The following is a 57,362-nucleotide window of genomic DNA, read 5'->3' on the forward strand; positions in this document are numbered from 1 at the left end:
CGAGCTCTGGCTGCGCGGCTCAAGGGTCATTTCAAGCCCCAAGGCGGCCAGCACGTCGAACAGAGTGGAGAGCTTCACGCCGCCTTGGCCAGTTTCGATCTTTGAGATCATTTCCTGACGTTGGCCGGCCAGTTGGGCGAGTTGCGTCTGGGTCAAGCCCTGCTCCAGGCGGAACCGTTGGATCAGGCGACCAATCTGGCCGGATGAACGAGCGATCGTGAGGGGCATGGTGGCTTTCCGGCTATGCCGTAAGCGGCATATGCAGCGTTTATGTGTTTTCTGGCATACTCCTATTTTATGCGAAAATCAACATAAGATGCACTTATGTGGATTGTAGCATAATCGGCCACGCCATGCCGGGGTCAACAGCGAGCAACCCCGGCGCTCAGGACATACGGCAGGATGGGCTTATCCGGTCTTCCGGAACCATAGCCGCCCAGGGGATCGCCTCAGTTGGCGGCGTAGGGGCCGAACACGGCGAGGACGCGGTCGCTTTCGTCGCCGTTGTCGGTGACGACGATCGTGAAGCTGGCGCCGTCTTCGGCCACACGGACCACCACATGGCCCTGGCGGCTCGCCAGGCGGTGGGTGAGCCAGGGGCTTGCGGCCTCGGTGGCGGGGTCGAGGCCCGTCGCAAAAACCCTGGGCTCGACCGGCTGGAGGCGGCCGTTGAAAAGGCGGTTGAGGGTCGACGGGCCGGGATGCAGGGCGTGCCAGCTGGAGATGATCCAGGCCTTTGGCTGCAGCGCGCGCACGGCCCTGGCGCCGGTGGCGTCGAACATGCCGTGGTGCGGCGAGACGGCGACCTCGACCGGCCCGGCGGCCTCTGCGGCTGCGCCCTCGACATCGCGCCAGGGCAGGGCGCCTTCGAAGGTGGTGCTGGTCAGGTCGCCCGCGGCGAAATAGTCGAAGTCGCCATAGGAGAGCCGCAGGGCGGCTGACCACAGGTTCTCTTCCGGGATGTCGGCCGGCGACAGGTCGGCGAGCGGTGGGAACAGGGGGCGGACATCCTCGCCCTCTCCCGTCCAGACCTCACCGTTGACCGCCAGGTTGCGGATCTGAAACTGAGGATGGGTCCCGGCGCCCCTGCGGCGAAGCTGGTTCAGGGCGCCGGGTCGGAAACGCTCGACCGGGCGTCCTGCGGCGATGCGGGCCTGAACGAAGGCCTCATAGTTCTGCTGGAAGGCGGCCTCAAGCCGGCTGGGCGCCGCGTAGTCGGGATAGCCGCGATCCACCAGCCGCCCGATCGGAACCAGGTGGTCGACATCGGAGACCCCAGTCAGGCGATAGCCGCCCCCGGGCGCCAGGGGCGTGGCGTCCCCCACGTCGCCCACGTGATCGGGATGCTGGTGCGTGGCCAGGAAGACGTCGATCCCTGCGCCCCCGGTCTCGCGCAACCGCCTCAGGGCGTAGCGGGCGATCCATTCCCCGGGCCGCCGGGCGTCGCTGGGGCGCGGCGGCAGGGCCGGGGGCGCGGCCCCGCCCGAAGCGCCGGCGTCGATCATCAGGCTCGATCCGTCCGGCCCGATGACCAGGGTCGAGTCCCCCCGCCCGGTGGCGATGTGGTGGATGTCCAGGCTGCCTGGCCGCCAGGGCGCGAGGCGCTGTCCGACCTCGTCCCTGGCGCCGGCCCGCGCGCGTCCGCCCGCCGCGGTCCAGGCCAGGGCGGCGGAGGCGGCGAGGAGGGCGCGTCGCGAGAGACGGTCCATCAATAGCGCGCCGACAGGGTGACGCCCCAGGTGCGCGGCTCGCCCAGGTATTCGGCCAGTACGCCCTGGGTCGACGGAGTGAGCACATAGTCCACGTCGCCAGCGTTCTTGACCCAGGCGGTGGCGCGCCAGGCCCGGCCCCGCGGCTCGTAGCCGACCATCAGATTGGTCAGCGCGTAGTCTTCGATCTGCAGGTTGGGATCGGCCGCCGCGCCGGTATTGTAGGTGTCGGTGAACGCCCAGCTGGCGGCCCCGATCAGATAGCCCTCGTCGCCCACGGGCAGGTCGAGGTCTGCGGCCAGCGATCCCTTGTGCTTGGGGGAAGAGCCGAGGCTGTTTCCGGTATAGACCGCGCCGCCAGGGATGACGAAGGCGTCGTAGACCGTGTCGAGGTGGCCATAGGTCGCCGACAGGCCTAGCCACGAGGCGGGGCGATAGGCCACCTCGATCTCGACGCCCTTGATGGTCGCCTGGCCGGCGTTGGTGATGGTCAGGATCCGCGTCAGGTTGTTGAAGAACAGTTCCTGCTTGTCCTCATAGTCCATGTGGAACACCGCGGCGTTGACCCGCAGGCGATCCTGCAGCCACTGGCTCTTCACCCCCAGCTCATAGCTGGTGACGACCTCGGGATCGAACGGGGTGGTCAGCGCGGACAAGGTGGCGGCGTCGGTGTTGAAGCCGCCGGCCGTATAGCCGCGGGTCACGCTGGCATAGGCGCGCAGGTCCGCGTTCGGCGACCAGGCGAGCACGGCCCGGGGAGTCAGCTCGCTCCATTCGGCCGAGAGGTCCGAGGCCAGAAAGCCGCCCGCCGGGCTCACGGCGTCCACGCGGCGAAGCGAGGCGGTCTTTTCATCGCGGGTGTAGCGGGCGCCCAGGGTCAGATCGAAATTGGCCGGCAGGCGGACCACGCCGTCGGCGAAGACGGCGTAGCTCTGGGTCTCGACGGCCTGATCGGTCAGGACGCTTGAGGTGACCAGGCCGGACCGGGCGGCGAAGTTGCGCACCAGCAGCTGGCGATCGGCCTCCTCCCTGGCGAGATAGAGGCCGGCGACGAAATCACCCCAGCCCCACTTCGGGCTCGCATAGCGGATTTCCTGGGAAAGCAGACCCACCTCGTCGACATCGCGGCTTACGGTCTGGGCGCCGCTCGGCAGGAAGGCGAAATTGGCGCCGGTTCCGGAAAAGTCCTCGCCGGACTGCGACCACCGGTAGCCGGTGATGCTGGTCACCTGGCCGGCCGGGAGGTTCCAGTAGAGCCTGGCCGAGGCGCCCCACTGATTGCGGTCGAAAGCCTGGGGCACGCCGAGCTCCGACGTCCGGCGGTCGCCGTCCGACCCCGCCGCCTTCGACGACAGCGTCCGACCGCCGTTGTGATCCTCGCTATAGTCCGCGCCGAAGAGGGCTTCGAGGCTGTCGGTGGGCGCCAGGCGCAGCTGCGCCCTCAGACTGGTGCTGTTGAGGTCGTCCTGCTCACGGCCGGTGAGCCGGTCCTCGCCATAGCCGTCCCGGGTCTTGACCGACGCCGCCAACCTCAGGGCCGCGGTCTCCGCCAGGGGCGCGTCCATGGAGACGTCCAGTTGGCGCAGGTCGTAGGAGCCCACCCCGGCGCGAACCGAGCCGGCCCAGTCGCCCAGGGCCGGCTTGCCGGTGTCCAGCACGATGGCGCCGCCGGTCACGTTGCGCCCGAACAGGGTCCCTTGCGGGCCCTTGAGCACCTGGATGGAATTCAGCCCGAAGAGTTCGAAGGTCGCGGCGCTGTTGCGGGGAATGAAGAGGTCGTCGACGACCACGGCCACGGGCTTGTTGGCGCCGATCTGGGTGAAGGTGTTGGTGGCGCCGCGAACCGCGATGGTCGGACTGCTCTGGTTGAACGCCGAGACCAGCAGGCCAGGGGTCAGGCGAGACACGTCCCGCAGGCTCTCCAGGCGATAGGTCTCCACCGCGGCGGCGGAAAAGGCGGTGAGGGCGATGGGCACGTCCTGGGCCGCCTCGTCGCGCTTCTGGGCCGTGACGATGACGTCCTGAAGGGTGGTCGGCGGCAAGGCCGGGGCCGGTTGGCCCGCGCGGCGCAGGACGATGGTGTCGCCGCTTTCGGAGGCGATCTCCAGCCCCGTGCCCGCGATGAGGCGGCGCAGGGCGACGCGGGTGTCCATCTGGCCTTGCACGGCCTGGCTGCGGATGTCGCTGACGCCGCCAGGCGCGACGATCTGGAGGCCGGACTGACGCCCGAAGGTCGAGATCGCCTGATCCACCCCCTGGGCCGGGATGTCGAAGCTTCTCACCTGCGCCATGGCCGGCGCAGCCATCGACACCACGGCTACGGCGGCGCCGCAGCCCAGCATGTTTTTCCAGTTCACGTCTTGGCCCCCAGTATGCCGGCCCTGCGCCAGCCTTACAGACCTAGATGCTGCGAGCTCGGCCTTCCGCCACGGGCTGAGCGTGAAGTTTCTATGACGTCGTACGGGTCGCGAGGGTGACGCCCGCCGGCAGGGCGCGGGCCTCAAGCCCAAGGCTCAAGGCGGCGGCCTTGGCGAACCCTTCCGGATCGTTGACCGAGTAGACGCCGGAGACCTCCAGGCGCCCGACATCGGCGGTTGCGAACGCGATCTGGTAGTCGGAGTAGCGGGCGAATTCGGCGGCCGCCTCGGCAAGGGTCAGTCCCGTCAGGTCCAGCCGGCCTTCCCGCCAGGCCAGCGACTTGTCGACCGCTTCGGGCGAGAGGACCTGAGGACGTATGGGCGCACGCCCGCTCACGCGCGACGTCGTGGCGGCGGCGAGGCGCACCCCCTCGGCGGACCCCACCCGCCGCACGTCGACCAGGCCCTGGCGAACCACCACCTCGACATCGCCATTCTCGTGACGGCGGACGGTGAAACTGGTCCCGATCGCCTCGATCCGGACATCGTCGGCGAACACCCGGAACGGCCGCGCCGGGTTATGGGCCACGTCGAACAGCGCCTCGCCGCGCACAAGATCGATACGACGCTCAGCCTTCGCGAACGCCGGGCGGACGACTGTGTCGGTGTTCAAGGTCACGGCCGACCCTTCAGGCAGGGAGACCCGGCGGACATCGCCCTTGGGCGTGGCGATCCGGTCGCGCGCCCAAAGTGTCGTCACGCCCAGCGCGGCGACCAGCGAGGCCGCGACGCCGCCGCCGGCGCCTGCGAGCAGGCGGCGTCTCGTCCACACCGGCGAGGCGGCATGACGCGCCGGCTGATAGCCAGGCCCGAGCGCTCTGGCGCGGTCGAGATAGGCGTCGGCGGCCAGGGCGCGGGCATAGGCGCCGGCTCGCCGGCTGTCGGCGGCCATCCAGGCGTCGAGAGCGCCTTGGTCTTCTGCAGAGAGCGGCCCGCGATCGGCGCGCGCAGCCCAGGCGAAGGCGGCCGCCTCAATATCGGCGGCGCTCTCCCGGTCGGCGTTCAGATGGATCTTGGTCGGTGGGCTCACGATGGCTAGATGACTCCAAGCGCCGAATTCCGCCACGTCCGATTTTCGCCGTCAGGACAGCGAGCGCCTTGCCCACATGTTTCTCGACGGTGCTTTCGGCCAGGTTGAGGCGCGCGGCGATCTCCTTTTGCGACAGGCCATGAATTTTGCGGAGGATGAACACCTCTCGCGGCCGAGGGGGCAGGGTGGCGACCAGGGCGGCTACGCGGCCCAGTTCCTGCCGATTGGCGGCCGCCGTCTCCGGGGACGGCTCGTCCGAGGGAGTCTGCAGGCTGTCGAACTCGGCCAGGGCCTCGAACGTGACCACCTGCGAACGGCGCAGGTTTTGGAGAATGACCGACTTGGCGACCTCGAACATATAGGTGCGGGGCGTGCGGATGTGGTCCACAGCTTCAAGCCCGGCCAGGATGGCGTAGGTCTCCTGGACAATGTCGTCGAGTTCCAGTCCGACCGGCGGACGACGCGAAAGCCAGGCGCGCAGGGCCGGCTCATGCGGAAAAATCCGCTCTGCGAGCCAGACGGCCCGCTGCCTCGTCACCGATCCCATTCGCGGGCTCTAGCAGCGGCGTGTGACAGCTGGCCGACAGCCGGCCGCAGGTCCCGCAAGGCAGGGTGCTGGCGTCGGCTCGGGGGAGCCATCTTCAGCCCGCCTGCCGTGGCGCCGGCCTTTCCAGAATCCGTTTCAGACCCAAGGCCACGAAGCCCGCGACGAGGCCCCAGAAGGCCGATCCCAGGCCCCACAGGACCAATCCCGACCCGGTGGCCAGGAAGGTGACGATCGCGGGGTCGCGGTCGTGGCTGTCGGCCATCATATTCTCCACCGCGCCGATGAGGGCCGGGATGAGCGCGAGCCCCGTCACGGACGCGATCACCTCCGGAGGCAGGGCGAGAAAGAAGCGGACCAGGGTCGGGGCGAAGCCGGCCAGGGCGAGATAGAAGCCGGCGTAGAGAACCCCCACCTGCCATCTCTGGCCGGGATCAGGATGGGCGTCCGGGCCGGTGCAGATGGCGGCGGTGATGGCCGCAAGGTTGACGCCATGTGCGCCGAACGGGGCGCCGATAAGGCTGGCGACGCCGGTGGTCGTGATGAGGGCGCCGGCGGGCGGGCGGTAGCCTGCGGATTGGAGGACCACCAGACCCGGAAGGTTCTGAGAAACCAGGGTCACCATGAACAGCGGCAGGGCGAGACTGACGACGGCGGCCAGATCCGGCGCGGGCAGGGTCGGCAGAAGGGTCCCGAAGGTGCGGCCGGTCGCCAGCGGCGCCATATCCCCCCGAACGAGGGTGAAGCCGACCGCCGCAACGAGGACGAAGATCAGCGCAAAGCGGGGAAGGCGACGCCGAGCGGCCAGGAAGATGACGAGAAGGGCTGCGATCAGGACTGGGTCTGTCGCGCTCAACCGGAACAGGGTCAGGCAGAAGGGCAGGAGGACGCCGGCCAGCATGGCCGAGGCGATCGGGGCCGGGATGCGCGCGATCAGGCGGCCGAGCGCCGGCGTGACGCCCACCACGATCATCATCAGGGCGGCCGCCCCGAAGAGGGCGATGGCCACCGGCCATGAGAGGCCCGCGGTGGTGGCGGCCAGCAGCGCTGCGCCGGGGGTGGACCAGGCCAGCACCACCGGCATCCTGTAGCGGATCGACAGGGCCGCGCCGGCGATCGCGATGCCGAGGCACAGGGCCGTCACCGCCGACCCTGTCTGGTCGACCGTCGCCCCCATGGCGCGCAAGGCCTGCACCACCAGCGCGATCGTGCCGCCGAAGCCGACGAAGGCGGCGATAAGGGCGGCGGACCAGGAGGACGGTGGGGGAAGACGAACCATGGAAGCGGCCTATGGAGTGGTGGTCGATACTATGAGCCGCCGCCGGGCGTCGGGTCCTCCCGATGTTCCAGTGCTGCGGTCATAAAGCGAGGGATTGGATGCTGTCGCGAGAACGAGGACAATTCGGGATGACGTATCTCGTCGCATGGGGGGATCGCCAGTGCGCGGCTAATGTTGCGACCAACTCCATCGCCCGTCGCCTCCGTGCGCGCGGCGCATTGTTGGGGATGGTCCTGATGTGCGTGCTGGCCCTCGTCGCCTGCCAGAGGACCACCTTTGAGGCGCCGGCGTGGCGGGATGCGGATCTGTCCACCCGTGAACGGGCGCAGATGGCGCCGGATCTGGTGGCCTCGGGCCGGCTGGACGGTCTCGACCGGCCCGGCGTCATGGATTTGCTCGGCCCGGACGGGTCGAAGCCTATCGGGTGGTCGAGGACTGACGTCCGCCGGGGCACGTCTCGGCTAGACGCCTTGTGATCTGACCGGCCCGGCCTTCTCCCCGCCGCCGCACTTTTTCTCGTCGACCGTCAGAGATGCGGTGACGTTTTTTCCTGCGCTGCGTCTTCCCTTGGGAGGCCTGGAAGCCTCGCCAGGGTTCAGGATCGTCTCATGCGTCAGCAGCACTTCGTCGCCACCGCCATCGGCCTGGCGCTTATCGCCCAGAGCCTGGCGTTTCCGGCGCTCGGTCAGACCTCGGGCGCTGTGGCGGCCACGCCGGCCCGCCTGCCGGTCACTACGCCCAAGGCGGCCTATGGCTTCGGCATCGGCGACAACTATCACCTGGCCAACTACAGCCAGATGGTCGCCTATTGGCGGACCCTGGCCGGGCAGTCTGACCGTATGCGCATCGTCTCGATGGGCGAAACGACCGAGGGCCGCGACCAGTTGATGGCCATCGTCTCCTCGCCGGAGAATCTGGCGAACCTCGACCGCTACCAGGATATCGCTCGCCAGCTCAGCCAGGTCGGAGATCTGACCGACGCCCAGGCGCGCGCCTTGGCCGCGGAGGGCAAGGCGGTGGTGTGGATCGATGGGGGTCTGCACTCCACCGAGCAGGTGTCGACCCAGCAACTCACCCAGACCCTGTACGAGATCGTCAGCGGCCAGGACGCCGAAACCCTTCGCATCCTCGACGACTGCATCATCCTCTTTGTGCACGCCAATCCCGACGGCAACGAACTGGTCGCCGACTGGTACATGCGCAACCAGACGCCGGAGGATCGCGAGTACGAGAGCCTGCCGCGGCTCTACAACTGGTATGTGGGCCACGACAACAACCGCGACTTCTTCATGTCGAACATGAAGGAGACGGTGAACATCAACCGCGTCCTGTACCGCGAGTGGTTCCCGCAGATTGTCTACAATCACCACCAGTCAGGCCCGCCCGGGACGGTCGTGTTCATCCCGCCGCACCGCAATCCCTACAACTACAACCTCAACCCCCTGGCCCTGACCGGCCTGGACTCGGTGGGCGCCCGGATGCTCGACCGGCTGATCGCCGAGGGGAAGCCCGGCGGCGTGCGCCGGGAATATGCGCCCTACACCAACTGGGCCGGCACGACCCTGCGCTCCAACGCCCTGTTCCACAATTCGATCGGCGTGATCACCGAGATCATCGGCGCGCCGAATCCCGCCCAGCTCGAACTGGTGCCGCGTCAGCAATTGCCGACCAACGACAATATGACGCCGATCCCGCCCCGGACCTTCACCTTCCAGGACGGCATCGACTATTCGGTCAGCCTGAACCGCGGTCTGCTGGACTACGCCGCCAGCAACCGGGAGCACCTGCTCTATTCCATCTATCTGATGGGCAAGCAGAACATCGCCCTGGGTCAGAAGGACCACTGGACGATCAATCCCCGCCGCATCGCTGAGCTGGAGGCGGCGGCCGAAGGTGGCGGCTATCGCCAGGGCGTGCCGCGCTGGGGCATGGGCTTCGCCCCCGACGCCATCGATCCTTCCCTGTTCGACCAGGTGATCCGCCATCCCGAGACTCGCGATCCGCGGGGCTACATCCTGAGCGCCGACCAGCCGGACTTCCCCTCGGTGGTCATCTTCATGAACGCCCTGATCAAGAGCGGCCTGCAGGTGGACCGGGCGACCGAGAGCTTCACGGTGGCGGGCAAGTCCTATCCCGCCGGCTCCTTCGTGGTGAAGACCGCCCAACCCTATCGCGCCCAGGTCATGGACATGTTCGAGGCGCAGTTTCACCCCGACAACATTCCCTATCCCGGCGCCGACCCGATCCCGCCGCACAATGTCACGGGCTACACGCTCGCCTACCAGATGGGGGTGGAGTTCGACCGCGTTCTCGACGGCTTCGAGGCGCCAACCACCCGCATCCCCGACGTGCTGACGCCGCCGCCCGGGCGCGTGGTCGGCACGGGACGCGCCGGCTATCTGGTGAGCCATGAGGCGAACAACGCCTTCCTGGTGCAGAACCGCCTGCTGAAGGCCGGTCATTCGGTGGAGTGGCTGACCCAGGCGGTCGAGGCGGGCGGCGAACGGTTCGCACCCGGCGCCCTGTGGATCCCAGAGGCGCCAGGCGTGCGCGCGACCCTGGAGGGCGCCCTGCGTGACGCCGGCCTCGACGCCTATGCGGCGGCCCAGAAGCCAGATGCGCCGGCCCTGCCCATGAAGCCCATCCGGATCGGCCTGGTCGATCTCTATGGCGGCGTCATGCAGTCGGGCTGGAACCGCTGGCTGTTCGAAACCTACGAATTCCCCTTCGAGGTGGTGTTCCCGCAGCAGCTCGACGCCGGGGACCTCAAGGCCAAGTACGACGTCCTGGTCTTCTCCGACGAGACGGTGCTCGAGCCCCCGGCCCCGGGCCGCCCGCGGCGGGGTCAGCCGACGCCAGAGGCTATTCCGGCCGAATGGCGCGACAAGCTCGGTCTTGTGAGCGAGGACAAGACCGTGCCCCGCCTGGCGGAATTCGTGAAGGCCGGCGGCACGATCGTGGCCATCGGCAGCGCGACGCAACTGGCCGGAGACCTCGGCCTGCCGGTCACCGACGCCCTGGTGACCGCCGAGGGCCATCACCTGCAGCGCTCGCAGTTCTTCGTGCCGGGCTCGGTCATGGCCAACAAGGTCGACAACACAAAGCCCCTGGCCTTCGGCCTGCCCGAGGAGGTCAGCGTCTATTACTACAACAGCCCGGCGCTCAAGGCTGGCGGCGGCGCCACGCCGGTCGCCTGGTTCGACAGCGCCGAAAGCCTGCGCAGCGGCTGGGCCTGGGGGCAGCAGCACCTGGAAGGCGCCGCCTCCATCGTCGAAGCGCCTCTGGGCGCGGGCAAGGTGTTCCTGATGGGCCCGGAAGTGACCCAGCTGGGCCAGTCCCAAGGCACCTACAAGTTCCTTTTCAACGGCCTCTACTACGGGCCGGCGAGCGCGGGCCGCTAACCAGGGCGGGAGATATCCTCGGCGCGGGTCCGGTCCTGCGTCGAGGCGCCCAGGTCCACCTCATGCCTATCCGAACAGTGGAGCGTACGTCTTTGAGTCCCTCGTCCCTTCGCGTGGCCAAGCGCCTGAAGAGCATCAAGGTTTCCCCGATCCTGACCTTGTCCCAGCGCGCCCGCGACCTGCGCGCCGCCGGTCGCGACATCATCGACCTCACCGTCGGCGAGCCCGACTTTGACACGCCCGACGACATCAAGGCGGCGGCCAAGGCGGCGATCGACCGCGGCCAGACCAAGTACACGGCCCTCAACGGCGCGCCCGAGCTTCTGGCGGCCATCGCCGAGCGCATGATCGACCGCGGCATGAACCTGGCCGACCAGTCGATCATCGCGTGCGCGGGCGCCAAGCAGGTGATCAGTCACGCGCTCGAGGCCACCCTGGAGGACGGCGACGAGGTCATCCTGCCGGCGCCCTATTGGACCTCATATCTCGACATGGTGCGCCTGAAGGGCGGGGAGCCAGTGGCTGCGCCCGGCCGCCACGATCCGCGCAGCGGCTGGCGCCTCGACGCCCGGGCGATCGAGGCGGCGATCACGCCTCGGACCCGGTGGCTCATCCTCAACACGCCCAATAACCCCACGGGCGTGGCGGCCACCGACGAGGAGTTGGCCGCTGTCGCCGACGTCCTGCGCCGCCATCCCCAGGTCTGGCTGATGTGCGACGACATCTATGAGGACCTGGTATATGGCCGCCGGGCCCGGCCGCTGCTGGTCAGCCACCCGGATCTCGCCGAACGGGCCCTGGCGGTGAACGGGGCGTCCAAGGCCTATGCGATGACCGGCTGGCGGATCGGCTGGGGGGCGGGACCTTCGGCGCTGATTGCGGCCATGAGCGTGGTGCAGAGCCAGACGACGTCGGCGCCCAGTTCGATCAGCCAGGCCGCCGCCCTGGCGGCCCTGACCGGCCCCCGCGCCTCGGTGGACTCCATGCGCTCGGCCTTCCGCAGCCGGCGGGACCTGCTGGTCTCCCTGCTCAATGATGTTTCGGGCATGACCTGCCCGACGCCGGATGGCGCCTTCTACGCCTTCCCCTCCGTCCGCGGTCTGATCGGCGCGCGAACCATGAAGGGCGACATGCTGGCCTCGGACATCGACATCTCCACCTATCTGCTTGAGAGCGCAGGGGTGGCGACGGTGCCGGGCACGGTGTTCGGAGTTTCGGGCTATCTGCGGCTGTCCTTCGCCGCCAAGGCCGAGACCCTGGTGGAGGCCTGCGCCCGCATTGGCGCAGCCTGCGTGGCAGTGACGGCGGTGACGACGACCCAGGCCTGAGCTCGGGGCGGCCGAGCGGCTGGCTAGAAGGCGATCTGCAGCCGCGCCAGGATGGCGTCTCCGGCGTCCCGGCGCGGCCCGGCCGGCGCGCGGCTCTCAACCTGCCAGTGGCTCGCATTGACCATCAGCCGCGCCCAGGACTCCATGCGCCAGTTCAGGCCCACGGCCATGTCCTCGCCGGTCCCGCCGAAGGGGGCGTCGCTATTGTCCAGCCGTTGAACCCGACAGGTGACCTCCAGGCTCCCCAGACCGCCGCGGGAGAGGGGCGCGGCGGGTGGTCGACGCACGAAGGTTCCGGCCCGGGGGTTGTAGGTGGCCGGCTCGCCGGTGAGGATCCAGCCTGCCGAGAGCGTCCAGGCCTGAACATCGGCGGCTAGGGTGGCGGTTTCGATCCGCCGCTCGCCAAACTCGAGAAAGGCCCAGGTCGGTCCGCGCACCGCGCCGATCTCGCCGCCCAGTCCCCGGGCGCGCCTGGGATCTGCGAGGGTGCCCAGGGCCACCTGGATGCGGTCATTAACCGGGCTGACCCAGTTGGTGTTGCGCGACAGCCGGGTCAGGTCCGCGGTGAAGTCCTCCTGATAGCCCCACGCGCCGAGGTGCAGCACGCCATCCGAGACGCTCACGGGATTCCAGTGTCCCCGGACCGTGGTGGTCACAGCGCCTTCCGTCAGCTCGGGACGGTTGACGTCGTCGCCGGCCACCTGTCCGGCCAGGTGCCAGGTCTCGGCGAACAGCTTCGCCGTCAGACCCATGCCATAGAGTCCCTTCTGGGGGGCGAGGGCCCCGGCGACCACATTGCGTTCGATGAAGGGCAGGCCTTCCGATGAGCTCGAGCCTTCCAGGCCACGCTCGGTCAGGCGATTGCCCAGGGTGATCTCCACCTCGCCCACCGGCGTGGGTTCGGTCCAGGACAGATAGGCGCTGCGCAGGGCCGGCTCATCGCCGGCGAAGTCCGCCACCAGGATGAAGGCCACCCGGTCGATTGCGCCTTCGACCCCGAAATAGAGGGTGCGCATGTCGTGGTCGCTGACATTGCGGGCGGGATCGTCCGATCCGGACGTCGACACGCCATCGAGAAAGAGGCGTGCCTTGGGCCGGATCTGGAAACGTCCATCGGGGGATTGGTACTGCAGTCCCGCGGGGGCGGTCGCTTGAGACGCCGCAACGGCCGGGACCGCCAGAAGGCAGATCCCGGCCGCCAGAGCCAGGCGCAGGCGAGGGCGAACCTCGCCCTGCCTCACCGGCCAGCCCCGGCGGGGCTTGCGCCACCCTGGGCCGCCGCGGCCGGTCCGTAGAACAGGCCGTTGAACAGGAACTTGTAGGTTCCGTGGGACTGCGCCCGCTGGGTCACTTCCGGACCCATCAGGAACACCTTGCCGCGGCCGAGGTCGGCTTCGACGATCGAGCTTGCGCCGTCGAGGCTGGCCTGGCCCAGCGCCCAGCCGCTGATCATGGTGTCGGGGCCGGGAAAGCTGGCCACCGTGCGGACGCCCTGAGCGCCCGGGGCCACCTTGAAGGCCGGGCTGTTGTAGTAATAGACCTTCACCTCCTCGGGCAGGCCGTAGGCGAGGGGATCGCTGACATCGACCACATTGGTCATGATGGCGCCGGGGACGAAGAACGCCGTCCGCGGCAGGTGTTCGCCCTGGGCGTTGACCAGGGCGTCCTGCACCGGAAGGCCCAAGTCCTGCGCCAGACGGGTCGAGCTGCCGATGGCGATCAGCGCGCCCCCTTGGCGGACGAAACGGTCCAGCTGGGGCACGGTGGTCTCGGTGGTGATCTTGCCGAGCCAGCCGCGGAATTCGGCCGGGATGGAGGCCGCGTCCGGCTGGCCCCGCTCGCGACGCGGATCGGACGGGATCACGTCGTTGGCGAAGACGATGACGTCGTACTTGGCGTTGAGGTTTCCGGCGTCCAGGCCCTGGGGATAGACCACCTCATAGGGGAACTCGAACTGCTCGAAGATCCAGCGGATCCAGCCTGACGGCATGACGCCGCCATAGGTGTCCACCAGGGCGATCCGCACGGGGCTGATCGGCAAGGTGGGGGAGGCGGGCTGGGCCGCGGCGGCATAGACGTTGACGCCGGTGTCGCGGGCGGCCGTCTCAATCAGCTCGCGCACCCCGTCGCCGGCCGGGACCCAGAAGGCGCCGGGCGCGAAGGTCTTGCCCCCGTGCCGCACTTCGGAGCTCAGCCAGAAGACCTGTTTGCCGGCCGCCAGCAGGCGGTTCTGAATGATGAAGGCGTTGTTGGTCTCGCGGCTGATCAGATAGCCGCCGGCGCCTTCACCCAGAATGCGGCCGGGCGGCGGGGCGATGACGTCGGCGATCCGCTCCACCGGCGCTTCGAAGCCGTCGAGGACGCGGTCGAAATCGACGCCCATCTGGTAGGCCAGGGTGTAGCCGGCCACGTCATAGGGCGGGGTCGGCGGACCGCCCGGATAGGGGAAGTCATCGGGATGGTTCTGCGGCTCGAAGAGGTCGAGCACGGTGGAGCGATAGGCCTGGCCGGTCTTCACCACGAAGGAGCCGGCGGGATAGGTCTTGCCGCCGATGGTGAAGGCGCGGGTGGCGCGATCGACATCGACCCCGCCCTTGATCATCACATTCACGAAGGCGACGGCCGTAGGCAGGTCAGCCTGGTCGGCGGGGATGATGTAGCCGCGGGGATCGCGGTCTTCCGGCGCGCGCAGCACGGAGAACAGGGCGGGGTCGACCGCCTGGGATCGCCGCCAGGTGTCGCCGGTCGTGGGCGTGAAGGGCGGGGCGGCCGCGACGGCGGCCTCCAGCTTGGCGATGTCCTTGGGCGTGATGGTCCAGGAGTCCTTCTGGCCCTTCTCGATGCCGTTCCGGCCCATGCGGTAAATGCCGAAGAGCAGGTTTTCCCGGTTGCGGGCGGCATAGTCGAGGGCCGCCCGGTTCATGCTGACCGAATAGGCGATGGGCTGGTGGAAGCGCCACTCCTGGGGCGCGATGGGGAAGGGCAGGTCGTTGCGGGCGATCTGCTCCTTGGGCAGCAGGTCGATGGTCATCGGCGTCGGCGAGCCGGTAATCTCCGTCAGGATGCCGATGGCGTTGTGGAAGAGCGCCGTCGATCGCAGGGTCGCGTTGGTCCAGTTGGAGTAGGTCGCGACGCTGCGGCGGCCAGAGCCCGGCTTGCCCTCGCGGATCAGACGCTCGTGCATGGCCGCGCCGACGCCGTCCAGGCCGGTGATGACCATGGGTTCGAGGTTGTAGTTATAGGGGTCGCGGAAGGGCGGGATGAACACCACCATGCCGGGCGGGCCCGCCTGGTGGTGATTGAAGACGATCTGCGGGAACCACTCGCGATAGAGAACACGGTTGATGTTGATGTTCTCGGGTTGGTTCGACATCAGGAAGTCGCGGTTGTTGTCGTGGCCGACATACTTCTGATAGAGCCGCGGAATGTCGTTGAAGCTGCGCTGGGCGGGATCGGCCTTGCGCATATACCAGTCGGACACCAGCTCCATGCCGTCAGGATTGGCGGGCACGAACAGGATGATGGTCTCCTGCAGGAAGCGCCGGGTCTCGGCGTCGTCCTTGCTGAGCATGTCGTAGAGCGTCAGGGTCAGCTGCTGCGCGCCAACGGTTTCCGTGGAGTGCAGGCCGCCGTCGATCCAGATCACGGCCTTGCCTTCCGCGGCCAAGGCCTTGGCCTGGTCTTCGGTGAGGCCTTCAGCCTTGGCCAGGCGTCGGGAAATATCCTTGTAGTGGTCCAGGCGGGCGAGGTTCTCGGGCGCCGAGACGATCGCCATCAGCTGGTCGCGGCCCTCGGCGGTCTTGCCGATGGTGGTCAGCTTCATCCGGTCGGACTCTCCGGCCAGACGCTTCCAGTAGGTCTCCAGCTGCGTGTAGTTGGCGAGCTTGTAATCGTCCCCGATATCGAAGCCGAACACCGCGCTGGGCGGCGAGACCCTCGGCGCCGTCTGTGCTTCCGCCCCTAGGCCTGAAAGAAGGAAAGCCGCCCCAAGGACGGCCGTCGCAAGTTTCCCACGCATCGCCACAACCCCAGTTTTACCGCCTGCGCGCCGTGCGCAGCCCATACAGGGTCAGACGCAGCCTGGGCCGAGTTCGCCACCTGGGCGGGGAAAACGGGATCGATCTTCGCCGGGATGGCCGCGGGTCCCGTGCGGGCGCCAGCGGGCGAGGCGGCTTGCTTAAGTTGAGGGCGGCGTATGCTTGCGCCGAGCCTCGGCGTCGGCCCGGGCTCGGATGCGCATGGCGATCACCCGGGGATCTTGGGCGGCGTCGCCGAGATCGGACCAGAGCGCGTTGACCTGCGCCCAGGCGTGGGCGTTTTCCGGCGAAGCCGCGGCCCAGCGTTCGGCGGCCTGGCGGGTCTCGGCCGAGGTGTCAGTTGACTGCAGACGAACAAGCCATTCGGCGGCGGCGGTCAAGGACGCCGCGTTCGCCGCTGGGCTCGATGTCGGCTTGCGATTCATGCCTCTCCAGGACCCGGGCCATCAGGTGGCGCATCGAACGGGTGACGTGCTTCTGGACGGCGCTGACGGAGATGTCGAGAAGCTCTGCCACTTCACTGTAGGACATGCCCTCCCATCTCAGAAGAACCAAGATGGTGCGGCTGCGCTCGGGTAATTCGTCCATGGCCTGGAGCGTCGTCGCAAGCTGTTCCCGCGCCCGCAGGATCCGTTCGGGCGACATGTCGTCGGGTGGGTGGTCGTGCTCAAGCAGCTCGCAGTGGTCCTGGCGCCGGCGGACCTGATCGCGGCGGTAGCGGTCGCGCAGCACGTTCCGGGCGGCGCGGATCACATAGTGCTCAAGATTGTCGATGCCGCTGGCGTCGCGACCATGCATGCGGATCAGGACTTCCTGGACGAGGTCGTCGATCTCGTCTTCCTGAACCTTGTTTCGAAAGAAGGCCCGCAAGGCAGGTCGGAAGGATAAGACCTCCCAAGGCGCGATCCGGTTTGAAATTTGCATTCTAGACTGTAAAGCGGACATCTCGCCCCCGCAGAAGAAGTCACCTAATTCACTGATGATGAATGCAAATTCGTAGTCCGACTTAGATAATGCGACCGCGAATACAAAAATCGACGATCTGCTTGGTTTTTTTACATCTAGTGATGTGTTGTTGACGTGAGTTGATGACGGATTTTCATTAGTTCATGTCTTGCGCTCAGCGGGCGCGACCGCCCATTTAACTCGCTCAAGTTGTGGGCTTGGCGAGGTACACCTCTTTGTCAAGCTCGCCTTCCCATTTGGCGACGGTCACGGCCACGGCGAGGTCGGAGGTGCAGTTCGGCACGGTGCGCATCATGTCGAGGATGCGGTCGAAGGGGAGGATGAAGCCCACCACCATGGCGGTCTGCTCAGGCCCCAGGCCCAGGGTCTGCAGAACGCCAGCCAGCAGGAACAGCGAGGCCGACGGCACGGGCGCTGACCCCACGGCGATGACCGCAATGGAGATGATCACCAGCAGGCACTGGAGGATCGTCACCTCGACGCCAAAGGCCTGGGCGGCGAACATGGCCAGCAGCCCGACATACATGGCGGTGCCGTCCATGCTCACCGTGACGCCGATCGGCAGACTCGTGGACGCCACCACCCGGCTCACGCCCAGGTTCTCCTCGGCCACGCGCATCACCACGGGCAGGGTCGCGGCGCTGGAGGAGGTGGAGAAGGCGACCACCACGGCGTCTGCGATGTCGCGCAGGAAGGGCGTAATGGGCAGGCCGGCCGCCAGGCGGATGAGTCCGCCATGCACCACAAGCACCTGCAGGGCGCAGCCGACCAGGACGCAGACGGCCAGCAGGAAGACATGGATGAAGGCCGCCGGCCCCACCACGCCTGTCACCCAGGCGATCAGGGCGAACACGCCAAAGGGCGCAACCTCCATCACGCCCCGGGTCATCTTCTGCATGACGTCGGCCAGGGAGGCGAAGGCTCGCGCCACCGGACGGCCAGCCTCGCCGGCGGTCAGAACCGCCAGGCCGAAGATGATCGCGAAGAAGATCACCGCCAGGATGTCGCCCTCGGCCAGGGCGGCCACGGGGTTCATCGGCACGATGGCCATGAACTGATCGGTGAGCGACATGGGCGCAGCGACCGCCGGGGCGTCCGTCGGCTGGCCGAGGACGACGCCGACGCCGGGCCGCGCCAGCGCGCCCAGGCCAAGCCCCAGCGCAGCGCCGATCAGGGTGGTCACGAAGTAGAGGAACAGGGTCTTGACCCCGATGCCCCCCAGACGGCGGATATCGCCCATCGAGACGACGCCGGCCACGATGGTGGCGAAGACCAGCGGGGTCACCAGCATCCGGATCAGTCGGATGAAGAGGTCGCCGATCCAGCGGATCTGTTCGGCCTGGTCGCCCAGCAGGAGGCCCGCGCCCACCCCGAGCGCCATGCCCAGGAAGATGCGCTTCCAGAGGGTGACGCCGAACCAGTAGGTCCCGAGGAAGGTGGCCACGGGCCCCCGGGGGCGATCGGCTTCCGCCGTGGTCGGCGGTGCGTCGACGGACGTCATAGGGCGCCCGGGACAAGGGCGCCGAAAGGGAGCGCAGTTTGGGTCGATCGGCCGATAGCGGGCGGGCCGCTCGCCTGGCCCTGCATGGTCTTGGACACGATTACCCCCGAACGCGTGAAACCCGGTGTTCGGAAGAGGAGGGTTCACCCGATGAGCAGCCCTCGAAAGCGATTTATTCTGTCCGCCTCATGACAAAACGGCATGGGCGAGCCCCCTTCGCGCGCGCGATTCCACAAACCCCCTTCCAGGAACGGACGGCGAGCCCCCGGACGCCGGGCGCCACGGCGTTTTTTGCGATGTGGTGGTTTGCGCCGAGCCCGCGTCTTCCCTGCAGAGGCCCCACGAGCGGAGCCCGACGGCAGGACAAGGGGATAAGTTCATGCGCGGAATATCATCAGGACTTGGCGCTAAGTTGGGCCTCCTGGCCGGCGCGGCGATCGCAGCGCTTTCGGTCAGCGCCGCCTCGGCTCAGGAGGCCGCAAGCGAGGTCGACGAGCTGATCGTTACGGCGACCCGGCGCGACACGACGGTGCAGACGACGCCGCTGGCCATCACCGCCCTGGGCGAAACCGCCCTGGAGAATATGGGCGCCACCGGGCTGCAGGACATCACCGCGATGGTGCCGAGCCTGAAGATCGGCGGGGGTTCGGACGGGGGCGGCCGTATCACCCTGCGCGGCATCCAGGCTTCGGGCGAAGCGACCGTGGGCCTCTATTACGACGAGACGCCGCTGACCGGCCCCTCTGACACCAGCCAGAATTCCGGCGGCCGCTCCCAGGACGGCAACCTGTTCGACGTCGAGCGGATCGAGGTCCTGCGCGGACCCCAGGGCACCCTCTACGGCTCAGGCTCCATGGGCGGCACCGTCCGGGTCATCTTCAACAAGGCCGACACACGGGAATATTCCGGCGCCGTCGACGTCATGGGCTCTGCCATGAAGGAGGGCGAGGCCAGCTACTACGCCAAGGGCGTGGTCAATGTGCCTCTGATCGAAGACAAGCTCGGCGCCCGCGTCGTGCTGTATGAAGAGCAGCGCGGCGGCTTCGTCGACAACATCCGCTACGGCGCCGAGGACATCAACGACCGCACCACCACCGGCGGCCGCATCATGGTGACGGCCCTGCCGCTGGACAACGTATCCTGGCACGGCATGTTCATGCGCCAGAAGACCGACGCGCCGGGGGGCGGCTCCACCTGGTACCCGTTGCTGGGCGAGAAGGAATACAGCACCGATCGCTATGTCATCCCGATCAACCGCGACGAGCTGACCCTCTATTCCAGCGATCTGGAATGGGATGTCGGGTTCGCCGACATCTCCTGGGCGGCGGCCTATTACGAGTGGGATCAGGTCAACGCAAGCGACTACACCTATACGATGCTGCGCAACTCCACGAGCGTGGCCAACTGCACCAACTGGTTCAACCTGTCGCTCGGCGTCCCGACCTCGTCGTGCAACAGCCAGCAACTGGCGCAGTTCACCGCCTTCGCCCTCTCGCAGACCCCGACCACCCTCTACAAGCCGGCCTGGCTGCACACCTTCAACAGCGAACTGCGGATCAGCTCCAAGGGCGACTCGAAGCTCAACTGGACCTTCGGCGCCTTCATCGAAAAGCGCGAGGACTATGTCGACAGCACGCTGGCCGTGGTCGACTCCAACACTGGCGTCATCGGCGTCCCGCCGACCATCTTCTTCCACCGCGACATCACGACCGAGACCGACCAGACGGCCCTGTTCGGCGATGTCTCCTACGAGCTGATCGACGGCCTGACCTTCAATGTCGGCCTGCGGCAGTTCAAGTACGAGAAGACCACCTTCGGCCAGACCGACATGCCCAACTGGGTCTCCGGTTCGCTGGTGGAGCCCTTCAGAAGCTTCGGCGCCGACGCCGAGGGCTGGCTCGAAAAGTACAGCGTCAACTACCAGCTCAATCCCGACATCATGATCTACGCCACGGCGGCCGAAGGCTTCCGTCCCGGCGGGGCGAACAACACCCCGAACCTGGAGCCCGAGCTTGTTCCCTATGGGCCCGACGCGGTGTGGAACTATGAGCTGGGCGTGAAGACGGCCTGGTTCGATCGCCGCCTGACGCTGAATGCGGCGCTCTATCAGATCGACTGGGACGACATTCAGACCTCGGCCCAGACCCTCAGCGGCTGCTGCAGCTTCATCGTCAACGCCGGCAAGGCGCGTATCCGCGGCGTCGAGTTCGAGTATATGGCGCGTCCGATGGCGGGCCTGTCGATCTCTGGGGGTCTCACCTTCTCCGAGCCTGAACTACTGGAAGATCAGATCAACCCGAACATCCGCGACTCCACCTCTCTGGGCGATGCGGGCGATCAGATCCCGGACATCAGCAAGTTCTCCGCCTCGACCAGCGTCGACTATGTCTGGCCGGTGACCGATGGCTTCGACGGGATGCTGCGGCTCGATTACAGCTATATCGGCAAGTCCTACTCTCACTTCCGCCCGACCAATGTGTACTACGAAAAGCAGGGCGACTTTGGGGTCGTGAACCTGCGGACGGGCCTCGAGGGACCGGACTGGGGCGCCTATGTCTTCGTCCGCAACGTGTTCGATATCTACGGCGCCTATTCCGTGAGTTCGGGCGCGGGCTCCGAACAGCTCGTCAATTCGACCCTGCCGCGGACGGTGGGCGTCAATCTTCGCAAGTCGTTCTAGACCCCTCACGAACGACGAGCGCGGCCGCCGCCATTCCGACTGGCGGCGGCCATGCGCTTGTTCCCCTTTGCCGGGGATGCGACGGGCGCCCGCATTAGCGGCACATGAGCGTGGCTTCTGAACTTCTGGGCCAGGCGAAGGGCCAAGCGCTCTCAAATCTCTGGCTTCCCCCTGGGACCTGACGTCTCGTGAGTTCTACGCATGACCTCCCAGTATCCATGTCCCGTCATTTTCTGCTTCCCTCTATCGGCGATCTGACGGCCTTCGAGGCCGCCGCCCGTCATGGCAGCTTCACTCGGGCGGCGGTGGAGCTGAACCTCACCCAAAGCGCCATCAGCCGCGCCGTGCGCATGCTGGAAGACCGCATCGACGTCGTCCTGTTCGAGCGGGTTCGCCAGCGGGTGGTTCTGACCGCGGCGGGGGTCACCTATCTCAAGGAAGTCCAGCGCATCCTCGCCGAACTGCGGCAGGCGACGCACAAGGTGATGGCGTTCACCGAGGCGACCACGACGCTGAACGTGGCCGTGCTGCCGACCTTCGCCACCCGCTGGCTCGTGCCTCGGCTGCCGACCTTCGTCGACGCCCATCCCGACATCACGCTGAACTTCTCCGCCCGGCTCGAACCGTTCGATTTCGAGAGCGAGATGTTCGATGCGGCGATCCACTACGGCGCCCCGACCTGGGCCTCGGCTCACTGCCACCACCTCATGAATGAGGTCACGGTCGTCGTCACGAGCCCCGAATACCGCGCCGCCCGACGCCTTCGTCAGCCCGAGGATCTGGAGCGCGCCACCTTGCTGCATCAGACCACGCGGGCCACCGCCTGGGCCGACTGGTGCGACTTGGCCGGCTTCGATCTCCCCGGCGTGAACCGCGGCCCCCGATACGAGCAGTTCGCCATGATCGCTCAGGCCGCCGCCGCGGGCCTGGGCGCGGCGATCCTGCCAAAGGTGCTGATCGAGGACGAACTGACATCAGGGCGCCTGGTGGCCCTGTTCGAAGACCAGCCGCTGAGCCTCAACAAGGCCTATTACTGGGTCGTGCCAGAGAACCGCGGGGCGTCCGAAGGTCTGCGCGCCTTCACCAACTGGATCATCGCTCAGGCCCACAGCTGATCCCACGGCCCCGGCCGGCCCGATGCGGAACGATCAACCCGCATGGACTGATGAGAAACTATCGCTTTCTCCATCCGAGCCGTGGGCGGAACATTCCGCTTCAAGTGTTCAGTCGAGGTTGGGGGTCTTTCATGTTGCGGGGCTTGCTGCTTGCTCTTGCGATAAGTCTTGGCGCGCCGGGCATCGCCTCGGCCCATCACGGCTGGGGCTCCTATGCGGCCAACCGCAGCATCACCCTCGATGGCGCGGTTCAGTCGACCCGGTGGCGCAACCCCCATGCGGAGATGGCGATCACGGTAGGTGACAAGGTCTGGACCGTCGTTCTGGGGCCTGTCGCTCGCGTTGCGGCGCGGGGGCTGAGCGCCAAGGATCTGCCGGCCGGGGCCAAGGTCAGGATCGTGGGCTACCCCCGGACCGATGGGACCCTGGAAGTTCGCGCCGAGCGCATCATCGTGGGTGGCAAGACCGTCGAGATGCGCTGAGATGGCGCTGCTCGAAACGGTTCAGGCGCTTGCGGTCGCCTTCGAGCAATCGCCCCTGGGGGAGGCCGCACGCAGCGGCGGCGGCCTCTATCCGATCGCCAACCTCGTTCACCTCCTGGGGCTGATCCTGCTGATCGGTGGGATCGGCACGGTCGATCTGAGGCTGCTGGGCTTCGCCCGGGCGCTGCCGCTTGAACCTCTGTCGCGGTTCATGACGCCGCTGGCCGTCGTGGGGCTCGGCCTCTTCGTGATCAGCGGGCTCGTGGTGTTTTCGGCCGACGCCGGCCCCCTGGCCCAGAACAGGATCTTCCTCTGGAAGATGGCGGGGCTGGGCCTGGGCCTCGCCAACGCCCTGGCGTTCAACCTGATGTACAAGCGCCGCCTGGCCGGCTGGGATGCGGCCCCGCCCCTGGCCGGGCGCCTCATGGCCGCCTCTTCTCTGCTCATCTGGCTGACGGTCGGCGGGCTTGGCCGCTTCATCGCCTACAGCGCTTAGGTCGAACGATCATGCTCTCGTCCCATCCCACCCTCGTCTCGGCCCTGGTCGGGGCGGGCTTTGCGCTGGTTCTGTCTTCTTCGGCGGCGGCTCAGGAGGACGAGATCACCTTCTTCAGCGCCCCCGACTTCGCGGGCGAGCGCTTCACGACCCGGGACGATCTCGCCGACACCAAGGCGGCCATCCCGTTCCAGCCCCTGAGCGCCAAGGTGGTCGGCTACTGGGACATCTGCGGCGCGCCGGAATTCACCAATCCCTGCACGGTGCTCCGGCGCGACACGCCCAACTTCGACTATGTGCCTGCGCGGGTCGGCGCGGAGACCTTCGAGGTCCGCTCGATCTTCGCCACCTATCGCGGCGTCGAGGGCGACGCGCCGGCCGAGCCGCTGCTGGAGCTCTATGCCCGCCGGGAATTCATGGGGCTGAGGCTCTCCATCGACGAGGCCACGCCTGACCTACAGGCGCCCGGCGAGGGCGGCGCGCCCCTGAGCGCCCATGTGACCGGCCGCTGGCAGCTGTGCGAAGGAGTCGATTTCACCGGCCGCTGCGTGGTGCTGGAGGCCGACAGGATCGGCTTTGAGCCCTCCGAGTTGCCGCCCGTCATCCGCTCGGCGCGCCCGGCGCCCTGAGCTCCAGAGTCCCTTAGCCGAGGGCGGCGTAGTCCACGGCGCCGAGCGCCCGGTCGGCAAAGGCGCCCTGAACGCGGGCCGCCAGGCCTCGCACGGGCGCTGGGGTGAGGCTCCGGTACTGGGCGAGGTTGGCGCGGCCCAGCCCGTGTTCGCCGCTGAAGCTCCCACCGAACTGGAGGCAGGCGATCTCGTAGACCGCGTCCCGAAGCGCCGCCAGCCGGTCAGGCGCGGGTGGCGCGGCCGGGTCGCAGACCAGGTTGAAGTGGACGCCGCCATCGCCGATGTGGCCGAAGTCGCAGATCTCGAACTCGGGGAATGCGGCCGCCAGCCGGGCGACGGCCGTCCGGCGGAAGGCGGCCAGGTCCGAGCGCCGGAAGGCGAGATCGAAGCCGATGACACGCCCCTTGGCGCGCAGGCCCTCCGAAATGGCGTGGCGGATCGCCCAGAGGGGTTCTGGCGCGCCGGTCAGGATGTCGATCGCGCCGCCGCCGCCGTCGGTTTCCAGCCAGTCGGCCAGAACCTGCTCCAGCTGCTCGGCCAGGGGTGTGTCGCCGGGCCGCCGCGATCGCGTCGTGCTGAGCTCCACAAGCACAGCATAGGGCGGCAGGTCGCCTGAGAACGGATTTCGCAGACCTGGGCCATGGTCCAGCGCGGCGGCCAGGGCGGCCCGTGACATGCCCTCGAAGGCGGACAAGGTCTCGCCGCCCTCGCGCTCCATGTGCAGCAGGAGGGGCAGGGCGGTGTCCAGGTCCTCCAGCAACACCAGGGCCGCCGCGGTCTGGGCGGGGAGGGGGTGAGCCTCGAACTCCACGGCGGTGATCACGCCCAGCGCGCCGCCGGCCCCGATCACCACCTGGCGCAGGTCGAGCCCGGTATTGTCCTTCCGCAGACCGCGGCGCAGCTGCACCACGGTCCCGGTCGCATCGGCCAGGACCATTTCCAGGCCGAGAATCTGCCGGCGCATATCGCCATAGCGGATGAAGCGGGCGCCGCCGGTGTTGGTCGCCGCCATGCCGCCGACAGTGGGATCGGCGCCCAGGTCGATGGGCAGAAAAAGGCCGTGCGGCTGCAGGGCGGCGTTGGCGGCCGAAAGGCGGACGCCGGCCCCGGCGCGGACGCTGCGGTTGACGGGATCCACCGCCAGCGGCGCCTGCAGTCGCTCCAGGCTGAGCAGGACCTGGCGGCCGCTGCCGTCCGCCGTCGAGGCGCCGACCAGCCCCGTATTGGCGCCCTGGACCGTCAATTCCACGCCCTGAGCCCCACACCAGGCGACGATTGCGGCGACCTCGGCCGGGGTGCGCGGGCGAACCACCGCCGCGGCGCGGCCGCCTTCATAACGCGCCGCCTGATCATAGGCCCGAAGGTCCTCGCGCGCCGTCAGCAGGGCGTCGTCGCCCACCAGTCTTGCAAGGTCGGCGACCAGCTGGGCGTCCATGCCTCAGCGATCGGCGCCGGCCGCGGCGGTCATCTTGAAGATGCCCTGGGCGTTGGAGCTGTCGAAGGCGAGGTCCAGGCGTGGGCGGCCGGTCTTCTCGTCGGTCATCTGCATGCGGGTGATGAACTCGTAGAAGGAGCCCGGCGCCGGCCGCGTGACCGTGGCCCCGTCGGCGTCCACGAAGTCCCGCATCACCTGGGCGGCGCGGAAGGCGGTCTGCCGCACGCGGCCTGAGCCTGAGACTTCGACCGTGTCCTTCATCGGGCGGCCCAGGCTCTTCTGGGCTTCGGCCACGGCCTCGACGTCGTCCACCCGGTCGGTGGCATGGTTGAAGGCGTTCCCCTCGGTGGCGATCCAGGCCATTTCGGCCGACTCCGCCAGCAGGGCTTCGTAGTCGGCCTGGGCCGGCGCCTCATGCTGGCGATCGAAGCAGGCGGCAAGGACGGGCAGGACGGCGGCCGCGGCGGCGAGATCAACCTCGCCCTTGGCCTGGAATGTCGCCAGCACAGCCTTGGCCTCATCCGACAGGGGGTCGCGGGAGGTGGACGTGACGGCGCGGGCGGCCTTCACGAAGTCCGGCGAGAAGCGGTCGGTGTGCAGTTCGCTGACGAAGAACTGGGCGATGTCCTCGGGATAGTCCAGCTGAGCGTAGGAGCGTCCCGTCATCTTGAGGCGCTCCAGGGGATAGAGCCCGTTCTGCTGGTAGCCCAGGGGCTTGAGCACCCGAACCACGGCGGCCTCACCGGAGGGCAGCGCGCCCATGCCGCTCAGGACGACGGTGCGCACCGCGCCGTGGTCATGAAAGATGGTCCGGCCGTCCCGCAGGCAGTCGGCGGCATAGTCCGCCGCAGCCGGCACGCGCAGCAGCAGATCGCTGAACAGCACCATGTTCAGGGCCTGGGCCATGACGGCGCGGCTGACCCGATCGGCTGGGGCCATGAGGTCCGGGTGGACCACCAGGAGCTTGAACATCTCGTCAGAGCGTTCGGCGCCCAGCACGGTCTCGACCAGGTCTTGCAACGGCGACACGCCCATCGGTTCTCTCCTCCATCTTGAGGGGAGGCTTGGAGCCGGGGGGGCGCACTGAAAAGCGATATGTTTTCAGGACTCCATGAGGCGGAAGAATGAGCTGATCTGGATGGGAGCTTCCTGGGTGAAGCGCTCCCTCTTTGCCTGGAGGCCATCTGGCCTGCGTCTGTCAGGCTTGGCCGAGCCCCAACTCAGCCCACACCGCCTCGGCGAGGGCCAGGTCCTGCGTGGTGTTGATGTTCATGAACATCCTGCCGCCGGGATCGGGCCACACGGCCCGACAGGCCTTGAGGTCAGAAAGCGCGCCATGAAGCGAGCGCCGACCCGTCCGGGCATAGCGCAGGAGTGGGGGCAGGGCTGCGGTGCGCCACAGGGTGCAGGCCGGCTGGTCCTGCTGGCCGTCATTGGCCGTTGCGGCAAGGGCGCCGGGATTGCGCTCCAGCGCCGCCTCGAGCCCGGCATAGAGATCGGCTGGAAGCAGCGGCGCATCGCAGGGGATGGTCAGCACGTGGGCCGCACGCAGGCGCTCGCCGTGGACAAGGCCGCCCACCACCCCGGCGAGAGGTCCCTCGACGCCCGGCGGATCGAAGACCAGGTCGGCGGGGCCTAGGCCTTCGGCCTGAGCCTGGTCACGGACCGCCAGGACGACATTCGGGGCAAGGCGCGCAGCCAGCGCCAGGGCGTGCTGCCCGAGCATCCGATCGCCCAGAGGCCGTAGGGCCTTGTCCCCGCCCATTCGCTCGCCCGCCCCTCCGGCCAGCACCACGCACAGCCTGGTCACGCTCATGATCTGGTCCTCATGAACGCCCGCTGGCGGGCGCCGCCGGGGCGGGCTTCAACGTCATGGGCAGTCCGGCCACGATGAGCAGGGCCTCGTCGGCGGCGGCCGCCAGGCGCTGGTGAAGGCGCCCCGCGTGATCCCTGAACTGGCGGGCGAGGGCGTTGTCGGGCACGATTCCCCAGCCGACCTCGTTGGAGACCAGCAGCAAGGTCGCCGGGCAGGCGACGACGGCTTCGATGAGCGTGGCCGTCGCCGCTTCGATGTCGGCCTCGGCCATCATCAGGTTGCTCAACCACAGGGTCAGGCAGTCCACCACGGCCACATCCTCAGGCTTGAGGGCCGAGATGGCGCCCGCCAGATCGATCGGCGCCTCGACCGTGACCCACCGTGAATCGCGGTCGGCCTGATGCTGTGCGATCCGACGGTCCATCTCCTCATCGAAGGCCTGGGCGGTCACGATCATCACCAGCCGCGCTTGGCGCGCGGCGCCAGCAGCGGCTTCGGCGCGGGCCTGGGCATAGGCGCTTTTCCCTGACCGGGCCCCGCCGAGAACGATCGTGGCCGTCATGGCGCCATCCTTGCCGAGCGCGCAGCATTCGCCTATGGCGGTGCTGCGACAGGTTCCCCAGCGATGGGGATTAATAGGGAACTCAGGTGCAAGACCTGGGCTGCCCACGCAACTGTAAGCGGCGAGCCCGCGCGCCACTAGCCACTGGGTCTAAAGGTTTCGGCCGGGGATCTGGGAAGGCGGCGCGCACCGGCGTTGACCCGCAAGCCAGGAGACCTGCCCGTCGTGGTCGTCCTTCGCGCGGACGTGGTGTGCCGAGCGAAACGGGGTCTTCCCGAATGACGACGTCTGTTGTGCCGCGTGCCCGCGCGGCCGCGACCGGGCGCGTCTGTGTGTTCGATCGCGGTCTCGTGGGGCCGGTGCGTTGTCGAGCCACGGGATTGGACCCAAATGAGACACGACCTTCTTCTCGGCGCAGCCACGGCTGCGCTTCTTCTGACCGCCACGGCCGCCAAGGCGGAGTTGAGCGACACCCGGCCTGCGAGCGCCGCGGCCACCGACCCGACCCTGCTGAAGGGCGTCGTCGTGACGGCCAACCGTTCGGCCCAGGCCGCAGACCGCGTCGGCCAGTCGGTCACGGTCCTGACAGCCCAGGATATCGAGGCGGCCCAGACGGTCGCCGTGGCGGACCTGCTGGTCCGCACCCCTGGCGTCAGCCTGTCGCGGAACGGCGGCGTTGGCGCGAGCACCGCCCTGCGCATTCGCGGCGCCGAATCCGACCAGACGGTGGTGGTGATCGACGGCGTGAAGCTCAACGATCCGTCCGGCACCGGGGGCGGCTTCAACTTCGGCAGCCTGCTGGTCGGCGACATCGCCCGCATCGAGGTGCTGCGGGGCGCGCAGTCGACCCTCTGGGGCAGCCAGGCCATTGGCGGCGTGGTCCACATCGTGACGGCCGAGCCCGTGCGACCGTTCCAATCGGGGCTGGATGTGGAGGTGGGCTCGCGCAGCACGTCCTATCTGCGGGCCAATGTCGGCGGGGCTACGGAGCGGGCCACTTGGCGCCTCTCGGCCTCCCACTATCAGACCGATGGTTTCTCCACCTTCGCCCGGGGGAGCGAGGACGATGGCTACGAGAATCTGGGCCTGAGCGGCCGCGCCAATATTCGCATCGCCGACGGCGTGTCGGTCGATCTGCGCGCGGTCTATTCCGACGGCACGGTGGACATCGATGGCTTTCCGGCCCCGACCTACGCCTTTGGGGACACGCCGGAGACCTCGGACACCATGGAGCTGGTGACCTATGCAGGCCTCAACTTCGACCTGCTCGACGGCCGCCTCAGCAACCGCATCGCTCATGCCTATACGCGGACCGAGCGACACAACGAAAATCCGGACCAGGCGGTCACGCCGGTCACCTTCGACGCCGAGGGGCTCAACAACCGGTTTGAGTACCAGGGCGTGCTCGCCATCCGGGAGGGTTGGACGGCGACCTTCGGCGCCGAGCATGAGGACTCGGAATTCCGCTCCGCTTCGCCATCGACGTTCACACCCAATCCGACGCCGGCGACGGCCAAGGTCGGCATTCTCGGCGCCTACGCTCAGATCCAGGCGGAGGTGGTCGATGGCCTGACCCTGACCGGCGGCGTTCGTCGCGATGACCACGACACCTTCGGCGGCAAGGCTCTGGGGCAGGCCGCGGCCGCCTGGTCGCTGAACGGCGGCGCGACCGTACTCCGCGCCAGCTTTGGCCAGGCCTTCAAGGCGCCCAGCCTCTACCAACTCTACAGCGACTACGGGAACACCGCTCTCGATCCGGAAGAGGCCGACGGGTGGGACCTCGGCGTCGAACAGCGCCTGCTCGATGGCGCCCTGGTGCTCTCGGCGACCTATTTCGCCCGGGAGACCACAAACCAGATCGACTATGTGTCCTGCGCCAGCACCGTCACGCCCATGGCGGCGCCGCTGTGCTTCGTCAACGGCGCCCGTCGCTTCGGCTATTATGACAACACCGCCCTGACCGAGGCCGATGGCGTCGAGCTGGCCGCCGCGCTGACCCTGGGCGCCTTCGACCTGCAGGCCAACTACACCCAGACCCAGACGGAAAACCGCACGCCCGGGGCCAATCTGGGTCGTCAGCTGGCGCGCCGCCCCGAGGAGACCGCCAATCTCGTGGCGACCTATGTCTGGCCGTTCCGGCTATCGACCTCTATCGCGGTTCAACATGCCGGCCGCAGCTTCGACAACGCCTCGAACGCCACGCGACTTGACGGCTACACCCTGGTCGATCTGCGGGCCTCCTACCCCGTGAACGACGTCGTCGAGGTCTATGGACGGGTCGAGAACGTCGGCGACGAAGCCTACGAGACCACCCGAAACTACGGGGTCGCCGGGCGTGGGGCCTTTGTCGGCCTGCGCGCGAGGTTCTGAGGGACGATGACCGCCAGGATCGACCACGGCGGGCGGCTTTCCAAGGCGCGAGGGGATCATCCTCTCGCGCCCGAGCCGTGGCTCGACCTGTCCACCGGAATCAACCCCCAGGCTGGGCGTTGGCGGCGGGCGCCGGTCCGCGCGCTGGCGCGGTTGCCTGACCCGTCCGACCTCAAGGCGCTGGAGGCTGCGGCGGCGAGGGCGTTCGGCGCGCCTGCCGACCGCGTTGTCGCCGTCCCTGGGGCTGAGGCCGGACTACGCCTGCTCGCTGGACGCCTGGGCGTTCGGCGGGTGGCGATCGCCTCGCCGACCTATGGCAGCCACGCCGACGCCTGGAGACTGGCGGGCGCCGAGGTGGCCGAGGTCGCGCGGGACAAACTGTTCGAGACAGACGCCGAGCTTCGCATCATCGTCAATCCGAACAACCCGGACGGCGCCGTGACCCGCGGTGGCGATCTGGTCGCGATGGCGGGAGACGGCTGGCTGCTGATCGATGAGTCGTTCGTCGAGGTTGAGCCGAGCGCCAGCGCTAGCCCGTTTGCAGGCGACCGGACGATCATGCTGCGCTCGTTCGGAAAATTCTACGGCCTGCCAGGGGTGCGGCTGGGCTTTATCGTCGCGCCGCTGGAGCTTTCGAACGCGCTCCGCGCCTGGATCGGCGACTGGCCGGTCAGCGCCGACGCCATCGCCATGGGACAGGCGGCCTATGCCGATGCGGCGTGGGCCGAGCGCACACGCGCGCGGCTCGTCGCCGACGCAGGCCGCCTCGACCAATTGCTGACGGCGGCTGGGCTCGATGTGGTGGGGGGAACAAGCCTGTTCCGTCTCGCCCGCTGTGAGGCCGCCGCGCGCCGGGCCTGGCGCCTGGGGGAGGAGGGTGTGCTTGTGCGGATCTTCGCCCACGACCCAAACCTGATCCGATTTGGCCTGCCCGCCCGCAGGGACTGGCGGCGCCTTCAACTCGCACTGGAGCGATCAAGATGACCGATCCGAAGAACGCCGAACACACCGAGGCGATGAAGGCCCTGCAGGCCGAACGCCGCGAACTGATGCGCTCCAAGACCGAGGAGCGCGGCCTGCTGATCGTCAATACCGGCGATGGAAAGGGCAAGTCGACCGCCGGCTTCGGCATGGTCGCCCGCGCCCTGGGCTGGGGCCAGAAGGTCGGGATCGTCCAATATATCAAGGGCAAGTGGATCACCGGCGAGCGCCAGTTCTTCGCCAAGTTCCCCGACCAGGTGCGCTACGAGGTCATGGGCGAGGGCTTCACCTGGGACACCCAGGACCGGGCGCGCGACGTCGCCGCCGCCGAAGCCGCATGGGCGACCTCGTTGGAGATGATCGCAGACCCCGCCCTCGACCACGTCCTGCTGGACGAGCTGATCATCGCCCTGCGCTACGACTATCTGGACATCGAGGCTGTCGTGGCAGGGCTCGTCGCCCGGCCCGAGGGCAAGCACGTCTGTGTCACCGGGCGCAACGCCAAGCCCGAACTGCTGGCCGCGGCCGATCTCGTAACGGAGATGACCCTGGTCAAGCACCCGTTCGAGCAGGGCGTGAAGGCGCAGCGGGGAATCGACTTTTGATCCGCGGGATCGATCGGCGCCTGGCCTTGGCGGGCGGCCTTTCGCTGGTGGCCGGCTGCGGCTCGACGGCGGGGCCGCCGTCTCGCGCGCCGGCCTGGGGGCGGCCCGCCCGGGTGGTTTCCCTGAATCCGTGTCTGGACGTCATTCTCGTCGAGGTGGCCGACAGGGCGCAGATCGGCGCGCTCAGCCACTATGCGCGGGACGACTACGGATCGACCATCGCCGATATCGCGCGCACCTTGCCCTTCACCTATGAGAGCGCCGAAGAAGTCATCGCCCTGCGTCCCGACCTGGTGCTGACGGGCCGGCATTCCTCCCTGGCGACCCGCAACGCCCTGGCGCGGCTCGACATTCCCACCGCCTTGTTCGGCGTTCCCAACACGGTCGAGGAGAGCCTTGAGCAGGTTCGCGAGGTCGCCCGGCTGGTCGGTCACCCCCAACGGGGCGAGCGCCTGATCGGCCGCATCGAGCGCGCCCTGGCCGCCGCCGCGCCCGCACCCCAGGCGGAGCGCCTTTCGGCGCTGGTCTTCATGCCCGGCGGCTTCGCCTCGGGACCCGGCACGCTGATGGATGAGATGATGACCCGCATGGGCCTGATCAACGCCGCATCGCGCTATGGCCTGCGCCGCTCCATGAACGTGCCCCTGGAATTGGTCATCGCCGATCCGCCGGATGTTCTCCTGGCTGGAGAGCCCTATCCGGGGGCGCCGAGCTGGGCCGAGCGGGTGATGGAGCATCCGGCGCTGGCCCGTGTCGCGGGCGACATGCGCCGCGCTGTCTTCCCGGAGCGGCTGCTGTTCTGTGGCGGTCCGGTCCTGATCCAGACCGCTGCGGTTCTGGCGCGGGCGCGAGACGCTGCGCTGGGGAGGGCGGCATGAGGCCGATCAACCGACCCCTGCTCTACGCCGTGCTCACGGCGGCCCTGGTGGTGCTCTCATCGATCAGCCTGATCGCGGGAAAGGTCTGGGTGCCGTGGGACGTCTGGCTGACGCCGGACGTCGATCCCCGCTGGGCCATCGTGTTCGAATTGCGCCTTCCGCGCACGATCCTGGCCATCGTCGTCGGCGCAGCCCTGGGGCTATCGGGCGCGGTGCTCCAGGGATACACCCGAAACCCCCTGGCGGACCCGGGCGTGCTGGGCGTGTCATCCATGGCGGCCCTGGGCGCGGTGCTCACCCTCTATTACGGCGTCACCGCCTTCGCCCCCTGGGCCTTGCCCGTGGCGGCGATCAGCGGAGCCCTGGTCGGCGTCGCCGTGCTGATGCTTCTGTCGGGGTCGGCCTCCAGTCTGGTGACCTTCATCCTGGCCGGGGCGATCCTCAACATCCTGTCCAGCGCGGGCGTCTCTCTCGCCCTGTCGATGGCGCCCAACCCCTGGGCCGTGAACGAGATCGTCGACTGGCTGATGGGCTCCCTGGCCGACCGCAGCTTTGAAGAGGTGCGGATGGCGCTGCCGCTGGTCGTCATCGGCTGCGGCCTGCTGCTGACCACGGGACGTGCGCTGGACGCCCTGACGCTGGGGGATGTCGGCGCGAGATCGCTCGGCGTGTCGATGTCGGCGACCCGCTGGAGCCTGGCGCTCGGGGTCGCGCTGGCCGCCGGCGCCAGCGTCGCGGTCACCGGCGTCATCGGCTTCGTCGGCCTGGTGACACCACATCTGTTGCGGCCGCTGGTCGGGGCGAGACCGGGCGCCTTGCTCGTGCCCAGCATCCTGGGCGGGGCCGTCGTCGTGCTGGCCGGCGACATCCTCGTCAGGCTCACCCCCGCCGCGAACGAGGTGAAGCTGGGGGTCGCCATGGCGGCGCTCGGCGCGCCCTTCTTCCTGGTTCTGCTGCTGCGCCTGCGGAGGAAGATCGCATGAGCATTCTGGGCTGCGCAGACCTGAGCGTCCGTATCGCCGACAAGGCCATCCTGACGTCTGTCACGCTTTCGATCGAGGCGGGCAAGGTCACCACGATCGTCGGGCCAAATGGGGCAGGGAAGTCCACCCTGCTGACCTGTCTGGCGGGGCTTCGCCAACCGACATCGGGAATGGCCACGCTGGACGGCCTCGCCCTGGCGAGCATGGCGCCTCGCAAGCGCGCCAGACGCCTGGCCTTCCTGCCGCAGACGCCGGAGATCGCCTGGTCGGTCGAGGGGCGCACCCTGATCGAACTGGGGCGCACCCCCTTTGTCGGCGCCCGGGGGCCGACGGCCGAGGACCGGGCGGCGGTGGACCGCGCCATGGCGGCGGCCCGGGTCGCGCCGTTCGAGCGGCGGATCGTCGATACGCTTTCGGGAGGCGAGCGGGCGAGGGTCCTGATCGCCCGGGCCTTGGCCGGAGAGCCAGAGTGGTTGTTGGCCGACGAGCCCCTGACGGGCCTGGATCCGGCGCACCAGCTCGACGCCGCCGCCCTGTTCCGGCAGTTGGCCGAGAGCGGGGTGGGCGTGGTCCTGACCCTGCACGACCTCTCGATGGCGCTGCGCCTCTCCGACCGGATCATCGTCCTCGCCGACGGCGGGGTGCTTGGCGATGACCCTCCGGCCGCCGCCCTGACTCCCGACGTGCTCCGCCGCGCCTATGGCGTGGAGGCGACCCTGACCCAAGGCCCGGGCGGGCCTCTGATCGACGTGATCGGGCGTGCTTAGGCCCGCCGCCCGTCTCGCCCTGGCCGCCCTCGTGATCGAGGCGGTGGTGGGCTATCCAGATCGCGTGCATCGCCGAGCGCCGCATCCGGTGGTGGGGCTCGGCGCCGTGATTGGGGCCGGCGAGCGCCGGCTCAATCGCTCCGATCTGTCACCGCGGCGCCGGCGGGCGGGCGGGATCGCCACGCTGCTGGCTGCGGTCGGCGCCGCGGCGGTGGCCGGGGTGGCGGCCTCGCGGCTGCCGAGACCGGGTCCGGTCCTGGCCGCCACGATCGGCCTCGCCCAGCGCAGCCTGTACGACCATGTCGAGGCCGTGGCGCGTGCGCTGGACGCCGATGACCTCCCGGCGGCTCGGGCCGCCGTCGGCAAGATCGTCGGCCGCGACACCGAAGCTTTGGACCGCTCGGGGGTGGCCGCAGCCGCCATCGAAAGCCTGGCCGAAAGTTTCAATGACGGCGTGGTCGCGCCCGCCTTCTGGCTGTTGCTCGCCGGTCTGCCTGGCCTCTACGCCTACAAGGCGGTCAACACGGCCGACAGTCTGATCGGCCACCGGGAGCCCCGCTGGAAGGATTTTGGTTGGGCCGCGGCGCGCACCGACGATCTGATGAACCTGATCCCGGCGCGACTGGCCGGGGCGCTGATCGCTGCGGCAAGCGGGCGCGGCTGGCGGACCATGTTCAGGGACGCCCGTCTTCACGCCTCGCCCAATGCCGGCTGGCCCGAGGCGGCCATGGCCGGGGCCCTGGGGGTCAGGCTGGGCGGTCCGGTGGCCTATGATGGGGTGATGACCGAGCGCCCGACTTTTGGCGAGGGTCCGCCGCCGACCCCGGGCGATCTGCGCCGGGCGCTGGGCGCCTATGTCCGCGCCTGCGGTCTGCTGTGGGCGGCCATTGCGATCGGGGGAGCCTCATGGCGGCGCTGATGATCCAGGGCTGCGGCTCGGATGTGGGGAAATCGGTGCTGGTCGCGGGCCTGTGCCGACTGTTCGCCAACAGGGGCTACCGCGTCCGCCCGTTCAAGCCGCAGAACATGAGCAACAACGCCGCCGTCACCGAGCCGGACGACCAGGGCCGCCGTGGTGAGATCGGCCGGGCTCAGGCGCTTCAGGCCATCGCCTGCCGCACGCCCCTGACGGTTCACATGAATCCCGTCCTGCTCAAGCCCCAGAGCGATGTCGGCGCCCAGTTGGTGGTGCGCGGCCAGGTCGAGGCCAGCTATCAGGCCCTGGACTATCAGGCGCGGAAGGCCGCCCTGCTGAGCGTGGTTCTCGACAGCTTCCGTCGCCTGGAGGCTGAGGCCGATCTGGTCATCGTCGAGGGGGCGGGCAGTCCGGCCGAGATCAATCTGCGGCAGGGGGACATCGCCAATATGGGCTTCGCCCTGGCCGCCGATGTGCCAGTCGTGCTGGTCGGCGACATCGACCGTGGCCATGTGATCGCCGCCCTGGTCGGCGCCAAGGCGGTTCTGGACGCCGCGGACGCCGGCGCGATCAGGGGCTTCATCATCAACAAGTTCCGGGGCGATCCCCGGCTGTTCGACGATGGCCGGCGCGAGATTTCCAACCGCACGAGCTGGCCGGATATGGGGCTGGTCCCATGGCTGGCGGCGGCCCGACGTCTGCCCGCCGAAGACGCCGTGGTGCTCAGCGACGCCGCCGGGCCCGGACGCCGTCAGGTGAAGGTCGCGGTCCCGATCCTGCGCCACATCGCCAATTTCGATGATTTCGATCCGCTCCAGGCCGAACCCGCCGTCGACCTGGTCTATGTGCCGCCGGGCCAGGCCCTGCCGGGCGACGCCGACCTGATTATCCTCCCGGGGTCAAAGGCGACCCTGGCGGACCTCGCCTTCGTGCGGGATCAAGGCTGGGACATCGACCTGAAGGCCCACGTCCGGCGCGGCGGGCGGGTGCTCGGCGTGTGTGGCGGCTTCCAGATGCTGGGTCGCACGGTCACCGATCCCGGCGGGATCGAGGGGCCAGCCGGTTCGGCCGAGGGCCTGGGCCTGCTCGATATCGACACGGTCCTGAGCGGCGACAAGGTGCTGGAGCCCTGCCGCGGAACGACGATCCTGGGCGATGGCGCCTATGAGGGTTTCGAAATGCACATGGGCCGCACGACGGGCGAGGGCCTGACCCGGCCCCTGCTGCGGCGCCACGATGGGGCGGGCGAGGGCGCGGTCTCGGCCGATGGCCGGGTCGCCGGCTGCTATGTCCATCGGTTGTTTGATTCAGGGCCGGCGCGCGCGGCCTTCCTGGCGCAGCTGGGTGCGGCTTCCGCCGGCGCCGATCACCGTCTCGCCGTGGACACCGCCCTGGACGAGATCGCCGCGGCCCTGGAACTCCATCTCGACATTGCAGCCCTGGCGCGACTTGCCGGCCTGAAGGACCACTCGACATGACTCAACCTGTCACGGAGGCCGCAGTCCGCGGTCATCTGGACGCCCAGGCTCGTCCGCCCGGATCGCTGGGCAGGATCGAGGACCTGGCTGTCCGATTGGCCCTCATCAGCCAGAGCCTGACGCCGCGGGCCGAGCGCCTGAGCCTTCTGGTGTTCGCCGGCGATCACGGCCTGACCCAGGACCGGGTCTCGGCCTATCCGGCGGAGATCACCCAGGCCATGGTGGTGACGCTTCTGGCCGGACGGGCCAGCGCCAACGCATTCGCCCGCGCCGTCGGCGCAGAGGTCAGGGTGGTTGACGCTGGCGTCGACGCCGAGCTTGCGCCGCATCCCGCGCTCATCGACGCCAAGGTCGCCAGGGGGACGCGCAACGCCGCCCGCGAGCCCGCCATGAGCCGGGCCGAGGTCGAGCTCGCCCTGGCCCGCGGCGCGGAACTGGCGGTCGCCGCCATTGATCGCGGCGCCGATATCCTGGCGCTCGGCGAAATGGGGATCGGCAACAGCGCCTCGGCCGCCCTGCTCATGCACCGCCTGGCGCCAGCCCCGATCCAGGATTGCGTCGGCGTCGGCGCAGGCCATGACGCGGCGGGCCTGGCCCACAAGCTGGCCATACTCACGCGTGCGTCCGAGCGCAGCGATGCGACAGACCCGCTCGAGGTTCTGCGACAGTTCGGCGGGCTGGAAATCGCCATGATGGCCGGCGCGATCCACGGCGCGGCGGATCGACGGACGCCCGTCATCGTCGACGGCTTCATCTGCACGGCCGCAGCGCTCGCCGCCATGCGCCTTCGTCCCGAGGTCGGCGAGGTCTGCCTGTTCGCCCATCGCTCGGCCGAGGCGGGACACGACCGGATGCTGAAGGCGATGGCGGCCGAGCCGTTGCTGGATCTGGGGCTGCGCCTGGGCGAGGGGACGGGCGCTCTGCTGGCGGCGCCCCTGGTGCGGGCGGCGGCGGCTCTGCTGGCCGACGTGGCGAGCCTCGATGACGTCCTGGCCGGACGCCTCTGACATGCCCCGCCAGCTCGCCCTGTTCCTGACGGCGGTCCAGTTCCTGACCCGGGTCCCTGTCCCGCCCTTGAAGGACTTTCAACCCGACTGGACCGCACGCTCGGCGCGATACTTCCCCCTGGTCGGGGGCTTGGTCGGTCTTGCGTCCGGCGTTGTTCTGGTCGCGGCCTCGCAGATCTGGAGCGGGCTCTTGCCCGCCCTGTTGGCGACGAGCGTCGGCATTCTGATCACAGGCGCCTTCCACGAGGACGGCCTGGCCGACACAGCCGATGGTCTGGGTGGGGGTCAGACGCCTGAACGCCGTCTTGAGATCATGAAGGACAGCCGCTTGGGAACCTATGGCGTCCTCGCCCTGGGACTGGTCCTGTCGCTCAAGGTCGTCGCGCTCAGCCAGATGGCGGTCGTCGTCGTCCTTCCGGGCCTGGCGGCGGCCCATGCGGCGGGGCGCGGCGTGTCGGTGCTGACCATGGGGCTCTTGCCCTATGCCGGCGATCGAGCCTCGGCCAAGGTCAAGCCAGTCGCCGATGGCGTCAGGGCCGGCGAGATCGGCGTCGCCCTGGTGATCTCCGTCCTCGCCCTTGTCCCGGCGATCCTCATCGCGCCCGTCGCCACTGCAGGCGCCGTGCTGGTGGGGGGGCTGTGCGCCAGCCTCGTGGCCCTGCAGGCCCGGCGCCTGATCGGCGGCTGGGTCGGCGATACGCTCGGGGCCTGCGAACAGGCCTTCGAGGTCGGCTTTCTGGTCGCCTTTGTCGGGCTGCTGGGCCTGTGACCCTGATCGTCTGCCCCCTGCATGAGGTCGCGGCGGCGCTGAAGATCTGGCGTCCATCCCACGTCATCAGCCTGGGCTCGCCCGGCGCCGAACAGGCGGTGATCCCGGCTGATTTTGAGCGGCTGGCGCTCATCTTTCATGACATCGCCGCGCCGCGCCCGGGATTGCAGGCCGCCAGCGCCGACGATGTGGCGCGCCTCATTGCGTTCTCCCGGCAATGGCGTCGCGATCAGCCCCTGCTGATCCAGTGCTGGGCCGGCGTGAGCCGGTCGCCGGCCGCCGCCTATGTGGTCGCCTGCGCCCTGAGCGCGCCAGGCCAGGAGGGCCGGCTGGCGGACAAGCTCCGCGCCGCCGCGCCCTTCGCGACCCCCAACCCCCGCCTCGTCGCCCTGGCCGACGACCTGTTGAGCCGCAACGGCGCCATGGTCGACGCCATCGCCAGGATCGGCCGGGGGGCCGAGACCTCGCTTGGAAGCACCTTCCCCCTGGCCCTGGCCTAGAGCGGCTAGCTCGACCGTCCCCCCACCAGACCGAAGGCCGCGCCCTGGGGATCGATGCAGTTCATGGAGAAGTCGCCTCCGGGGATTTCGTCTGGCCCCTGCACCACCTGGCCGCCCGCGGCCACCACGGCGGTCTTGGCGGCGTCGATGTCGGCCACCCGGAAATAGGTGTTCCAGCGGGGCGGACCCATGGCGGGATCGGCCTTCATCATGGCCCCGATCATCCCGCCGCGGCGGATGAACTGGTACTGGCCCATGGGACCCATATCCAGGTCGCCGTCATGGACCCAGCCGAACAGGTCGCCATAGAAGGCCCAGGCGCCGAGCTGGTCGGCAGTATGGAGCTCGTTCCAGGCGGCATGGCCGACCCGGGGCCGGTCATAGGCGAAGGCCATGCTCTTGCCGCCGCTGACGGGCTTCATGACGTAAAGCGGCGCGCCCTGCGGATCGGCGACCATGGCGATGCGGCCGACCATGGGAACGTCCATGGCGGGCATCTGCACCGTCCCGCCCTTCTCCGTGATGGCCGTCACGGCCTGGTCCACATCATCGACGGCCAGGTAGGACAGCCAGACGGGCTGGGCGCCGTGTTCGGCCATGTCGGGGGTGATGGCCATCAGGCCGGCCACATCGTGCTCCGGGGCGCGGACGATGCGGTAGTCCATGTCGGCCTGACCGGAATCGGCGAAGGTCCAGGGCAGGATCTTGCCATAGAAGGCCTGGGCGGCGTCGGCGTCGGTGGTCAGCAGCTCATACCAGATGAAGTCGCCCTGACTGTCGCTCGACGCGGCTTCCATCGTCACCACGGGCGTGAAGCCGCCGAAGATCATGCGCGCCCCGTCGAACGGCATGGGATTGTGCTCGGGGCTCATCCGCGGGTCGGTCTTCATCGTCTCTTCCATGCGGGCCATGGCGGCGTCGCGGGTCGCCTTGTCGGGCCACTCGATCCAGGAAAAGACGACGCTCTCGTCGGCGGTGGCCTGGACCGCCCGGCGGAAGTCGGTCTGCTTGCCCTCAGGCACGTCGTCGCCCCAGCACTCCAGAATGCGCAGGGCGCCGAGCTCCATGAAGACGCTGTCGCCGGTGTTGGCGTGGTCGATGAACTTCTGGCGGTTGGCGGTGGGGACCGCGATGACGAAGCCGTCGATATAGGTCATGGTCTAGCTCCTGGGCTTTGCGGACCGGCCGGTGCGGCGCCGGGCGAGCATAGGACGCTCTTGGGCGGCGCGATCCGACAGGGCGAAGTCATTTTTCCTCAGGCCGACATGGCGGCCCTGTTGGTGGCGGTGGCCCAGAAGGCCTCGGCGCTCGGGCTTTGTCGCGCATGCGGGCGATGGAGGCGGATGGTGACGGGGATGTCCCAGGCGTCGCTCGCCGCGCTGCGGACCAGGGTCCCGGCGGCGAGGTCCCGGCTTACCAGGCTCAAGGGCAACCAGGCCATGCCGCGGCCCTCGCGCGCCATGATCAGCAGCACCATGGCCAGTTGGGCCGTAAACACAGGCCTCAGCCAGGTTGGCGGGGCTTCGTTCGCCCGGGTGGCGGCCACGATCCGCCCCATGCCGGAGGCGGGATTGAAGCCGAGAAACGCGGTCGGCGCGGCGGCCGAGCCGGGCAGGGCGTGCAGCGGCGCGCCGCCCTGGGGCCCCGACGGCGCGCTCACCGGGATCAGCACGTCAGCGCCGATGTCCAGGGCGCGAAAGGCGCCGGTCTCCAAGGCGGTGTGGGCCGCGGGATGGTGGTGCGACAGCATGAATTGCGCCTGGCCGGCGACCATCAGACGTTCGCAATCGGCCATGCTGTCGGTGACCAGGCTGACATTGGACGGCGATAGGTCCGCCGAGGTCTCGAGCCGTTGAAGCCAGTCGGGAAAGAAGGTCAGCGACAGGACGTTGGTGCAGGCGATGCGAAGACTGCTCGCCGCGGCGGCCGAGACCTCCTGAACCCGCTCCCGGCCAAAGGTGACGCGCCGAAGAACTTCCTGGGCGACGGGCAGGAACTCCGCGCCTGCCGCGGTAAGGTCCACCCGCTGGGTGTCGCGGTCGAACAACGGCGCGCCAAGCCAGTCTTCGAGCATGCGAACCCGGCGGCTGAAGGCTGGCTGCGAGATGTTCCGGACCTCCGCGGCGCGCGAGAAGTTCCGATGCTCGGCGAGCGCCAGGAAATCCTCGAGCCAGACCAGATCCATATCGTCACGTCCTGAAAGGCGGCCGGCGACATCCTGCGCCAAGGCGATGGGAGGTTATCATCGCCCGGGGCCGCACGCAGGCGCCGCGGCGCTGCAATTTGAGCGCGGTCGTGTATCTGGGACGTCGGCGATAGGCTGGTCGCAGAAGAGGATGATGGGATGACAGGGGACGGATCGCTGACCTCGTTCGAAGCGGCGAGTTCTGAGCCGTACACCGAGCCGGCCACCTATACGGTGCTCACCCACCTGCGGGAGCAGATCGTCTCGGGCCGGATCCCGCCGGGGAGCAAGCTGCGCGCCGAAGCCCTGGCCTCCGAGATGAACGTGTCGCGCACCCCTGTGCGCAGCGCCCTGGCGGTGCTCTCCGCCGAGGGCCTGGTGAGCTACGGCGTCAATCGCGGCTACACCGTGCTCAGCATGAAGATCAGCGACATCTTCGACGCCATCGAGGTCCGGGCGAGCCTGGAGGGCCTGGCGGCGCGGCTGTCGGTGGACCTGGGCTGGCCGCCGGAAGGGTGCGGCGCCCTTCAGGATCTGGTCGAACGGGGGCGCGCCATCCTCGACGCAGGCGCCTGGTCGGAGGCCATCGAACGCGACTGGTACGCCCTGAACCGGCTTTTCCACCGGGCCATCCAGAGAGCATCCCAGAACAGCGCCCTGCGCAACGCCGTGCGCATGACCCTGGTCTATCCCCTGTTCGCCGATCCGGCGCGGATCTGTCCGACGGTCGCCGACCATGTGCCGCCGCGCCTGCGCCAGGTGCCCGATACGCCGCCGGCCTTCATCCTCGCCTCTCAGCGCGATCACGAGGCGATTCTCGACGCCATCCGCCAGGGCGACAGCGAGGCGGCCGGGCGGCAGATGAGCGACCATGTGCTGGCCACCAAGGCCCGATTGCACGCCATCGCCACCCGCTAGGCCTTTCAGGCGGGTCCGGCCGGCGCATCACCTTATGCGCAACCGGTCTTGGCCAGCCGCCGGCGCGGCGCGGTAGCCCAGGCCCCCTGGCAAGGGAGGTGAGGCATGGCTCAAGGTTTGCGCCGGGTCGTCGTGACTCAGAAGTTCTTCGACGCGGCCACAATCGCCTATCTCGAACAGGCGGGCTGCCAGGTGGTGCTGGCCGACCTGCCCCCAGGCGTGGCCGATGGCGGCCTGGATCATGACCAACTGGTCGAGCGCCTGTCGGGCGCTCAGGGCTGGATCGTCGGCCACGCCCAGGTCACGCGTCAGCTCATGGAGGCCTTGCCGGACCTGGCGGTGATCGCCCGCCGCGGGGTCGGCTACGAGCGCGTGGACCTGGAGGCGGCCCGTGACCTCGGGCGGGTCGTCACCATCGCGGCGGGCGGCAATGACGCCTCGGTCGCCGACCAGGTCATCGGCATGATGATCGCGCTCGGACGGCGGTTTCGGGAAGCCCAGGGCGAGATGATCGGCGGCTCCTGGTCGATCCTGCTGGGAAGCGATCTCTATCGGAAGACCGTCGGCGTCGTCGGCCTCGGCCGCATCGGCAAGAGCGTGGTGCAGCGCCTGAGCGGGTTCGAGGCGCAGGTGCTCGTGGCGACCGCGCGGCCCGATCCGGACTATGCGGCGCGCACGGGGGTCCGGTTCGTGGATCTCGAGACCCTCCTGGCGCAGAGCGACTATGTGACCCTGCACGCGCCGCTGACGCCGGCGACCCGGCACATGATCAACTCAGCGACCCTCAAGGGCATGAAGCCGGGCGCCTTCCTGATCAACACCGCCCGGGGCGGACTTGTCTCCGACCGCGATCTTCTGGTGGCGCTCGGCGAGGGGCGTCTGGGGGGCGCGGGTCTGGACGTCTTCGAAAGCGAGAGCGATCCGGTGCTGAGGCCGGTCACCGACGCCCTGATCCGGCTGCCCAACGTGGTCGCCGCTCCCCATGCCGGCGCCTCGACGCGGGAGGGCCTGGAGCGCACGAACATGATCGCCGCCCGTTGCGTCGTCGCCGTCTTCAACGGGGAAAGCCTTCCGGGTGGCTGTGTGGTCGCCGATGGTCGAACGCCAGAGACCATCCCATGACCCCGCCGCGCACCCTCTATGACAAGCTGGTGGACGCCCACACCGTGGCGCGGCTCGACGAGGACGGCTCGACGGTCCTGCTCTATGTCGATCGCAGCGTCCTCAACGAATATACCAGCCCCCAGGCCTTTACCGGCTTGAGGGAAGCCGGCCGGCAGGTCTGGGCGCCCGAACGCCTGCTGGGCGTGGTCGACCACGTCAACGCCACCACGCCAACGCGCACCGCTGAGATGCCCGATCCTGGCGGGGCCGGGCAGGTGGCCTATTTCGCCCGCAACTGCCGCGACTTCGGCATCGAGCTGTTCGACATCCTGCATCCCATGCAGGGCATCGAGCATGTGGTCGCCCCCGAGCTCGGCCTGATCCTGCCTGGCATGGTGGTCGCCGCCGGAGACAGCCACACCACCACCTACGGGGCCTTTGGCGCGCTCGGCTTTGGGATCGGAACCTCGGATATCGAGCACATGCTGGCCACGGCGACCGTGGTCTATCGCCGGCTCGCCCCCATGCAGGTGGTGGTGGACGGCCGTCTGCCGCTCGGCGTGACCGCCAAGGACGTGGTCATGGCCCTGATCGAAACCATCGGCGCCGACGGGGCCACGGGCTGCGCCATCGAATTCACCGGCCAGACCATCGCAGACCTCAGTGTCGAGGGGCGGATGACCCTCTGCAACATGGCGGTGGAATGCGGCGCCCGCGGCGCCCTGATCGCCCCCGACCAGACGGTGCTGGACTATCTCAAGCCGCTGGCGCGCGCGCCGAAGGGCGACGCCTGGACCGCCGCAGCGGACGCCTGGACGAAGCTGAAGGCAGATCCCGAGGCGGTCTATGCGCGGCGGGTCGTCCTCCAGGCCGAGGCGATCGAGCCGATGGTCACCTGGGGCACCAGTCCAGACCAGGCCGCCTCCGTGCGCGCCCGCACGCCCAATCCCGAGACCGAGGCGTCGCCGGCCAGGCGGCGCGATGTGGCGCGGGCGCTGGACTATATGGGTTTGCAGCCGGGCGCGCTGCTGGAGGAGATCCGCATCGACCGGGCCTTCATCGGCTCTTGCACCAACGCCCGGATCGAGGATCTTCGCGAGGCCGCCGCCGTGCTGCAGGGGCGGCAGGTAGCCGAGGGTGTTCGCGCCATGGTGGTCCCCGGCTCAAGCGCCGTGCGCCGTCAGGCCGAGGCCGAGGGCCTGGACCGGATCTTCCTGAACGCCGGTTTCGAATGGCGTCAGTCAGGCTGCTCCATGTGCCTGGCGATGAACGACGATGTGCTGGCGCCAGGGGAGCGGTGCGCCTCCAGCACCAATCGCAATTTCGAAGGTCGCCAGGGGGCGGGCGGGCGCACGCATCTGATGAGCCCGGCCATGGTGGCGGCCGCCGCCGTCTTCGGGCGCATCACCGACGTCCGCCGACTGGGAGCCTAGACGATGGAGCCGTTCCAGACCGTGGAAGGCGGGGCCGCGGCCATGCCGGCCGCCAATATCGACACCGACGTCATCATGCCCAAGCAGTTCCTCAAGGGCATCGACCGCAAGGGCCTGGCCCGGGGCGTCTTCTTCGATCTGCGTTTCGATGAGGCCGGCGGCCCGCGCGAGACGTTCGTGCTCAATCAACCGCCCTGGACAGAGGCGCGCTTCCTGGTCGTGGGGCCGAACTTCGGCTGTGGCTCCAGCCGCGAGCACGCCGTCTGGGGGCTGGCCCAGCTGGGGATCCGGGCGCTGATCGGGACCAGCTTCGCCGGCATCTTCTTCGACAACTGCGCCCGCAACGGCCTGCTGGCGATAACCCTGCCGGCGGATGAGATCGAGACGCTCCTGGCCCTGGCCGCCGACCCGGCGACCTGCCGGTTCACGATCGATCTGGCTGAGCAGGTCATCGAGGGGGCTGGCCGACAGTTGCGGTTCGAGATCGACGCGTCGCGAAAGCACGCCCTGCTGAACGGCCTGGACCCGGTGGGCGTAACCCTGGCGCGGGCCGACGAGATCCGCGCCTTCGAGGCCGCGCACCTGGCGGCCAACCCCTGGCTGGCCCCGGCCGCTGCGCCGTAGCCAGCCTTCGGGACAGGGGCCTCAGTCGAGTTCGACGTTCAGCAGCCTCACATATTGCTGCCCGCGGTGCATGTCGCGTTCGACCCGGCCGCCCTGGGGCGTGTCGCGGGCATAGGAGATCTTGACCAGGTTCAGGCTGGGCACGGGGTAGTGCTGGACATAGGCGGGATCGGCCCCGAACAGGCGTTCGAAGAGCTGAGGGCCCAGGGCCGGGCTCTGCGCGTATTTTGCGAAGTTCTCCTCGCCGTCGAAGAAGAGGTCGAAGGTGACCCAGAAGGGCCCGGCGTTCTTGGAGCGCACGTGGCGGCAGACATCGCTTACGGTCGTCATCAGGCTTGGCTCCCTTTGGACAGGTCGATCCAGCTGGTGCGCACCAGCTCCATGGGGTCGTCGACCTCGACCACATGGTTCAGCTTGAACTCATAGATCGGGCCACGCTCGATCTCCGCCGGGGTGAACGGGAAGCCGTAGCTCGGCAGCTCCTTGTCGCGCAGCAGCGGGAAGTGGAAGAAGTAGGGGTTGCAGGCGTTGGCGATCTGGGTGGCCATGGCCTGGGTTTCGGCGGTGGCGACGAACAGCACGCCCACCTCCCGCGGCGGCGGCGTCTCCGGCGGCGGCTGGTCCCCGGTGACGGCGTTCCAGCCGTAGATCCGCAGCGAGATGTGGAAGTCGCCGGCGGCCTCGCCGATCGTGCGATGGACCCGCTGATTGAGGGCGTACAGCAGCTTGTCGTGGAACTCGTCCAGCCGCGACAGCACGTCGGGATCCTGGATGCCGATCAGCATCACCGTCTGGAACTGACCCGTGGCCGCCCCCTCCAGCTTCATGGTGTAGGGCGCAGGCTCCCAGCGCGAGCCCGTCACCCGCACGGTCCGGTCGTCCAGGGCCGTGTAGCTTGCCTCGGTCACGTCGAGCACGCCGCCAGGCTCGGTGAGCCGGAAGGGGTTGCTGTTTTCATACAGCATGTGCGCCGAGACGCTGTGGGGGGTGCAGCGGTTGGCCACGCTCAGCGGCTCGACCTCGAATCCGTCCTGGCCGATGCTGATCAGGACGCCGGCGCCTTCGCCGGTGTCCGCCGTGCACTGGGCGCCGCATTCGGCCACCTTGGCGGCATGCCAGGTGGCTCCGGCGTGAGCGCCCTGCATCAGGGCGAAGCATCCGATCACGGCGGTGTCGGTGGTGCGGCCGCCCAGGATCAGATCTGCGCCGGCCTGCAGCGCGGCGATATAGGGTTCTGGCCCCATCGCCGCGACGATGTGGTCGCAGACGTCAATGGTGGCGTCGTCCAGGGGGCCTAGCGGCGGCAAGGGCTTGATCTTGCCGGCCGCGTTCTTCGCCTTGAGCACCGCCTTGTCCTGTTCGGAATAGAGCAGGGCGATCTTGGGCGTGAGCCCCAGTTCGCCAGCGATCTCCAGGGCGATGTCCTTGGTCCAGTCGAGGTTCAGATCGCCGCCGGCCTGGCCGCAGGTGCCGACGATCACCGGAATGCCGGCCTCGGCGCCGGCCTGCATCAGCAGGGCCAGGTCGCGCTTTATGGAGCCACGATTGTTCTTCGATTTGCCCAGCGCCAGATAGGCCGCCCCGGAGTCGGTGGAGCCGGCGTCGGTGGCGATGGCGTGCGCGCCCTGGGCCAGGCCGTAACTCAGCTCTTCCTCTCGAACCCCGGCGCCGAGCGAGCCGACCGGGACCAGAATCTTGATGGGACCGCTTTTCATCGGCTGAGACCTCCGCTGGTTTTCAGTCTGAGCCCTTATCGAGGTAAGATCCACCTCGTCAAGATTTTGGATCCAAAACATTGACGAGTTGCGTCCAATATAGCTATGCCCCTCCTCAAGCCATAAGGCGCAGAAGACAGGGGAGTGACGACGTGAACTCAGCGCGGACGATGTGGGCGTGCGGAACGGCTCTGGCGGCTCTGCTGGGCGCCGGCTCGGCGAGCGGGCAGGTGAGCAATCCATCCAGCGACGCCAGCCTGCTCGAGGAGGTGGTGGTCACGGCGCAGCGGCGGAGCGAAAGCCTGCAGGACGTGCCGGTGACGGTGACCGCCTTCGGCGCCGGGCAGGTGGAAGAGGCGCGCATTCGCCAGGTGGCCGATGTGGCGAGCCTCACGCCTGGCCTGCAGTTCGACGCCTTTCCCGCCTCCCAGCCCCGGATCTCCATCCGCGGAATCGGGTCGTCTGACCGCGGCGCGGCAGGCGATCCCAGCGCCGCGGTGTTTCTCGATGACATCTATCTGGGCCGGCCGGCCGCGGTGGCCTTCGACGCCTTCGACGTGGAGCGGATCGAGGTCCTCAAGGGGCCGCAGGGCACGCTGTTTGGCCGCAACGTCGTGGGCGGGGCGATCAATGTCGTCACCCGCCGGCCAGATCACACCGGCTTCGACGCCGCCGCCGAGGCCACGGTCGGAAATTACGAGCGGCTGGAGGGCGCGGCCCTGCTGAACGCGCCCCTGGCCGACGGCGCCGCAGCCCTTCGCGTGAGCGGCGCCTGGCGCACCCATGACGGCTATGTCCGCAACACCTTCACCGGCGGTCGGGTCGAAGACCAGGACACCCGCAGCGGTCGTGTGGCGCTCAGCGCCGAGCCGCAGCCGGGTCTGCGCCTGCTGGCCAGCCTTGATGGGACGCGCAGCCGCGAAACGGGCCCCGCCCAGCACGTTCTGGACCTGGATGCGGACGATCCGCTGTCGGCCTTCTGGACCATCGACCGCGACCGCGATCAGACGGCCGGCTCATATCCGGGCTACCAGAACCGCGACACCTGGGGCGCCAGGCTGCAGGTCGAAAAGGACCTGCCGTTCGCCACGCTCATCTATATCGGCGCCTACCGCGACCTCGACTACAGCGCGGCTTACGACTTCGACGGCGGAAACCCGACCACCAATGTGGTGGATATCGCCGGGGCCAATGACGAGCGCTCCGACTTTTCCTCCCACGAGCTTCGGCTGGCCTCGCCCCTGGACAGCGATCTGCAGTGGGTCGTCGGCGCCTACGCCTTCCGCAGCAAGACCGATCGCCAGGACATCCTCGATCTCAATATCGCCGGCGACGCCGGAACGGAGGTCTATGACCAGGCCGCGGAGGTCGCCAGCTATGCGGTGTTCGGCGATGTCACCGTCGCGGTGTCGGATCAGCTGTCGCTCATCGGCGGCCTGCGCTTCACCCGCGACGAGAAGGACTACTGGATCGACAACCTCGACGGTTCGGCTGTCTTCCGGGCCGAGGAGCGGTTCGACGTGACGGTGAGCGACTCCTATGAGGCGCTCACCTGGCGGGCGGGACTGACCTGGAAGCCGGACGCCGATCACATGGCCTACGGGATGATCTCCCGCGGCTTCAAGAGCGGCGGCTTTCAGGACACGCCGTCCAGCGCCGCCGACGCGGTCGATGGCTTCGAGCCGGAATTCGCCACCCAGTACGAGGTCGGCCAGAAGAGCGTTTTCCTGGGCGGGACCGTCGTTTGGAACAACACCCTCTACGTCATGAAATATGACGACCTGCAGACGCGGCGCACCCTGCCCAACCTGGCGGTGGTGACCGACAACGCCGGCAAGGCGACCATCAAGGGCTACGAGACCTACCTTCAGTGGCGCCCGTTCGCCGGCGCCAGCCTGGTCACCAGCTACGCCTATACCGATGCGCAGTTCGACGAGTTCTCGCCTGAACCCGGCGTCGACTATGCCGGCAATCGCCTGTCGCGGACGCCGGAGCACAAGCTGGTGGTCTCGCCCTCATACACCGCCGAGCTGGCCAGCGGCGCCGACCTGCGCTTCGCCGTCGACTACGCCTATGAGAGCCGGATCTTCGACGACAACTCCAACACCGGGCCGGAGCAGCGGGACCCGACACACATGGTCGACGCCCGCATCGTGTTCACCGAACCCTCCCGCCATTGGACGGTGTCCCTGTGGGGCAAGAACCTGACCGATGAGGTCACCCGGACCTTCCAGGCGGTGTTCCTCGGCGCAAACTTCGGCGCCTACAACACGCCGCGAACCTACGGCCTCAGCCTCAACTGGAAATACTGACTGACAGTCTAGCGGTCTGGCGGGCGCCGCGCCCGAGCCCTTGGGGAATTCAATGAACCTGTCCTTGCTCGGCTTCGCGGCGCTGGCCGTCTTCATGGCCCTGGTCCTGTCGCGGCGCCTGTCGGCGGTGGCGGCGCTGATCCTGGTGCCGATCGTCTTCGGCGTCATTGCGGGCTTTGGCGCCGGGCTTGGCGACATGATGATCGAAGGCGTGGTGGCGGTCGCGCCCACCGCGCTCATGCTGATCTTCGCGCTGCTCTATTTCGCGGTGATGATCGAGGCGGGTCTGTTCGAGCCGCTGGTCCGCAAGATCCTCCAGGTCACCGGCGATGATCCGGTGAAGGTGGTGGTCGGCACCGCCGTGCTGGCCATGGTGGTCTCCCTCGATGGAGACGGCGCCACCAGCGCCATCATCACCATCTCGGCCATGTATCCGGTCTATCGCCGTCTGGGGCTCAATCCTCTGGTCCTCGCCCTGCTGCTGGGGCTCAGCAACACGCTGATGAACTGGCTGCCCTGGGGCGGCCCGGCGGCGCGGGCGGCCCTTGCGCTCCAGGTCGACGTCATGAGCATCGTCGGCCCCTTGCTGCCGGCGCTGGGCCTGTCGCTGCTGGCCGTGCTGGGCCTGGCCTATGGCATGGGCCGGATGGAGCGGCGGCGCCTGGCCCTGGCCGGCCCGCCTGAGCCGCTGCCCGAGGACGAGGCCGAGATGCTCGCCACGGCACCGAAGGAGACCCGCAATCTCTGGCTGAACCTGCTGCTGACCGTGGGTCTGATGGGGGGCATGTTGAGCGGGATCGCCCCCCTGCCGGCCCTGGTCATGGGCGCCTTCGCCATCGCCGTGACCCTGAACTTCCCGCGCCTGTCAGAACAGAAGGCGGCTCTGGCCGCCCATGGCGAAACCATCCTGATGATGGTGTCGCTGATCTTCGCCGCCGGCGTGTTCACCGGAATTCTGAACGGGACGGGCATGATCGACGCCATGGCCCAGAGCCTGGTCTCCACCGTTCCAGAGGCGCTGGGTCCCTATATGGGCCCGATCACCGCGGTGATCAGCATGCCGCTGTTGATGTTCATGTCCAACGACGCCTTCTATTTCGGCGTGGTGCCGGTGCTGGGAGCCACGGGCGCCTCCTATGGCGTGGCGCCGGAGGTCATCGGCCGGGCGGCCCTGATGGGCATGCCGCTGCATGGGCTCAGCCCGTTCATCGCGCCGATCTATCTGGTGGCCAGCCTGATCCGCGCCGATGTCGGCCAGTTGCAGAGATTTGGGCTGCCCTGGGCCTTGCTGTGCTCGATCTTCGCCACCCTGGCGGCCATCGTCACCGGCGCGATCATCATTCCCTGAGGCCATGCCGACAGGCTCGGACGCCCTTCAGGCGGGCGCGAGGGCCTGGCCCACCTGCTGGGCGGCGTCGCGCGCATTTCGCATGACGCCGACCAGGGTGGCCGACGCAAACCCTGTCCACTCCCCATAGCCGACCAGCCAGAGGCGCGGCTCCAGGGTCGAGCGGCAACCCTCCACAGCCACGCGTCCGTCGTCTTCGACCACACCGAGACTCTGCAAGTGCTGGAGGGCGGGTCTGAAGCCGGTGCACCAGATGACCGCGTCCACCGGGGTCTCCCGACCGTCGGCCCAGAGGACCCCGGTCCGGGTGAACCGTTCGAACGGCCGAACCGCCGAAAGAACGCCCCGCTCGCGCGCCGCCTTCACGGGCTCGACCATGACGACGTCATTCAGGCCGCCTGGGGGCGGAGCGTCCACAGCCTCGCCCTGTTGCGCCCTCCACTTGGCGGTGGCGCGCTCGAACAGCACACGGCCGTCCACGTCGTCGGCCAGGAAGGTGGGCGGCTGGGCCGTGACCCAGGTGGTGTCGGCGACCAGCGACACCTCGGCCAGGATCTGCGCGCCGCTATTGCCGCCCCCGACCACCAGCACGCGCTGGCCTGAAAACGGCTCCGGGCGTCGATAATCAGCCGAATGGACTTGGCGTCCCTCAAACTCGGACTGGCCCGGATAGGACGGCCAGTGGGGGGCGCGCCAGGTTCCCGTGGCGCTGATCACCGCCTGCGCCCGAAGGGTGGCCGCGCCCGTCTCCACGACGAGACCGTCCTGCTCGGCGCGGACGCGACCCACCTCTGCCGACCGCTGGATGGGCAGGTCGTAGCGCGCCTCATAGGCGGTCAGATAGGCGATGACCTGGTCGCGGGTGGGATAGGCTTCGCCAGTCGCCGGCATGGGCCAGCCCGGCAGCGAACTCCATTGGGCGGGGGAGAACAGCCGCAGGGAGTCCCAGCCGTGCCGCCAAGCGCCCCCGGGGCCGGGCTCTGCATCGAGAATGGTGAACGTCAGACCCGTGCGCCGCAGGAAATAGCCGGCGGCGAGTCCGGCCTGACCGCCGCCGATCACGATGACATCGTAGGCCGTCGGGTCCTGGGCGTTCGACATCGGGGCATCCGTTCGCAGGGCTGTCGTCTGGCAGCCTATCAGAGTTGCAGGCGATCCTGATCGCTCGCGACGAAGGGGGCCGTGGCCCCGCGGCGCCGCTTTGCGCGTTGCTATGGCATGATCTGCAAACGCGCCCGCCGGCCAACCTTCTCCGATCGACGCAGCGCGTCCTGCCCGAGCAGGAGCCGGCGCTCGTGACCGCAGCTCCGCCGAGCCTGGGCTTCGAAGCGATCGTGATCGGCGCGGGCCCCGCCGGCCTGACCGCGGCGATCTATCTCGCCAGGTTCCGGCGACGGGTGCTGGTGCTCGATGGCGGCGTTTCGCGGGCCGACTGGATCCCCGAAAGCCACAACACCCCGGGCTTCCCGGCAGGAATCGCCGGCACTGTGCTGCTGGAGCGCCTTCGCGCCCAGGCTGAGGAATTCGGGGCCGTCATCCGAACGGCCAGGGTGGGCCGGTTGGAGAAGACGGCGGACGGCTTCAGGCTGGATGCCGAAGGCGAGGTCTTTGAGGCCGCGACCGTGCTGCTGGCCACAGGGATCATCGATCGCATGCCCGAGATCGCCGGGGTCGACGCCGCCCTGGCCTCAAGTCTGGCGCGGGTCTGCCCCATCTGCGACGCCTATGAAGCCATTGACGCCAAGCTTGCCGTCCTCGGCGACGGTCCCCTGGCCCTGCGAGAGGCCGATTTTCTGCGCACCTACAGCCAGGACGTCACGGTCCTCATGCTGGGCGAGGCGGCAAAGACCGCAGGCGCCCTGTCCGTCGCCTTGGGCGACATCCGGTTTGAGGGCCGCCAGGTCATCGTCGCGCAACAGGACCAGCCGGAACAGCGCTTCGACTATCTCTACCTCGCCCTGGGCTGCGCCATTCAGGCCGGTCTCGCCACGGCGCTTGGTGCGGGGCAGGACGACAGCGGCAAGCTGCTGGCCGACGCCCGTCAGATGACCACCGTGGACGGCCTCTATGCGGCCGGCGACGTCGTCCTGGGCCTGAACCAGATCGCCGTCGCCACCGGCGAGGCGGCCATCGCCGCCACGGCGATGCATAACCGTCTCCGAAAGGCCTGACTCAGGGGCCGGCCCGACGGCGACGGAACGGTTTGGCGATCTGGACGTCTGTGCGGGGGGAGTCGCCATGGCCGCGCCACGCAAGCTCAAGGTCTTTCAAGCTCAGATCGGCTTCTACGACACGGTGGTCGCGGCGCCGAGCCGACCGGCCGCCCTGCGCGCCTGGGGGCTGCGCCAGGACCTGTTCGCTTCCGGACACGCCAAGGTGGCCGAGGACCCGGCTGCGATCGAGGCCGCCCGCGCCCATCCCGAGACGCCCCTGAAGCGCGCCGTCGGATCGGCCGACCCGTTCGCGCTCGACGCCGCCCATCTGCCCGATGTGCCAGATCCGCCCGCGCCATCGAAAGCGCGCGCCCCCGCAAGGTCCCGAGCATCCGCCAAGCCTAGGGCGCAGCCCGAGCCCAAGCCGAAGCCCAAGCCTGATCGGCGGGCGCTTTCGGCGGCCGAAGCCAGGCTCGGCGAGGTCGAGGCGCAGCGTCGGGACGAGGAGGCCGAGTTCGCGCAGCGCGCGGCGAAGCTTGCGCAGGACATCTCCAAGGCCAAGGCCGCCTACGCCGCCAGCCACAAGGCCGCGGCGGCCGCGGTCGCCAAGGCTCGCGCGGCCTACCGCAAGGCAGGCGGGACGGACTGAAGGCGTAGAGCTCAGCACGACCCCTGGCGCCCTGGCGCGAGAGCGTCAGGAGGGGGTTTGGCCGAACCCGGCTCCCGAACGTGACGGCTCCGTGAAGATTGGGTGAAAACCGCTGTCACACACTGAGGGGTTGCGCGGTCCTGTCGTTGAGGGGGCGGGGGGCAAGGGCCGGACGCGCACGTCTGGTTCCCCGCCGTCGCAACATCGACACGCGGAGAAATTCAGTGAACGGAATGAATCACAATCGCGCCCGGGTCCGCGCGCGCCGCGCGGCTTGGCTGATGACCAGCTGCGCCGCCATGGGCCTGCTCACCGCCACGGGGGCCCAGGCCCAGGATCAGGCTACCGAGGTGGGCGAACTCGTCGTCACCGGCAGCTACCAGCGCAGCCTTCAGCAGGCGGTCGAGCTGAAGCGCGAGAACATCGGCTTTTCCGACTCCATCGTGGCCACCGACGTCGCCAACTTCCCCGAACAGAATCTGGCTGAAGCGCTGCAGCGCATGCCCGGCGTGACCATCGAGCGGAACAAGGGCCTGGGCACTCGCGTCATGGTGCGCGGCCTGCCCAGCGAGTTCACCTTCGTCACCATCAACGACCTGGCCACCGCCTCGGGCAGCGGCGGCCGCGACGTCGAGTTCGACATCTTCGCCTCGGAAATCATCCAGCAGGTCACCGTCCAGAAGTCGCCGACCGCGGCCGACGAGGAAGGCGGCATCGCCGGCTCCATCAACATCAGGACCGCCCGGCCGTTCGACTATGACGGCCCGCGCCTGGTGGGCTCGGTGGAAGGCGCCTACAACTCGATCTCCGAGGAGATCGATCCCAAGGTCTCGTTCCTGGCCAGCAACACCTGGGGCGACTGGGGCGCGCTGGTCTCGGTCTCCACGGCCAAGCGGACCAACCGCACCGACTCCAATTCCGGCATTAACTTCCGCCCGGCCTTCCGCTTCCTGGAAGCCTCGGGGACCCGCGGGACCCAGGCCCAGAGCGTGCTGGCGCGGGACGCCGGCGTGGTGGTCACTAACCGTTCCGACCGCGACCAGACGAGCCGCATCATCTTCCAGGACAAGGTCGGCGACCGGGTCTATCTGAACGAGCAGGACCAGTGGGGCGCGACCGTGTCGCTGCAGTACCAGCCGTCCTCCAACTTCAGCCTGGCCTTCGACGGCATGATCGGCGGCTATGACGCCACCGAGGACGAATACGACGCCGCGGCCTATTCGGCCTCCAGCCGCAGCACCTTCGAGACCATCCACGAGTACGACGACACCACCCTGTCGGAGTATGGCATGGTGGTCCTGCGCGACGTCTCCTATACCGCCACCCAGCACGAGTTCCTGAGCAAGGAGCGGATCAGCAAGACCGACTATTCGCAGTTCGGGGCTGAGCTGAACTGGAGCGGCGACAACTGGGAATTCAACGCCCTGGCCGGCTATTCCGGCGCGGAAAAGACCATCGATTTCGCCAATCTGAAGCACGTGGCCTATGCGCCGTCGCGCACGCGATGGACGGCCGATGGCGGCGAGACGGTCAAGAGCGCCAACCCCGCGACGATCGACATGTACAATGCGCCGACGAGCTACCTGTTCGAGGCCTATGAAACCAACCTCGAGGCCATCACCGACGACAAGTACGCCGCCCAGGCCGACTTCACCCGGCACTTCGACTTCGACGTCTTCCCGCAGCTCAGCAGCATCCAGGTCGGCGCCCGCTACACCGACAAGGCCAAGGAGCGCCAGTACGGCGCCCTGAACATCCAGGGTCCTGGCCCGGGCTCCTCCGTCTGGGTGAACACCCGCACCCTGGCCGACAGCGTGCTGACCCCGATCGGCGATCTCGTGCCCGGCGGCGACTACAGCGTCCGCGACCTGACCTGGAGCCAGGTGTCCAACGCCTATGCGCGCGACACCTTCCGCTATGCCGGCTTCGTCACCCCGTTCGACGACGGCCAGTACTATGAGGTCACCGAGGAGACGTTGAGCCTGTACGCCATGGCCAACTTCGACTTCGAGATCGCCCGTGTGCCGGTCTTCGTGAACGGCGGCGCCCGCTATGTGGACACCACGGTCCAGTCGTCCGGCTTCCATCAGATTCAGAACCCGAACGGCACCACCGGCTATACGCCCGAGCCGGTGTCGAGCGAGGGCGGCTATGACAAGATCCTGCCCAGCCTGAACATCAACGCCGAGCTGACCGACAGCATCGTCCTGCGCGCCGCGGCCTCGGAAACCCTGATCCGTCCGGCGCTCAGCGACCTGGCCTATAAGCGCACGGCTAGCTGGAACTCGTTCCGCTTCACCGACGGCAACCCCAACCTGCAGCCGACCTACGCCAAGCAGTGGGAAGTGGGCCTGGAAAAGTACCTGGCTCAGGGCGGCCTTCTGTCGGTCTCCTACTTCTGGAAGGAGATCGAAGGCGTCGTCCGCAGCGAGCTGACCGGCACGGTCCCCAACGTCACCAAGTACAACGCCAACGGCACGATCGACGGCGTCTATGACTTCGACGTCTATCAGCCGGTCAATGCCGACGGCTCCTATGAGGTCAGCGGCGTCGAGCTGGTGGCCGTGGTGCCGCTCGGCCTCTTTTATGCGCCGCTGGAGGGCTTCGGCGTCAACGCCAACTACACCCTGCTGGACAGCTCGCTGACCGGCGAGTCCGACCTCGGCATCCCGACGCCGCCGGTGGGTCTGGCCGACAAGACCTATAACGTCACCCTCTATTACGAGAACGATCGCTTCCAGGCCCGGGCGTCCTACAACTACAAGGACAAGTATGTCGAAGGCATCGGCTACGAGATGTATCCGATCTGGCGCGACGCCTACGGCCAGACCGACATCTCGGTCAGCTATGACGTGAACGATCGCATCCAGCTCAGCCTGGAAGGGATCAACATCACCGACGAGGAGACCAAGGGCTACACCATGCACCCCTCCTTCCCGACCATGTACGAACTCTCCGGGCGCCGCTTCAGCCTGGGCGTGCGCATGGAGTGGTGAGCCACGCGTTGATCGCGATAGCCATCGAGACCGCCGGTGGAGCGCACCGTCCCCTCGCGCTCCACCTGGCGCCACGCCCCCTCCGACGGAGGGGGCGTCTTTGCGCCTGCATGGGCGGACGGCAGGCGCAGCATGGGCGCTGAGTTCGACGTGGGCGGCCTGCGCGCCGATCTGGTCGCCTATCTCCGCCGCAAGGACCGGGGCGGGGAGGAGGCCGAGGACGTGGCGCAGGAGGCCTTCGCCCGCTTTCATCGTGCCGGCCACGACCTGGCGGGCGCCGATGCGCGTCCGCTGCTGTTCGTCATCGCCAAGAACATCCAGCTCGACCGCTGGAAGGCGACCGGTCGGGAGGCGCGCCGCAGCGTGCCTGACGACGTCTATGACCTGGACTCCGGTCCCTACGCCCTGGCCAGCGCCACGCCGCGCGCCGATCAGCAGTTGATCGATCGCCAGAACCTGGCCGCCGCGGCTGCGGCGATCCGGGTCTTGCCGCCCAAAACGCGGGACGCCTTCCTGCTGCACCGGTTCGAAGGCCTGACCTACCGGCAGATCGCCAGCCGGCTGGGAATTTCGGTCAGCATGGTCGAGAAACATATCGCCGAGGCCCTGCGGCAGTTGAAGATGTCACGGGGCGACTGAGGTGTTCGGCCCCTGGATCGTTGTGTTTGGTGACGCCCGCGGCCACGCGGGCCCTGCCGCCCAAAGGAATTCGCCGCTCTGATGCTGGACCGCCTCGCCATCCTGTTCGCCGCCCGGCCCTCGACGGCCGAGGCCTGGCTGGCCCGCATGGGCAGGCCGGGGGTGAGCGCGCGCGACCAGGCGGCCTTCGGCGCCTGGCTGGACGCCGATCCCGACCACCTTCGCCAGTACGAGACTCTGAAGGCCGCGAACGCCGAACTGGCGGGCCTGCGACAGGCCTTCGAAGGCGACCTAACCCGTCTGCGCCGCGGGCCTGCACGGCGGGGCGCGTCGAGGGGCCTTGTCTTGGGCGGCGGCTTCGCCGCGGTGGCCGCCGTGGTGGCGGTGATCGCCCTGCTGCCGATGCTGCGGGCTTCGCACGAGGGCCAGCTATTTGAAAGCGCGCCGGGCCAGATTGTCGATCTGATGCTGGACGACGGCTCGAAGGTCACCCTCGACGCCGACTCGGCGATCCGCGTGGCCTTGGCCCCGGACGTGCGCCGCCTGACTCTGGAGCGAGGCTCGGCCTATTTCGAGGTCGAGCACGACGGCGCCCATCCGTTCCA

Annotated in this window: 50 protein-coding genes, 1 pseudogene and 1 riboswitch (1 of these 52 running past the window's edge); of the genes and pseudogenes, 30 read left to right on the forward strand and 21 right to left on the reverse strand. The window is 68.5% G+C overall.

Going from position 1 to position 57,362, the window contains the following annotated elements:
• From Q8L83_RS17890 to Q8L83_RS17915, 6 genes are all read right to left on the reverse strand, one after another.
• Nucleotides 1–228: helix-turn-helix domain-containing protein (locus tag Q8L83_RS17890; protein WP_305289406.1), on the reverse strand; the 228-nt coding region annotated here is incomplete at its 3' end.
• Between the two features lie 221 nt (nt 229–449).
• A complete protein-coding gene (locus Q8L83_RS17895) occupies nt 450–1,709 on the reverse strand; it encodes a ComEC/Rec2 family competence protein (protein WP_305289408.1) in 1,260 nt (419 codons plus the stop codon).
• Nucleotides 1,709–4,066: a TonB-dependent receptor gene (locus Q8L83_RS17900; RefSeq protein ID WP_305289410.1), complete on the reverse strand. Its 2,358-nt coding sequence runs from the start codon at nt 4,064–4,066 to the stop codon at nt 1,709–1,711. The genes Q8L83_RS17895 and Q8L83_RS17900 overlap by 1 nt, the downstream gene beginning before the upstream one ends.
• A 91-nt stretch (nt 4,067–4,157) precedes the next feature.
• On the reverse strand, nt 4,158–5,156 hold the full coding sequence (locus tag Q8L83_RS17905; RefSeq protein ID WP_305289412.1) for a FecR family protein: 999 nt from the start codon (nt 5,154–5,156) through the stop codon (nt 4,158–4,160).
• On the reverse strand, nt 5,098–5,703 hold the full coding sequence (locus Q8L83_RS17910; RefSeq protein WP_305289414.1) for an RNA polymerase sigma factor: 606 nt from the start codon (nt 5,701–5,703) through the stop codon (nt 5,098–5,100). Before Q8L83_RS17910 ends, Q8L83_RS17905 begins: the two co-directional genes overlap by 59 nt.
• Nucleotides 5,704–5,797: 94 nt before the next feature.
• The gene (locus Q8L83_RS17915) at nt 5,798–6,979 is read right to left on the reverse strand and encodes a benzoate/H(+) symporter BenE family transporter (RefSeq protein WP_305289416.1); all 1,182 of its coding nucleotides are present in this window, start codon (nt 6,977–6,979) and stop codon (nt 5,798–5,800) included.
• A gap of 128 nt (nt 6,980–7,107) precedes the next feature.
• On the opposite strand from Q8L83_RS17915, the gene Q8L83_RS17920 reads away from it, so the two are divergent.
• The 3 genes from Q8L83_RS17920 to Q8L83_RS17930 all read left to right on the forward strand — a co-directional run bounded on the left by Q8L83_RS17920 (nt 7,108) and on the right by Q8L83_RS17930 (nt 11,708).
• Nucleotides 7,108–7,455, forward strand: a complete 348-nt coding sequence (locus Q8L83_RS17920; protein ID WP_305289418.1) for a hypothetical protein — start codon at nt 7,108–7,110, stop codon at nt 7,453–7,455.
• Between the two features lie 132 nt (nt 7,456–7,587).
• On the forward strand, nt 7,588–10,380 hold the full coding sequence (locus Q8L83_RS17925; protein WP_305289420.1) for a M14 metallopeptidase family protein: 2,793 nt from the start codon (nt 7,588–7,590) through the stop codon (nt 10,378–10,380).
• Nucleotides 10,381–10,472: 92 nt separating this feature from the next.
• A complete protein-coding gene (locus tag Q8L83_RS17930; protein WP_305289422.1) occupies nt 10,473–11,708 on the forward strand; it encodes a pyridoxal phosphate-dependent aminotransferase in 1,236 nt (411 codons plus the stop codon).
• Nucleotides 11,709–11,731: 23 nt separating this feature from the next.
• Here Q8L83_RS17930 and Q8L83_RS17935 read toward each other — a convergent pair whose 3' ends face one another.
• From Q8L83_RS17935 to Q8L83_RS17955, 5 genes are all read right to left on the reverse strand, one after another.
• On the reverse strand, nt 11,732–12,775 hold the full coding sequence (locus Q8L83_RS17935) for an OprO/OprP family phosphate-selective porin (RefSeq protein ID WP_305289425.1): 1,044 nt from the start codon (nt 12,773–12,775) through the stop codon (nt 11,732–11,734).
• 170 nt (nt 12,776–12,945) lie between these two features.
• On the reverse strand, nt 12,946–15,624 hold the full coding sequence (locus tag Q8L83_RS17940) for a M14 metallopeptidase family protein (RefSeq protein ID WP_305289427.1): 2,679 nt from the start codon (nt 15,622–15,624) through the stop codon (nt 12,946–12,948).
• Nucleotides 15,625–15,885: 261 nt separating this feature from the next.
• Nucleotides 15,886–16,125: a DUF4880 domain-containing protein gene (locus tag Q8L83_RS17945; protein WP_305289429.1), complete on the reverse strand. Its 240-nt coding sequence runs from the start codon at nt 16,123–16,125 to the stop codon at nt 15,886–15,888.
• Entirely contained in the window at nt 16,082–16,669 is a 588-nt protein-coding gene (locus tag Q8L83_RS17950) for an RNA polymerase sigma factor (RefSeq protein ID WP_305289431.1), read from the reverse strand. Before Q8L83_RS17950 ends, Q8L83_RS17945 begins: the two co-directional genes overlap by 44 nt.
• A gap of 226 nt (nt 16,670–16,895) precedes the next feature.
• Entirely contained in the window at nt 16,896–18,212 is a 1,317-nt protein-coding gene (locus tag Q8L83_RS17955) for a dicarboxylate/amino acid:cation symporter (RefSeq protein ID WP_305289432.1), read from the reverse strand.
• Nucleotides 18,213–18,624: 412 nt separating this feature from the next.
• On the opposite strand from Q8L83_RS17955, the gene Q8L83_RS17960 reads away from it, so the two are divergent.
• From Q8L83_RS17960 to Q8L83_RS17980, 5 genes are all read left to right on the forward strand, one after another.
• Nucleotides 18,625–20,892: a TonB-dependent receptor gene (locus Q8L83_RS17960; protein ID WP_305289434.1), complete on the forward strand. Its 2,268-nt coding sequence runs from the start codon at nt 18,625–18,627 to the stop codon at nt 20,890–20,892.
• 218 nt (nt 20,893–21,110) lie between these two features.
• On the forward strand, nt 21,111–22,007 hold the full coding sequence (locus Q8L83_RS17965; RefSeq protein ID WP_305289435.1) for a LysR substrate-binding domain-containing protein: 897 nt from the start codon (nt 21,111–21,113) through the stop codon (nt 22,005–22,007).
• A 131-nt stretch (nt 22,008–22,138) separates the two neighbouring features.
• Nucleotides 22,139–22,489, forward strand: coding sequence for a DUF6152 family protein (locus tag Q8L83_RS17970; protein WP_305289437.1), 351 nt, complete (start codon nt 22,139–22,141; stop codon nt 22,487–22,489).
• Nucleotide 22,490: 1 nt separating this feature from the next.
• Nucleotides 22,491–22,985 (forward strand): DUF6644 family protein, encoded by a 495-nt coding sequence (locus tag Q8L83_RS17975; RefSeq protein ID WP_305289438.1) that lies wholly within the window; start codon nt 22,491–22,493, stop codon nt 22,983–22,985.
• Nucleotides 22,986–22,996: 11 nt separating this feature from the next.
• Nucleotides 22,997–23,614, forward strand: coding sequence for a beta/gamma crystallin-related protein (locus tag Q8L83_RS17980; protein ID WP_305289439.1), 618 nt, complete (start codon nt 22,997–22,999; stop codon nt 23,612–23,614).
• Between the two features lie 13 nt (nt 23,615–23,627).
• On the opposite strand, the gene Q8L83_RS17985 is transcribed toward Q8L83_RS17980, so the two are convergent.
• The 4 genes from Q8L83_RS17985 to cobU all read right to left on the reverse strand — a co-directional run bounded on the left by Q8L83_RS17985 (nt 23,628) and on the right by cobU (nt 27,427).
• Nucleotides 23,628–25,049, reverse strand: a complete 1,422-nt coding sequence (locus Q8L83_RS17985; RefSeq protein ID WP_305289440.1) for an FAD-binding oxidoreductase — start codon at nt 25,047–25,049, stop codon at nt 23,628–23,630.
• A 3-nt stretch (nt 25,050–25,052) separates the two neighbouring features.
• On the reverse strand, nt 25,053–26,078 hold the full coding sequence (locus Q8L83_RS17990) for a 2-oxoadipate dioxygenase/decarboxylase family protein (protein WP_305289441.1): 1,026 nt from the start codon (nt 26,076–26,078) through the stop codon (nt 25,053–25,055).
• A 169-nt stretch (nt 26,079–26,247) separates the two neighbouring features.
• The gene (locus Q8L83_RS17995; RefSeq protein WP_305289443.1) at nt 26,248–26,865 is read right to left on the reverse strand and encodes a molybdenum cofactor guanylyltransferase; all 618 of its coding nucleotides are present in this window, start codon (nt 26,863–26,865) and stop codon (nt 26,248–26,250) included.
• A gap of 10 nt (nt 26,866–26,875) precedes the next feature.
• Nucleotides 26,876–27,427: a bifunctional adenosylcobinamide kinase/adenosylcobinamide-phosphate guanylyltransferase gene (gene cobU, locus Q8L83_RS18000; RefSeq protein WP_305289445.1), complete on the reverse strand. Its 552-nt coding sequence runs from the start codon at nt 27,425–27,427 to the stop codon at nt 26,876–26,878.
• A 33-nt stretch (nt 27,428–27,460) separates the two neighbouring features.
• Nucleotides 27,461–27,666, forward strand: a riboswitch (cobalamin riboswitch).
• A 151-nt stretch (nt 27,667–27,817) separates the two neighbouring features.
• Between cobU and Q8L83_RS18005 the strand changes: the two genes are divergently transcribed.
• The 11 genes from Q8L83_RS18005 to Q8L83_RS18055 are packed head-to-tail and all read left to right on the forward strand — an operon-like array spanning nt 27,818 to nt 38,681.
• Entirely contained in the window at nt 27,818–29,797 is a 1,980-nt protein-coding gene (locus tag Q8L83_RS18005) for a TonB-dependent siderophore receptor (RefSeq protein ID WP_305289447.1), read from the forward strand.
• Nucleotides 29,798–29,803: 6 nt separating this feature from the next.
• Nucleotides 29,804–30,781 (forward strand): aminotransferase class I/II-fold pyridoxal phosphate-dependent enzyme, encoded by a 978-nt coding sequence (locus tag Q8L83_RS18010; RefSeq protein WP_305289448.1) that lies wholly within the window; start codon nt 29,804–29,806, stop codon nt 30,779–30,781.
• On the forward strand, nt 30,778–31,383 hold the full coding sequence (gene cobO / locus Q8L83_RS18015; protein WP_305289450.1) for a cob(I)yrinic acid a,c-diamide adenosyltransferase: 606 nt from the start codon (nt 30,778–30,780) through the stop codon (nt 31,381–31,383). Before Q8L83_RS18010 ends, cobO begins: the two co-directional genes overlap by 4 nt.
• Complete coding sequence (locus Q8L83_RS18020) at nt 31,380–32,261, forward strand: ABC transporter substrate-binding protein (RefSeq protein ID WP_305289452.1); 882 nt, start codon at nt 31,380–31,382, stop codon at nt 32,259–32,261. The genes cobO and Q8L83_RS18020 overlap by 4 nt, the downstream gene beginning before the upstream one ends.
• Nucleotides 32,258–33,244, forward strand: a complete 987-nt coding sequence (locus Q8L83_RS18025) for an iron ABC transporter permease (RefSeq protein WP_305289454.1) — start codon at nt 32,258–32,260, stop codon at nt 33,242–33,244. Before Q8L83_RS18020 ends, Q8L83_RS18025 begins: the two co-directional genes overlap by 4 nt.
• On the forward strand, nt 33,241–34,011 hold the full coding sequence (locus tag Q8L83_RS18030) for an ABC transporter ATP-binding protein (protein WP_305289456.1): 771 nt from the start codon (nt 33,241–33,243) through the stop codon (nt 34,009–34,011). The genes Q8L83_RS18025 and Q8L83_RS18030 overlap by 4 nt, the downstream gene beginning before the upstream one ends.
• Entirely contained in the window at nt 34,004–34,930 is a 927-nt protein-coding gene (gene cbiB, locus Q8L83_RS18035) for an adenosylcobinamide-phosphate synthase CbiB (protein WP_305289458.1), read from the forward strand. The genes Q8L83_RS18030 and cbiB overlap by 8 nt, the downstream gene beginning before the upstream one ends.
• On the forward strand, nt 34,918–36,405 hold the full coding sequence (locus tag Q8L83_RS18040) for a cobyric acid synthase (RefSeq protein WP_305289460.1): 1,488 nt from the start codon (nt 34,918–34,920) through the stop codon (nt 36,403–36,405). The genes cbiB and Q8L83_RS18040 overlap by 13 nt, the downstream gene beginning before the upstream one ends.
• A complete protein-coding gene (cobT, locus tag Q8L83_RS18045) occupies nt 36,402–37,412 on the forward strand; it encodes a nicotinate-nucleotide--dimethylbenzimidazole phosphoribosyltransferase (RefSeq protein ID WP_305289462.1) in 1,011 nt (336 codons plus the stop codon). Before Q8L83_RS18040 ends, cobT begins: the two co-directional genes overlap by 4 nt.
• Nucleotides 37,387–38,181 carry an adenosylcobinamide-GDP ribazoletransferase gene (cobS, locus tag Q8L83_RS18050; RefSeq protein WP_305289464.1) on the forward strand — a complete coding sequence of 265 codons (795 nt, stop codon included), beginning with the start codon at nt 37,387–37,389 and terminating at the stop codon, nt 38,179–38,181. The genes cobT and cobS overlap by 26 nt, the downstream gene beginning before the upstream one ends.
• Entirely contained in the window at nt 38,178–38,681 is a 504-nt protein-coding gene (locus tag Q8L83_RS18055) for a tyrosine phosphatase family protein (RefSeq protein WP_305289466.1), read from the forward strand. Before cobS ends, Q8L83_RS18055 begins: the two co-directional genes overlap by 4 nt.
• Before the next feature lie 5 nt (nt 38,682–38,686).
• Here the strand turns inward: Q8L83_RS18055 and Q8L83_RS18060 are convergent, their stop codons facing one another.
• The 3 genes and pseudogenes from Q8L83_RS18060 to Q8L83_RS18070 form a co-directional block, all read right to left on the reverse strand.
• Nucleotides 38,687–39,511 (reverse strand): VOC family protein, encoded by an 825-nt coding sequence (locus Q8L83_RS18060; RefSeq protein WP_370868416.1) that lies wholly within the window; start codon nt 39,509–39,511, stop codon nt 38,687–38,689.
• Nucleotides 39,485–39,838: pseudogene (locus Q8L83_RS18065) on the reverse strand (DUF1428 domain-containing protein); the annotation flags it as partial. The pseudogene Q8L83_RS18065 and the gene Q8L83_RS18060, both read right to left, overlap by 27 nt.
• A 98-nt stretch (nt 39,839–39,936) precedes the next feature.
• Nucleotides 39,937–40,866: a LysR family transcriptional regulator gene (locus Q8L83_RS18070; RefSeq protein WP_305289467.1), complete on the reverse strand. Its 930-nt coding sequence runs from the start codon at nt 40,864–40,866 to the stop codon at nt 39,937–39,939.
• A gap of 159 nt (nt 40,867–41,025) precedes the next feature.
• On the opposite strand from Q8L83_RS18070, the gene Q8L83_RS18075 reads away from it, so the two are divergent.
• The 4 genes from Q8L83_RS18075 (at nt 41,026) to leuD (ending at nt 44,945) form a co-directional block, all read left to right on the forward strand.
• Nucleotides 41,026–41,784: a GntR family transcriptional regulator gene (locus Q8L83_RS18075; protein ID WP_305289469.1), complete on the forward strand. Its 759-nt coding sequence runs from the start codon at nt 41,026–41,028 to the stop codon at nt 41,782–41,784.
• 105 nt (nt 41,785–41,889) lie between these two features.
• A complete protein-coding gene (locus tag Q8L83_RS18080; RefSeq protein WP_305289471.1) occupies nt 41,890–42,906 on the forward strand; it encodes a phosphoglycerate dehydrogenase in 1,017 nt (338 codons plus the stop codon).
• Nucleotides 42,903–44,321 (forward strand): 3-isopropylmalate dehydratase large subunit, encoded by a 1,419-nt coding sequence (gene leuC / locus Q8L83_RS18085; protein ID WP_305289473.1) that lies wholly within the window; start codon nt 42,903–42,905, stop codon nt 44,319–44,321. The genes Q8L83_RS18080 and leuC overlap by 4 nt, the downstream gene beginning before the upstream one ends.
• 3 nt (nt 44,322–44,324) lie before the next feature.
• On the forward strand, nt 44,325–44,945 hold the full coding sequence (gene leuD, locus Q8L83_RS18090; protein ID WP_305289475.1) for a 3-isopropylmalate dehydratase small subunit: 621 nt from the start codon (nt 44,325–44,327) through the stop codon (nt 44,943–44,945).
• 21 nt (nt 44,946–44,966) lie between these two features.
• Here leuD and Q8L83_RS18095 read toward each other — a convergent pair whose 3' ends face one another.
• Nucleotides 44,967–45,275 (reverse strand): DUF4387 domain-containing protein, encoded by a 309-nt coding sequence (locus tag Q8L83_RS18095; RefSeq protein WP_305289477.1) that lies wholly within the window; start codon nt 45,273–45,275, stop codon nt 44,967–44,969.
• Nucleotides 45,275–46,660: an acyclic terpene utilization AtuA family protein gene (locus Q8L83_RS18100; protein WP_305289479.1), complete on the reverse strand. Its 1,386-nt coding sequence runs from the start codon at nt 46,658–46,660 to the stop codon at nt 45,275–45,277. The genes Q8L83_RS18095 and Q8L83_RS18100 overlap by 1 nt, the downstream gene beginning before the upstream one ends.
• 230 nt (nt 46,661–46,890) lie before the next feature.
• On the opposite strand from Q8L83_RS18100, the gene Q8L83_RS18105 reads away from it, so the two are divergent.
• Nucleotides 46,891–48,972: a TonB-dependent receptor gene (locus Q8L83_RS18105; protein ID WP_305289481.1), complete on the forward strand. Its 2,082-nt coding sequence runs from the start codon at nt 46,891–46,893 to the stop codon at nt 48,970–48,972.
• 52 nt (nt 48,973–49,024) lie between these two features.
• Complete coding sequence (locus tag Q8L83_RS18110) at nt 49,025–50,320, forward strand: CitMHS family transporter (RefSeq protein WP_305289483.1); 1,296 nt, start codon at nt 49,025–49,027, stop codon at nt 50,318–50,320.
• Between the two features lie 27 nt (nt 50,321–50,347).
• On the opposite strand, the gene Q8L83_RS18115 is transcribed toward Q8L83_RS18110, so the two are convergent.
• Entirely contained in the window at nt 50,348–51,421 is a 1,074-nt protein-coding gene (locus tag Q8L83_RS18115; protein ID WP_305289485.1) for an ArsO family NAD(P)H-dependent flavin-containing monooxygenase, read from the reverse strand.
• Nucleotides 51,422–51,615: 194 nt separating this feature from the next.
• Here Q8L83_RS18115 and Q8L83_RS18120 point away from each other — a divergent pair, with 194 nt between their 5' ends.
• The 5 genes from Q8L83_RS18120 to Q8L83_RS18140 all read left to right on the forward strand — a co-directional run.
• Nucleotides 51,616–52,491, forward strand: coding sequence for an NAD(P)/FAD-dependent oxidoreductase (locus tag Q8L83_RS18120; protein WP_305289486.1), 876 nt, complete (start codon nt 51,616–51,618; stop codon nt 52,489–52,491).
• A 67-nt stretch (nt 52,492–52,558) separates the two neighbouring features.
• Entirely contained in the window at nt 52,559–53,122 is a 564-nt protein-coding gene (locus tag Q8L83_RS18125) for a hypothetical protein (RefSeq protein WP_305289488.1), read from the forward strand.
• Between the two features lie 233 nt (nt 53,123–53,355).
• Nucleotides 53,356–56,118, forward strand: coding sequence for a TonB-dependent receptor (locus Q8L83_RS18130; protein ID WP_305289586.1), 2,763 nt, complete (start codon nt 53,356–53,358; stop codon nt 56,116–56,118).
• Nucleotides 56,119–56,250: 132 nt separating this feature from the next.
• On the forward strand, nt 56,251–56,757 hold the full coding sequence (locus Q8L83_RS18135; RefSeq protein ID WP_305289490.1) for an RNA polymerase sigma factor: 507 nt from the start codon (nt 56,251–56,253) through the stop codon (nt 56,755–56,757).
• An 81-nt stretch (nt 56,758–56,838) separates the two neighbouring features.
• A protein-coding gene (locus Q8L83_RS18140; protein ID WP_305289491.1) for a FecR domain-containing protein crosses the window boundary here: on the forward strand, nt 56,839–57,362 show its 5' portion. Its footprint extends 472 nt past the window's final position; the window shows 524 of its 996 coding nt (coding positions 1–524); its start codon is at nt 56,839–56,841; its stop codon lies off the right edge, out of view.

Source organism: Phenylobacterium sp. (genome assembly GCF_030680185.1).
Taxonomy (GTDB): Bacteria; Pseudomonadota; Alphaproteobacteria; order Caulobacterales; family Caulobacteraceae; genus Phenylobacterium.

Excerpts from the sequence above, each read along its gene's own strand:
- Q8L83_RS17895 (WP_305289408.1), bottom strand. The coding sequence starts at position 1,709 with ATGGACCGTCTCTCGCGACGCGCCCTCCTCGCCGCCTCCGCCGCCCTG.
- Q8L83_RS17910 (WP_305289414.1), bottom strand. The coding sequence starts at position 5,703 with ATGGGATCGGTGACGAGGCAGCGGGCCGTCTGGCTCGCAGAGCGGATT.
- Q8L83_RS17915 (WP_305289416.1), bottom strand. The coding sequence starts at position 6,979 with ATGGTTCGTCTTCCCCCACCGTCCTCCTGGTCCGCCGCCCTTATCGCC.
- Q8L83_RS17920 (WP_305289418.1), top strand. The coding sequence starts at position 7,108 with ATGACGTATCTCGTCGCATGGGGGGATCGCCAGTGCGCGGCTAATGTT.
- Q8L83_RS17925 (WP_305289420.1), top strand. The coding sequence starts at position 7,588 with ATGCGTCAGCAGCACTTCGTCGCCACCGCCATCGGCCTGGCGCTTATC.
- Q8L83_RS17950 (WP_305289431.1), bottom strand. The coding sequence starts at position 16,669 with ATGCAAATTTCAAACCGGATCGCGCCTTGGGAGGTCTTATCCTTCCGA.
- Q8L83_RS17955 (WP_305289432.1), bottom strand. The coding sequence starts at position 18,212 with ATGACGTCCGTCGACGCACCGCCGACCACGGCGGAAGCCGATCGCCCC.
- Q8L83_RS17965 (WP_305289435.1), top strand. The coding sequence starts at position 21,111 with ATGTCCCGTCATTTTCTGCTTCCCTCTATCGGCGATCTGACGGCCTTC.
- Q8L83_RS17970 (WP_305289437.1), top strand. The coding sequence starts at position 22,139 with ATGTTGCGGGGCTTGCTGCTTGCTCTTGCGATAAGTCTTGGCGCGCCG.
- Q8L83_RS17975 (WP_305289438.1), top strand. The coding sequence starts at position 22,491 with ATGGCGCTGCTCGAAACGGTTCAGGCGCTTGCGGTCGCCTTCGAGCAA.
- Q8L83_RS17980 (WP_305289439.1), top strand. The coding sequence starts at position 22,997 with ATGCTCTCGTCCCATCCCACCCTCGTCTCGGCCCTGGTCGGGGCGGGC.
- Q8L83_RS17985 (WP_305289440.1), bottom strand. The coding sequence starts at position 25,049 with ATGGACGCCCAGCTGGTCGCCGACCTTGCAAGACTGGTGGGCGACGAC.
- Q8L83_RS17995 (WP_305289443.1), bottom strand. The coding sequence starts at position 26,865 with ATGAGCGTGACCAGGCTGTGCGTGGTGCTGGCCGGAGGGGCGGGCGAG.
- cobU (WP_305289445.1), bottom strand. The coding sequence starts at position 27,427 with ATGACGGCCACGATCGTTCTCGGCGGGGCCCGGTCAGGGAAAAGCGCC.
- Q8L83_RS18005 (WP_305289447.1), top strand. The coding sequence starts at position 27,818 with ATGAGACACGACCTTCTTCTCGGCGCAGCCACGGCTGCGCTTCTTCTG.
- Q8L83_RS18010 (WP_305289448.1), top strand. The coding sequence starts at position 29,804 with ATGACCGCCAGGATCGACCACGGCGGGCGGCTTTCCAAGGCGCGAGGG.
- cobO (WP_305289450.1), top strand. The coding sequence starts at position 30,778 with ATGACCGATCCGAAGAACGCCGAACACACCGAGGCGATGAAGGCCCTG.
- Q8L83_RS18025 (WP_305289454.1), top strand. The coding sequence starts at position 32,258 with ATGAGGCCGATCAACCGACCCCTGCTCTACGCCGTGCTCACGGCGGCC.
- Q8L83_RS18030 (WP_305289456.1), top strand. The coding sequence starts at position 33,241 with ATGAGCATTCTGGGCTGCGCAGACCTGAGCGTCCGTATCGCCGACAAG.
- Q8L83_RS18040 (WP_305289460.1), top strand. The coding sequence starts at position 34,918 with ATGGCGGCGCTGATGATCCAGGGCTGCGGCTCGGATGTGGGGAAATCG.
- cobT (WP_305289462.1), top strand. The coding sequence starts at position 36,402 with ATGACTCAACCTGTCACGGAGGCCGCAGTCCGCGGTCATCTGGACGCC.
- cobS (WP_305289464.1), top strand. The coding sequence starts at position 37,387 with ATGACGTCCTGGCCGGACGCCTCTGACATGCCCCGCCAGCTCGCCCTG.
- Q8L83_RS18060 (WP_370868416.1), bottom strand. The coding sequence starts at position 39,511 with ATGATCTTCGGCGGCTTCACGCCCGTGGTGACGATGGAAGCCGCGTCG.
- Q8L83_RS18070 (WP_305289467.1), bottom strand. The coding sequence starts at position 40,866 with ATGGATCTGGTCTGGCTCGAGGATTTCCTGGCGCTCGCCGAGCATCGG.
- Q8L83_RS18075 (WP_305289469.1), top strand. The coding sequence starts at position 41,026 with ATGACAGGGGACGGATCGCTGACCTCGTTCGAAGCGGCGAGTTCTGAG.
- Q8L83_RS18080 (WP_305289471.1), top strand. The coding sequence starts at position 41,890 with ATGGCTCAAGGTTTGCGCCGGGTCGTCGTGACTCAGAAGTTCTTCGAC.
- leuC (WP_305289473.1), top strand. The coding sequence starts at position 42,903 with ATGACCCCGCCGCGCACCCTCTATGACAAGCTGGTGGACGCCCACACC.
- leuD (WP_305289475.1), top strand. The coding sequence starts at position 44,325 with ATGGAGCCGTTCCAGACCGTGGAAGGCGGGGCCGCGGCCATGCCGGCC.
- Q8L83_RS18095 (WP_305289477.1), bottom strand. The coding sequence starts at position 45,275 with ATGACGACCGTAAGCGATGTCTGCCGCCACGTGCGCTCCAAGAACGCC.
- Q8L83_RS18100 (WP_305289479.1), bottom strand. The coding sequence starts at position 46,660 with ATGAAAAGCGGTCCCATCAAGATTCTGGTCCCGGTCGGCTCGCTCGGC.
- Q8L83_RS18110 (WP_305289483.1), top strand. The coding sequence starts at position 49,025 with ATGAACCTGTCCTTGCTCGGCTTCGCGGCGCTGGCCGTCTTCATGGCC.
- Q8L83_RS18115 (WP_305289485.1), bottom strand. The coding sequence starts at position 51,421 with ATGTCGAACGCCCAGGACCCGACGGCCTACGATGTCATCGTGATCGGC.
- Q8L83_RS18125 (WP_305289488.1), top strand. The coding sequence starts at position 52,559 with ATGGCCGCGCCACGCAAGCTCAAGGTCTTTCAAGCTCAGATCGGCTTC.
- Q8L83_RS18130 (WP_305289586.1), top strand. The coding sequence starts at position 53,356 with ATGAATCACAATCGCGCCCGGGTCCGCGCGCGCCGCGCGGCTTGGCTG.
- Q8L83_RS18135 (WP_305289490.1), top strand. The coding sequence starts at position 56,251 with ATGGGCGCTGAGTTCGACGTGGGCGGCCTGCGCGCCGATCTGGTCGCC.